The organism is Occallatibacter sp., assembly GCF_035317045.1.
Lineage (GTDB): Bacteria > Acidobacteriota > Terriglobia > Terriglobales > Acidobacteriaceae > Telmatobacter.
Window position 1 is genome coordinate 115343 of sequence record NZ_DATHHT010000033.1, and the last position, 57671, is coordinate 173013.

40 protein-coding genes (2 of these 40 running past the window's edge) are annotated in these 57671 nt (G+C 59.6%); 22 read left to right on the plus strand and 18 right to left on the minus strand.

The window, feature by feature from the left end:
* Positions 1–421: the 3' portion of a molybdopterin-dependent oxidoreductase gene (locus tag VK574_RS16150; RefSeq protein WP_472800889.1), read on the plus strand. Its footprint begins 338 nt before the window's first position; 421 of the gene's 759 nt are visible here — the last part of the coding sequence; the start codon falls outside the window, past its left edge; it ends in the stop codon at positions 419–421.
* A 301-nt stretch (positions 422–722) separates the two neighbouring features.
* Here the strand turns inward: VK574_RS16150 and VK574_RS16155 are convergent, their stop codons facing one another.
* Entirely contained in the window at positions 723–2069 is a 1347-nt protein-coding gene (locus VK574_RS16155; RefSeq protein WP_472800890.1) for a TonB family protein, read from the minus strand.
* The gene (locus VK574_RS16160; RefSeq protein WP_472800891.1) at positions 2066–2452 is read right to left on the minus strand and encodes a BlaI/MecI/CopY family transcriptional regulator; all 387 of its coding nucleotides are present in this window, start codon (positions 2450–2452) and stop codon (positions 2066–2068) included. The genes VK574_RS16155 and VK574_RS16160 overlap by 4 nt, the downstream gene beginning before the upstream one ends.
* 199 nt (positions 2453–2651) lie before the next feature.
* Between VK574_RS16160 and VK574_RS16165 the strand changes: the two genes are divergently transcribed.
* Positions 2652–4889 carry a transferrin receptor-like dimerization domain-containing protein gene (locus VK574_RS16165; RefSeq protein ID WP_472800892.1) on the plus strand — a complete coding sequence of 746 codons (2238 nt, stop codon included), beginning with the start codon at positions 2652–2654 and terminating at the stop codon, positions 4887–4889.
* 73 nt (positions 4890–4962) lie between these two features.
* Here VK574_RS16165 and VK574_RS16170 read toward each other — a convergent pair whose 3' ends face one another.
* On the minus strand, positions 4963–6393 hold the full coding sequence (locus VK574_RS16170) for an APC family permease (RefSeq protein WP_472800893.1): 1431 nt from the start codon (positions 6391–6393) through the stop codon (positions 4963–4965).
* Positions 6394–6602: 209 nt separating this feature from the next.
* On the opposite strand from VK574_RS16170, the gene VK574_RS16175 reads away from it, so the two are divergent.
* Both VK574_RS16175 and VK574_RS16180 read left to right on the plus strand, forming a co-directional pair.
* Complete coding sequence (locus VK574_RS16175; protein WP_472800894.1) at positions 6603–9479, plus strand: PIG-L family deacetylase; 2877 nt, start codon at positions 6603–6605, stop codon at positions 9477–9479.
* A 384-nt stretch (positions 9480–9863) separates the two neighbouring features.
* Positions 9864–11636, plus strand: coding sequence for a hypothetical protein (locus VK574_RS16180; RefSeq protein ID WP_472800895.1), 1773 nt, complete (start codon positions 9864–9866; stop codon positions 11634–11636).
* 85 nt (positions 11637–11721) lie between these two features.
* On the opposite strand, the gene VK574_RS16185 is transcribed toward VK574_RS16180, so the two are convergent.
* The 9 genes from VK574_RS16185 to VK574_RS16225 all read right to left on the minus strand — a co-directional run bounded on the left by VK574_RS16185 (position 11722) and on the right by VK574_RS16225 (position 26454).
* Complete coding sequence (locus VK574_RS16185; protein WP_472800896.1) at positions 11722–13701, minus strand: ABC transporter substrate-binding protein; 1980 nt, start codon at positions 13699–13701, stop codon at positions 11722–11724.
* An 8-nt stretch (positions 13702–13709) separates the two neighbouring features.
* Complete coding sequence (locus tag VK574_RS16190) at positions 13710–14201, minus strand: Rid family hydrolase (protein ID WP_472800897.1); 492 nt, start codon at positions 14199–14201, stop codon at positions 13710–13712.
* A gap of 14 nt (positions 14202–14215) precedes the next feature.
* Positions 14216–15340 carry a ligand-binding sensor domain-containing protein gene (locus tag VK574_RS16195; protein WP_472800898.1) on the minus strand — a complete coding sequence of 375 codons (1125 nt, stop codon included), beginning with the start codon at positions 15338–15340 and terminating at the stop codon, positions 14216–14218.
* Positions 15337–17238, minus strand: coding sequence for a YVTN family beta-propeller repeat protein (locus VK574_RS16200; RefSeq protein ID WP_472800899.1), 1902 nt, complete (start codon positions 17236–17238; stop codon positions 15337–15339). The genes VK574_RS16195 and VK574_RS16200 overlap by 4 nt, the downstream gene beginning before the upstream one ends.
* Positions 17235–18911: a CRTAC1 family protein gene (locus VK574_RS16205; RefSeq protein WP_472800900.1), complete on the minus strand. Its 1677-nt coding sequence runs from the start codon at positions 18909–18911 to the stop codon at positions 17235–17237. Before VK574_RS16205 ends, VK574_RS16200 begins: the two co-directional genes overlap by 4 nt.
* A complete protein-coding gene (locus tag VK574_RS16210; RefSeq protein ID WP_472800901.1) occupies positions 18912–20321 on the minus strand; it encodes an HzsA-related protein in 1410 nt (469 codons plus the stop codon).
* On the minus strand, positions 20318–21187 hold the full coding sequence (aroF, locus tag VK574_RS16215; RefSeq protein WP_472800902.1) for a 3-deoxy-7-phosphoheptulonate synthase: 870 nt from the start codon (positions 21185–21187) through the stop codon (positions 20318–20320). Before aroF ends, VK574_RS16210 begins: the two co-directional genes overlap by 4 nt.
* 342 nt (positions 21188–21529) lie before the next feature.
* On the minus strand, positions 21530–22945 hold the full coding sequence (locus tag VK574_RS16220) for an amidase (protein WP_472800903.1): 1416 nt from the start codon (positions 22943–22945) through the stop codon (positions 21530–21532).
* Entirely contained in the window at positions 22942–26454 is a 3513-nt protein-coding gene (locus tag VK574_RS16225; protein WP_472800904.1) for a CRTAC1 family protein, read from the minus strand. The genes VK574_RS16220 and VK574_RS16225 overlap by 4 nt, the downstream gene beginning before the upstream one ends.
* Positions 26455–26622: 168 nt before the next feature.
* Between VK574_RS16225 and VK574_RS16230 the strand changes: the two genes are divergently transcribed.
* The 6 genes from VK574_RS16230 (at position 26623) to VK574_RS16255 (ending at position 33892) form a co-directional block, all read left to right on the plus strand.
* On the plus strand, positions 26623–27831 hold the full coding sequence (locus VK574_RS16230) for a hypothetical protein (RefSeq protein WP_472800905.1): 1209 nt from the start codon (positions 26623–26625) through the stop codon (positions 27829–27831).
* Positions 27832–27901: 70 nt separating this feature from the next.
* Positions 27902–28978, plus strand: a complete 1077-nt coding sequence (locus VK574_RS16235; RefSeq protein WP_472800906.1) for an SDR family NAD(P)-dependent oxidoreductase — start codon at positions 27902–27904, stop codon at positions 28976–28978.
* On the plus strand, positions 28971–30155 hold the full coding sequence (neuC, locus tag VK574_RS16240) for a UDP-N-acetylglucosamine 2-epimerase (protein WP_472800907.1): 1185 nt from the start codon (positions 28971–28973) through the stop codon (positions 30153–30155). Before VK574_RS16235 ends, neuC begins: the two co-directional genes overlap by 8 nt.
* 492 nt (positions 30156–30647) lie before the next feature.
* Positions 30648–30995 carry a hypothetical protein gene (locus tag VK574_RS16245; protein ID WP_472800908.1) on the plus strand — a complete coding sequence of 116 codons (348 nt, stop codon included), beginning with the start codon at positions 30648–30650 and terminating at the stop codon, positions 30993–30995.
* Between the two features lie 126 nt (positions 30996–31121).
* Positions 31122–31982: a 2,3,4,5-tetrahydropyridine-2,6-dicarboxylate N-succinyltransferase gene (locus VK574_RS16250; protein ID WP_472800909.1), complete on the plus strand. Its 861-nt coding sequence runs from the start codon at positions 31122–31124 to the stop codon at positions 31980–31982.
* 185 nt (positions 31983–32167) lie between these two features.
* Positions 32168–33892 carry a Gfo/Idh/MocA family oxidoreductase gene (locus VK574_RS16255; protein WP_472800910.1) on the plus strand — a complete coding sequence of 575 codons (1725 nt, stop codon included), beginning with the start codon at positions 32168–32170 and terminating at the stop codon, positions 33890–33892.
* A 144-nt stretch (positions 33893–34036) separates the two neighbouring features.
* Here the strand turns inward: VK574_RS16255 and VK574_RS16260 are convergent, their stop codons facing one another.
* The gene (locus VK574_RS16260) at positions 34037–35893 is read right to left on the minus strand and encodes a hypothetical protein (RefSeq protein ID WP_472800911.1); all 1857 of its coding nucleotides are present in this window, start codon (positions 35891–35893) and stop codon (positions 34037–34039) included.
* On the minus strand, positions 35865–36641 hold the full coding sequence (locus tag VK574_RS16265; RefSeq protein WP_472800912.1) for an ABC transporter ATP-binding protein: 777 nt from the start codon (positions 36639–36641) through the stop codon (positions 35865–35867). Before VK574_RS16265 ends, VK574_RS16260 begins: the two co-directional genes overlap by 29 nt.
* A 91-nt stretch (positions 36642–36732) precedes the next feature.
* Between VK574_RS16265 and VK574_RS16270 the strand changes: the two genes are divergently transcribed.
* Both VK574_RS16270 and VK574_RS16275 read left to right on the plus strand, forming a co-directional pair.
* On the plus strand, positions 36733–37050 hold the full coding sequence (locus VK574_RS16270; protein ID WP_472800913.1) for a PadR family transcriptional regulator: 318 nt from the start codon (positions 36733–36735) through the stop codon (positions 37048–37050).
* A complete protein-coding gene (locus VK574_RS16275) occupies positions 37047–38567 on the plus strand; it encodes a hypothetical protein (protein ID WP_472800914.1) in 1521 nt (506 codons plus the stop codon). Before VK574_RS16270 ends, VK574_RS16275 begins: the two co-directional genes overlap by 4 nt.
* 155 nt (positions 38568–38722) lie before the next feature.
* Here VK574_RS16275 and VK574_RS16280 read toward each other — a convergent pair whose 3' ends face one another.
* The 4 genes from VK574_RS16280 to VK574_RS16295 form a co-directional block, all read right to left on the minus strand.
* Entirely contained in the window at positions 38723–39865 is a 1143-nt protein-coding gene (locus VK574_RS16280) for a glycoside hydrolase family 18 protein (protein ID WP_472800915.1), read from the minus strand.
* A gap of 74 nt (positions 39866–39939) precedes the next feature.
* Positions 39940–40362, minus strand: a complete 423-nt coding sequence (locus VK574_RS16285) for a VOC family protein (protein WP_472800916.1) — start codon at positions 40360–40362, stop codon at positions 39940–39942.
* A gap of 94 nt (positions 40363–40456) precedes the next feature.
* Positions 40457–41275: an anti-sigma factor gene (locus VK574_RS16290; RefSeq protein ID WP_472800917.1), complete on the minus strand. Its 819-nt coding sequence runs from the start codon at positions 41273–41275 to the stop codon at positions 40457–40459.
* Complete coding sequence (locus VK574_RS16295; RefSeq protein ID WP_472800918.1) at positions 41272–41880, minus strand: RNA polymerase sigma factor; 609 nt, start codon at positions 41878–41880, stop codon at positions 41272–41274. Before VK574_RS16295 ends, VK574_RS16290 begins: the two co-directional genes overlap by 4 nt.
* Positions 41881–42032: 152 nt before the next feature.
* On the opposite strand from VK574_RS16295, the gene VK574_RS16300 reads away from it, so the two are divergent.
* The 10 genes from VK574_RS16300 to VK574_RS16345 all read left to right on the plus strand — a co-directional run.
* The gene (locus VK574_RS16300) at positions 42033–43688 is read left to right on the plus strand and encodes a ribonuclease J (RefSeq protein WP_472800919.1); all 1656 of its coding nucleotides are present in this window, start codon (positions 42033–42035) and stop codon (positions 43686–43688) included.
* Between the two features lie 306 nt (positions 43689–43994).
* Positions 43995–46217, plus strand: coding sequence for a hypothetical protein (locus tag VK574_RS16305; protein WP_472800920.1), 2223 nt, complete (start codon positions 43995–43997; stop codon positions 46215–46217).
* A gap of 41 nt (positions 46218–46258) precedes the next feature.
* The gene (locus tag VK574_RS16310) at positions 46259–46771 is read left to right on the plus strand and encodes a GNAT family N-acetyltransferase (protein WP_472800921.1); all 513 of its coding nucleotides are present in this window, start codon (positions 46259–46261) and stop codon (positions 46769–46771) included.
* 43 nt (positions 46772–46814) lie between these two features.
* A complete protein-coding gene (locus tag VK574_RS16315) occupies positions 46815–47369 on the plus strand; it encodes a hypothetical protein (protein ID WP_472800922.1) in 555 nt (184 codons plus the stop codon).
* Positions 47366–48355 (plus strand): threonine ammonia-lyase, encoded by a 990-nt coding sequence (locus VK574_RS16320; protein WP_472800923.1) that lies wholly within the window; start codon positions 47366–47368, stop codon positions 48353–48355. Before VK574_RS16315 ends, VK574_RS16320 begins: the two co-directional genes overlap by 4 nt.
* Positions 48356–48379: 24 nt before the next feature.
* Positions 48380–49399 (plus strand): tetratricopeptide repeat protein, encoded by a 1020-nt coding sequence (locus tag VK574_RS16325; protein ID WP_472800924.1) that lies wholly within the window; start codon positions 48380–48382, stop codon positions 49397–49399.
* Between the two features lie 57 nt (positions 49400–49456).
* Positions 49457–50335 carry an undecaprenyl-diphosphate phosphatase gene (locus tag VK574_RS16330; RefSeq protein WP_472800925.1) on the plus strand — a complete coding sequence of 293 codons (879 nt, stop codon included), beginning with the start codon at positions 49457–49459 and terminating at the stop codon, positions 50333–50335.
* 480 nt (positions 50336–50815) lie between these two features.
* Positions 50816–53119 (plus strand): diguanylate cyclase domain-containing protein, encoded by a 2304-nt coding sequence (locus VK574_RS16335; RefSeq protein WP_472800926.1) that lies wholly within the window; start codon positions 50816–50818, stop codon positions 53117–53119.
* Between the two features lie 524 nt (positions 53120–53643).
* Positions 53644–54762 (plus strand): TIGR03118 family protein, encoded by a 1119-nt coding sequence (locus tag VK574_RS16340; RefSeq protein ID WP_472800927.1) that lies wholly within the window; start codon positions 53644–53646, stop codon positions 54760–54762.
* Between the two features lie 573 nt (positions 54763–55335).
* Positions 55336–57671, plus strand: partial view of a DNA translocase FtsK gene (locus VK574_RS16345; protein ID WP_472800928.1) — the 5' portion only. It continues 295 nt past the right edge of the window; 2336 of the gene's 2631 nt are visible here — the first part of the coding sequence; the start codon lies at positions 55336–55338; the stop codon falls past the right edge of the window.

Sequence of the window (57671 nt, forward strand, 5' to 3'; positions counted from 1 at the left end):
CTCGCTTGCCGATCTCAAAGGCCTTCCCACTCACAACCAGATCACCGAGGTGGCCTGCGAAGAGGGATGGTCTTATGTTGCGGAGTGGATTGGAACGCCTCTGCACAATGTCCTCGACGCCGTCGGCGTTCTGCCCCAGGCACGGTACGTCGTCTATTTCTCCATTGAGAAAGACTGGTGGGAAAGCATCGACATGGCCGATGCCACGCACCCTCAAACCTTCCTCACCATGGGCATGAACGACGGCGAACTTCCCGTCGGCTTCGGCGCTCCGCTCCGCCTGCGCGTGCCTCGCCAGCTAGGCTACAAGAGCGTCAAATACATCACCCGCATCACCGCAACCGACTCGCTCAAGCACTTCGGCAAAGGCCTCGGCTCCGCCTCCTCCGAAGGTGGCTACGCCTGGTACGCCGGCATCTGAATGACTGAGAAGCCCTGACACCGGATTCTCCTGTGTCATTCACCGGACTCTCCTTTGTCATTCACCAGATTCTTCCGTGTCATTCTGAGCGCTGCTACTACCCTCATTCACTCAACAGAAGGGGAGATGTGTCATCCTGAGCGCCGCAAGCTTGGGGCCCCACGCAGAGGGGTAAGCGGCGCGAAGGATCGGCTTTTACGGGTTCCCTCCCGGGTGCCCCAGGTCTGGATTTTCAGACCTGGGTTTCCGGCCTTCATCAAACGAACTGGATCCATCAACTAGGCAGGCTCACAGCTCGGATCTATTTCTCCAGCGAATACACCACGCTGATCGTCGTCTTCACCTCGATCGGCTTCCCATTCAACAAAAACGGCTTGTATCTCCACTGCCGCACTGCATCGAGAGACGACTGCAATAGCTCGCTCGGTCCTGACGCAACCCTCAAGTTTTCCACGTGTCCCGTCTTGCCGATCACCGCATCCAGCACCACCGTCCCCTGGATCCTCGCTGTCTTCGCCTCCGGCGGATACTTCGGAGCCACCTTGCTGATCAGGTTTGCCTGCATCTTCTCTGGCAGAACGGAGTGCGGCGCGCCATTCTTCGAATCCTGCTTATCCGCGCTCGCCTGAGGATCAACCCCCACACGCAGCGCCACCGCCGACGCCGCCGTAACCACTCCCAGCGCTACACACGCCACGACCCATACTGTCGCACGCAGCGCGCCCATCTGCCTCTTCTTCTCAGTAAGTTTCATAAGTCTCCTCTCCAAGGTGTTGGCATCAAAAATTCCGATCGCATGCGGGACCCTCACAGCCCTGCCTTGCAACAACAAGGCCGCCAGCCGCAACAGCGATTGCGCATACTCCTCGCTCCCTGAAATTCCCGCGGCCATCTCGTCGCACACCATCTCCCGCGTCTCCGTCATGAATTGCCGCGTAACCCAGAGACATGGGTGGTAGCTCAACGGCAGCGCCGCAATCTCATACGCCAGGTTCTTCAAAAAATCCTTGCGCCGGATGTGCGCAAACTCATGCGCAATCGCCGTGTCCAGATCAGTCTGCGGCATGTGCGTTATCATCCCCGCCGGAAGCATCACGCGCCCGTGCACAATGCCCATCGTCACCGGCGCAAAAATTTCCTTCGAGCCCACGATCGCGACCGGCCCCGCAATGCCCATACGTTTCAGCCATCGCTCAAACGAAAGCGCAGCTTCCCCGCTCAACCGCAGCGGCTCCGCTCCTCTTCTCAGCAACGACAACCGCACGCAACGCCACACGAACCGCGCGATGAAATACCCCGTTGCCGCCGCATACACAATCGCCAGCGCCCCCATCACCCCCGGCGGCAGTCGCAGCGCGGCAAATCCGTCCCCGGCTCCCACACCCATTCGCACTGACACCTGCCCATCCGGCGCTGAAGCTTGATGCGCAAACCACGGCCACACAAAGTGCATCTTTTCCCAGGGAAGAATCGACAACGCAGGCAGCGCGCTCTCCAGCACTAGCGCGCTCACCCAGACGCGATGCTCCGCCGCCGGACCTGCCGCTCTCAAACCTCGCGCGCCAATCCACGCTGCCGCAAACACCAGCGGCGCCTGCCAAAGCGAATTCAAAACATAAGACACCAGCGCCGACTCAAAGCCGCTCATGCCGCGCCTCCCTTCTCCTTGCTGAATTGCTCGGTCAGCTTCGCCAGCCGCTTCGCATCGATCTGCCGGCTCTTCAGCAGGCTCATCACCAGCACTTCGCTCGACCCGCCAAACATCCGGTCAATCAGATCGCGAAGGCTCTGTCCGTAGGCCTTCTCCTCGCTCACCTTCGCCGCATAAACAAACGCTCGCCCCTCCAACTCGCGATGCAGCTTGCCCTTGCGTTCCAGAATATTGAGCACCGTCTGCACCGTCGTGTACGCCAGAGGCGGGCGCATCTCCGCCTGCACCTCCGCCACTGTGCTGCTCCCCCGCTTCCAGATCACCTGCATGATCCTCAGCTCCAGCTTGGTCAACCCGCTCTTTGCCGAACTAGCCCCCACGCGACCTCCTATATTTTTAGGAGCCTACCCCCATTCCGCTCCTCTGTCAACTAAAGTCTTAGGACACGAGTCCTCCAGCTCGAAATCCGATTGACCCTCCCCCGGTGCCGGTATTACAGTCGCCTTGCCCGCGAAATTCCCCCAAAGCTCGACCCGCAGCATCGTTGCAGAATTCTCACTTCCAATGAGGTGCCGCCGCATGCGTAAACTCCTTGCCTGCCTTTTAATCCTGTCCATGAATGCATGGGCCGTTGACCCGTCGCATACTGAATCCCTGCGCGGCTATACAGCGGCTCACTCCGCCGCCGAAGTGCAGTGGGAACAAAAATTCCGCGCCATCCCAGAGCCGGATCGCATTCGCGAAAACATGCGTCGCCTCTCCGCGCGCCCCCACCACGTCGGCTCGCCCTACGACAAGGACAACGCCGAATGGCTCCTTGCCCAGCTCAAGTCCTACGGCCTCGACGCCAAGATCGAGCAATTCGAAGCCCTCTTCCCCACGCCAAAATCCCGCAAGCTCGAACTCCTCGGCGCCACTAAATTCACCGCCAAACTCGACGAGCCGGTCCTCGCCATCGATCCCACCTCCAACCAGAAAGATGAGCAGCTCCCCACCTACAACGCCTACTCCAAAGACGGCGACGTCACCGCTCCCCTCGTCTACGTCAACTACGGCGCGCCGGCCGACTACGAGCAGCTCGACGCCATGGGTGTCTCCGTCAAGGGAGCCATCGTCATCGCCCGCTACGGCGAAACCTGGCGCGGCATCAAGCCCAAGGTCGCTGCCGAACACGGCGCCGTCGGCTGCATCATCTACTCCGACCCCAAAGATGACGGCTACGCCCGCGGCCTGCCCTTTCCTGAAGGCCCCATGCGTCCCGCCGACGGTGCGCAGCGCGGCAGCGTCATGGACATGCCCGTCTACCCCGGCGATCCGCAGACCCCCGGAGTCGGCGCAAAGCCAGGCGTAAAGCTAATCCCACTCGACCAGGTCCAGACCATCACCAAGATTCCTGTGCTCCCCATTTCCTACGCAGACGCGCAGCCGTTCCTGAAGTCGCTGGAGGGACAAACGGTGCCTGAAACCTGGCGCGGCGATCTCCCCTTCACCTACAGAACCGGCCCTAGCAAGGCGCAGGCCCACCTCGCCGTCGCTTTCAACTGGGATCGCAAGCCTCTCTACGATGTCGTCGCCACCATTCCCGGCGCAACCTTCCCCGATGAGTGGGTCATTCGCGGCAATCATCACGACGCCTGGGTCAACGGCGCTGAAGATCCCCTCAGCGGGGCCAGCCCTCAACTCGAAGAAGCACGCGCGCTCGGCGAACTCCTCAAGCAGGGTTGGAAGCCAGCCCGCACCATCATCTATTGCTTCTGGGATGGCGAAGAGCCCGCACTTCTCGGATCAACCGAGTGGGCCGAGTTCCACGGCGACGAATTAAAGCAACATGCCGTCGCCTACTTCAACTCCGACGGCAACGGGCGCGGCTTCTTCCGCGCGGGTGGTTCTCACTCGCTTGAAAACTTCATCAATAGTGTCGCCAAAGATATCGACGATCCCGAAACCAAGATGTCAGTCTGGAAGCGCGCTCGCCTCGCCGCCCGTCTGCGCGGCACACCCGAATCCCGCACTGAAGCCAAATCGCGCGCCGACAGCCGCATCAGCGCCCTCGGCTCAGGCTCTGACTACACCGTATTCATCGACCACCTCGGCGTTCCCAGCGCCAACCTTGGCTACGGCGGAGAAGACGAAGGCGGCGGCCAGTACCACTCCGTCTACGACGACTTCTACTACTACACCCATTTTCAGGACACCGATTTTCTCTACGAGAGAGCGCTCGCGCAGACCGCCGGCTCCATGATGATGCGTATGGCCGACGCCGACGTTCTTCCCTACCAGTTCACTGACCAGGCCGATACCATCCACACCTACGTCACCGAAGTCAAAAAACTCGCAGACACAATGCGCACCCAGATCAAGGACCGCAACGCCGACCTTGCCGATGGCGTCTACAAGGCAGCTGCCGATCCTAAAAAAACCTCGGTCCCGCCCCCCGTCGACGTCGTGCCTCCCTACTTCAACTTCGCTCCACTCGACCAGGCCGCCGACGATCTCACCGCCGCAGCCGCCGATTACGAGAAAGCCTTCACCGCCCATGCCGAAACAGCCGATCCCAAGGTGAATGCCCTTCTCCTCGCCACCGAACACACCCTTACTGACCCCACCGGTCTCCCCAATCGCCCGTGGTTCGAACACATGATCTACGCCCCCGGATTCTTCACCGGCTACGGCGTCAAAACTCTACCCGCCGTTCGCGAAGCCATCGAGCAAAAGCAGTGGTCCGCCGTCGATCCCCAGATCGCCAGAACCGCCGCCGCCATCGAACGCGAAGCCGACAAACTCAAAGCCGCAACCAATGCCCTCAATGGAGAATGATCCGGATCCAAACGAGAACCCATCCTTGTGCTACCTTGCTGACTCGCTTATGCGCGAAGCGCATGCTGGCCCGCTACTTCTGTAACATGGCAAACGGCCACTGCCGCAACTGCTTCGCGCGCCACAGGTAGATCAATGTTCCGCTCACGGCAATGCCTCCCGCCATCGCCAGCCCGCCCATGGCGTTGCTGCGATTCACAAGGATGAACACAAATCCAGCCATCGCCAGCACCGGGGGCAGCGGATACAACGGAATCCGAAACGGCCGCTCCAACTCCGGTCTTTGCACACGCAGTAGCATCACGCCCACATGCTGCAGAAAAAACTGCAGCAGTATCCGCGTCACCACCAGCATCGTGATCACCTGCTGCAGGCTGAAGAAGCAGAACGCCGAAGCCACCAGCCCCAGCGCCACCAGCGATCGATGCGGAATTCCGTGCTTCGGATGCACCGCCGCCAGAAACCTGAAGTAATTGCCGCTCTGCGCCGCAGCAAACGGCACGCGCGAATAACCCAGCAGCAACGAGAACACCGACGCAAACGCCGTCCACATCACCAGCGCCGCTATCGTGTACCCCGCCCACTGCCCGAATGCCCATCGCGCAATCTCCGCCACCAGTTGCACGCGCACAATGGCGCTCTCTTTTACATGCATCGCCGCATCGCGCATCGAAGGCAGTGCTGAAAGGTTCATGACGACGTAAAACGACGTCACAAACAGAACCGACAGCAGAATTGCCCGCGGAATCGTCTTCTCCGGCTGCTTTACCTCGCTGCCCAGAAACGTGATGTTGTAGTAGCCCCAGTAATCGTACGTGGCAATCAGCGTAGCCTGCGCCAGGCCGCCAATCGCCAGCGCCGCCGACTGCGCCGGACTCGCCGGCATATGCCATCCGCCCATCGACGCCGCGTGCGCAAATCCCGACGCAATCACGCCAGCCATGGCCGCCATCACGCCTGCAAACAGCACCCACGCCAGCCGCGTCACCGAACTCAGATTCCGATACAAAAGCGCCGTCACCAGCAAACAGGCCGACGCCGCCGCGAAGTTCGCATAATGCAGGGCGGGCAGCGCCGCAATTGGAGCCGACTCAAGCCCCGGCCAGAACCACGCCAGAAAACTCGACAGGCCAATGCACCCCGACGCAATCGACAGCGGCGCAGAAAAGCTCAGCTGCCACACATACAAAAAACTCAGCCAGTTTCCTTGGCGCTCCGGCCCGTAGATCTCGCGTAGAAATGCATACGAACCGCCGGCTCTTGGAAACGCAGCGCCCAGTTCCGCCCACACCAGCCCGTCCATCACCGCAATCGCAGCGCCCAGCAGCCACGCCCATGTGCTCAGTCTGTAGCCGGCAGCCGCAATCACCAGCGGCAGCGTGATGAACGGCCCCACGCCGATCATCTCCAGCATGTTGAACAGCACCGCCGACCGCAGCCCGATCCGCCGTTCCAGCGTCGCGGATGAGCCAGAACCCGATGGGATTTTCAATCGATCAGACACTCGGCCCTCATCATAATGAACACCTGGCCGCCAGCATCTCGTCTCCCAAGCTCACAATCAAAGTTGAAAGTGTCATTCTGAGCGAACGGGGCCCCGAACGTGTTTCAGTTCGGGGGTGGTGAGCGAAGAATCTGCTTTTCGGGGGCTTCCACACTGTGCGCAGCTTCTATCCCGGTTTCCGCTCACCGGATTGTACACTGACGACAACCATGTTCTTTTCCCAGGGAGCACCTCGCACACACGTCAACGCCGCCCTCGCAGCCCTGATCGCAGCGGTTCTCTCCGCACTCGCTCCGGCGCAGCAATTACCCGCGCAGGCCGTACCAGCCGCGCAGTTGCCGCCATCGGAGCCGCGCCTCGTCGCCCTCCGACTCCCTGAAGACCGCGGCGAAGCCAGGCTCGAGCAGACGCTCAAACAGCTCGGCACCACCGCCAGCCTCATGATGATCGTCGCCCATCCCGACGACGAAGACGGCGCCTTGCTCGCCTACCTCTCCCGCGGCATGGGCGTCCGCGCCACGCTCTTCACCCTAACGCGAGGCGAAGGCGGCCAGAACGAGATGTCCGGCGAGCTCTACGACGCCCTCGGCATCCTCCGCACCAACGAACTCCTCAAAGCCGGCGAATACTACGGAGCCAAACAGCTCTGGGGCACCGAAGTCGACTTCGGCTTCTCCAAGACACAGGAAGAATCCTTCCAGAAATGGACCCACGACCGCGTCCTCTATGACGCTGTCCTCGCCGTCCGAAGCGAGCGCCCCCAGGTCATCGTCTCCACCTTTGTTGGCGGCATCACTGACGGCCACGGCCAGCACCAGGTCTCCGGCGAAATCGCCCAGGAAGTCTTCAACGCCGCAGCTGATCCCAAGGTCTTCCCCGATCAGCTCAAGCCACAGTCTGAAGGCGGCCTCGGCCTCCAGCTCTGGCAGCCGCTCGCCGTCTACTCCATGACACCCTTCGCTCCGGTCACGGACAAGGGCATGTTCGATTACGCCACTGGCAAATGGGCGCCCGCGAAGTTCAAAAACTACGTCACCGGCGAGGTGACCACCACCACGCCCTCCACAGACGTAAAGCTCCCCGTCGGCACCTTGGACCCGACTCTCGGCCGTAGTTACGCGCAGATCGCGCGCGAGGGCTGGGGCGAGCAGAAGTCGCAAAACGGAGGAGCCAACCCATCCCTCAGTGGCCCCGCAACCGCAAGCTACCACTTGTGGGCCGTCGCACCCACGGCAAAGATCGATGCGAGCGCCAAGAAGACGGGCTCAACCCTCTACGACAATGGCCGAGTCCAGATCGATACCACCATCGCCGGTCTCGCACACTTGGTGAAATCGCCTGCGCCTGATTGGCTCGTCTCAGGCCTTCACGAGATCGACTCTTCCCTGAATGAACTTGAATCGAAGTGCCCTTGCCGGTCCGGCCTTCCAGTCGCTCAAGCCCTCGCTCCGATCTACCGCCAGACGCTTGCGCTCAGAGAAAAGGTCACCGCCGGCAACCTCGACCCGCAAGGCAAGGCGGATGTCCTCTTCGAACTCGACGCCAAGATCAATCAGTTTCAGTCAGCACTCGCCGACGCCGTCGGCCTCGACCTCATCGCCTTTCGCACCAACGATTCCCACGCCCAGACCGCAGGCTTCCGCGGCGCCTCTGCCGACGAAGCTGCCACCAGCGTCTCGCCCGGTGAAGAGTTCCGCGTCCACGTCCACGCAGCGCAGGCCACGAACGCTACACGGTTAGAGAGAGTCTGGCTCCAGAGCCGCACAGGCGAAGAGTGGAAGAGCACCATCAGCGGCGCCAGCGATCCAGCCGCGCTCGTAACCGATCCGGTGTTCTCTGTCCACGTCTCTGACAACGCGGAGTCGACAGCACCGTTTTTCACTCGCCCCAACACAGAGCAGCCCTTCTACGACATCACGAACCCGCAATGGCGGGAGCGCTCCTTCGCTCCCTACCCGCTCGACGCCTGGGCGGAGTTCACCTTCGACGGCTTGCCCATCCGGCTCGGTGAAGTCGTACAAACGCTTCAGCGCGTTGCCGGCCCCGGCGGCTTCTACGAACCATTGGTAGTCACTCCGGCCATCGGCGTCAGCGTCGCCCCGCAGGCCCGCATCCTACCGCTCGATGGCAGCGCTCTGCCTGTCCGCGTTACCGTCCACACCCAGGCCGCCGCCGATGGCACCGTCACGCTCAAACTTCCCGATGGCTGGCATTGCGATCCGGCCCAGGCCGAGTTCCATCGCAAGGCCGCGGGCGACACTGACCCAATCCTCTTCTCTGTAACCCCCGCGGCCGCGCAGACTGGAGCTTACCCCATCCAGGCTGTAGCACAATCCGCCGGCCGCAACTATCTCTCCGGCTGGCACAGCGTTGGCTACCCTGGCCTTCGTCCCTACAACCAATACGCGCCCGCTACTCTCCAGACCCGCAAGATCGACGTCAAACTCGCTCCCGGTCTACGTATTGGATACGTCATGGGCCCCGGCGATCTGGTCCCGGAAGCATTGGAAGGCATGGGCATCGTTCCGCATCTGCTCTCCAGCGCCGACCTCATCTCCGGTGACCTCAACGCCTGGAACGTCATCGTCCTCGGCATCCGTGCCTACTCCGTCCGTCCCGAACTGGCCAAAGTCCAGCCCCGCCTCGAAGACTGGGTCCGCAACGGCGGCACACTCGTCGTTCAGTATCAGAGCAGCACTTTTCCTGCTCCGCTGCCGCTCTCCATGGGTGGCCGTCTTCCCGAGCGCGTCGTCGACGAGCAGTCTCCCGTCAAGCTGCTCGATCCGTCCAATGCTCTGCTCAGTTTTCCCAACAAGATCACCCCCGCCGACTTCGACGGCTGGGTTGAAGAGCGTGGTCACTCTTTCCTCGATTCGTTTGACCCCGGATACACTGCGCTCACCGAAACCGCGGATCCAGGACAAGATCCGCAGCGCGGCGGATTGATCGTCACCCACCCCGGCAAGGGAACCTATATCTATGTCGCCTACGCTCTCTATCGACAGTTACCCGAGCTAGTGCCCGGAGCCTATCGCATCCTCGCCAACCTTGTTAGTGCCGGCAAAGACGCACGCGCGACCCACTAATACCCCGACGTAGCGAACCGCCCGAGGTCAAACGATCCCCGCACATCCGCGAAGGATCGTTAAGCTCTTCGTTTGGCTTCTCGAATTATGAACAGTCGGTAAATTTACGCGGCTTTAACCTCGATCATACTTAAGCCCTAACTTGTTAAAAGTATGTGAATTAGTCAAATATTCATCAAAATCTGCGACTGTGAAATACAGTCGCAACGAAGATAAAGCTACGTCCGAACCCTCGCTCTTTTCTCGCCTTCTTCGCTTGCGGGCAATTCAGTTTGATCTCTCATGGCTTCATCTTCAGTACCAGTGCGGTGATCCACCAACGGGCGCCAGGCGTACACGGGCGTCCCAATGAAACAACCCGATCTGAGAGGAAAAAGACGCCCAATGAAATCGCAAATGAAAATGGTTGCCGCTGCAATTCTGGCAGCCAGTCTCGTTGGTACGAATGCATACGCTGGTGATCCCCCTGCGCCCGCGAAGAAGCACGCGACCAAGCAGCCTCCCAAACCCACCGTCGAAGAACAAATCAACGCGCTTCGACAGGAATTCCAGGGCCAGATTGATGGCCTCAAGTCCGATCTGGCGACTAAGGATCAGCAGCTGAAACAGGCACAGCAGGCAGCAGCCGATGCCCAGGCCGCGGCACAGAAGGCCGAAGCCGATGCTACAGCTCAGCAATCGGCAGTCACCGAAAACGCCTCGGCTGTCTCCACTCTCCAGAGCACAGTCACAGACATGAAGGCCGCTAACGCTTCGGCGGTTTCTTCTTTCTCTGACGATGCCGCCGCGATCAAGAAAGCGATCGGAAGCCCTGAAGTATTGCACTACAAGGGCATCACTCTTTCGCCCGCCGGAAGCTTCCTGGCGGCGGAAACAGTTTGGCGCCAGGGTGCCACAGGTGGTGACATCAACACTCCATTTACGGGCGTTCCGCTCAACGCGGCAGACGCTCACAACATGAGCGAGTTCTACGGCTCGGGCCGTCAGTCCCGTCTGGCTCTGAAGGCAGTCGGAAAACTCGACAATGTGACCTTCACCGGCTACTACGAAATGGATTGGCTAAGCGCCGGCGTCACTTCCAATAACAACCAATCCAACAGCTACACGTTGCGCCAACGGCAACTCTGGGCCGATGCAAAGCTGACGAACGGCTGGGACTTCTCCGGCGGCCAGGGTTGGTCGCTCGCCACCGAAACCACGCAGGGCCTTACTCGCGGAACTGAAATCCTTCCCGCCACGATCGACGCGCAGTACGAAGCAGGCTTCGTGTGGGCGCGCCAATACAGCTTCCGTGTAAGCAAGGATTTCAGCAAGAAGTTCTTTGCGGGAATCTCGCTTGAAAACGCGGAAGCATTATTCCCCAGTGGGTCTGGTCTTCCGACAAACCTGCTGATCGGATCACCGGGTGTTGGCGGCGGTTTATACAACCTCAATGCCAACTATTCATTCAATCTCACGCCGGACTTCGTCGCAAAGATCGCGTTCGAGCCGGGCTGGGGTCACTGGGAACTCTTCGGGATCGGACGCAGCTTCCGTGACCGCATCTACCCCACAACTGGCTCACCCTACAACGACACGGTCTGGGCTGGCGGGATTGGCGGTGGCTTCCGCGCTCCCCTTGCCAGCAAGAAAGTCTCCGTCGGCCTCAAGGGTCTCTATGGAGAAGGCGTTGGCCGCTACGGCTCGTCCGGCATCGCCGACATCACCCTCAGACCCGATGCAACCATTTCGCCGCTGCACGGATTCTCGGCGCTCAGCACTCTCGAATTGAACCCCAACCCGCGGCTCTCCGTCTATCTCAACTACGGTGGCGACTACATCGGTCGCGACTACGTCACCGTTGGAAGTAGCGAAGTCGGCTACGGAACCTACACGACCAATATGTCCGGTTGCAACGTCGAAGTGAAGGCGGGCGGTTCGACTGCTCCGTCCACTCCGGCCAACTGCGGCGGCAACAACAAGGACGTTCAGGAATTCACCGCCGGCTATTGGTACAACATGTACAACGGTCCCAAGGGACGCCTGCGCTACGGACTGCAATACAGCTGGTTCGAGCGCGATCTCTGGTCTGGTCAGGGTGGAACCGCCAACCCGGGCGGCGTTGGCAAGGGAACCGACAACATGTTCTGGACGTCCCTCCGCTACTACCTCCCGTAAACAAGCGGCTTCTCCTCAAATCGAAACGGGGCAGTCCGAATCGGACTGCCCCTCATTTTTTGACATTACCATTGCGCCGATGTCTCTATTCGATTCTCGGCTCCCCGGTTGAAAGAAACACGACTCCGTCGATCTGTTCGCCCGACGCCAACACTTCTCGAAGCTTCTCCGCATTGGGTCCGCTCTTTTCCGCAGCCTCTTCAATTAACTTCAGCGCATCTGCAGGCTTAGTTGCAGCGGGCATCCTGAAAATCCACGGTACGTTGGTAGAAGTCAGACTCCGATCCTCGCTCAGCGCTACTACCGGAACAAACGCCTTCAGAGCCAGTTGCTCCGAGAGGTGAGCCGCATCGCGGTCCAAAGCCAGGATTGCCAGCGCGTGCTCGTCCATCAGTGCATGAACCAGCTGCGTCGAAGCGCCCCCCCAACTCTGATCGCTCGCAACGGGCAGCAACGTCCACTCCGCACCATGTCCAGAATTGCGATGAAGGACAGCCTGCATCTCCGCCGATCGCGCCACCAAGTCTGCATGCGGTCCGAAAAGCACCATCTTCCTCGAACCTTCCGGCAGATTCTGCAAATGCGGCCCGGCGTAGGCTACGCCATCTTCACCAACGCGCGCGTAAGGCACCGACGCCGTTGATGCCTTTGCATCCTCCGCAGTCTTCTGCTGTGCCTCGCCCCCCGCCTTCTCCATCGTCGCCATCATGTACGAAATTGCTCCGTTATGAACCGTACCCAGATACATATGCGCGACGTTCTTTTGATTTGGATCGAAGATCATGTGCGCGGTAACTCCGTCGTACTCCGCAATGTCGGCGAGCGCATCATGAATGCGTGCCCGATTCAATCCTGCCCCGCAGATTGACCCCAGCAATGCGTTCATCGCGTCGTAAGCAAGCGAAGCAAACTGCTCAGGCTTCTCGTGGAACCGCGCATCAAATCGCGCATTAAAGTCCAGCCACTTCGGATCGTTTCGCGTAGGGTCATACGGGAACACCGCCTCGAAACCCTCCGCCGCACTTCCAGCCTCCGTCAGCAGTTCTGGCCCGATTGTGCGGTAGGAGCCAAACACGCGCTGCTTCATTCCCAGTGCCTTCATCTGCTTCAAGATGTTTGCCGCCGGGATTTCATCGGCCCACAACACAATCGCATCCGCCGGCGACGACTGGATGATCTTCAACGCCCGCGTATAGTCCGTATCCCCCGGGAGGAACTTCTGTTCGATCACAACCGGATGGCCCAGCCTCCGCGAAGCATCGCGGAACTTCAACACGCCAAACCTTCCGTATCGGCTATTCACGCGCAGCAGCGCAACCCGTTTCAACCCCAGCTCCGTATAGATATGCCGCGCCAGCGTCAGCCCCTGCACGCGATCGTCCTGCAAGTCGGTGAAGTACCACGGAATGTAAGTCTCCGGAATCGTTGGATCCGTCGATGCCGAATTGACGATCGGAATCTCCGCCTTCAGCGCAACGCGCAGCGCGATGTGTGTCGACTCGGAACTGATGGATCCAAATACCGCCCAGTCCTGGTCGTCGTACACCATCTTCACGACTTCATTCGACGCGGAGCCCCAGATCGTCGGATCCGTCGCGCGGTCCTCGCCATACACCGTCTTCGCCTGCCAGTTGTCGTAGTCGTTATGGAGCATCAGCTTGAACGGCTTGCCGCCATATCCCCCGCGCGCATTCGCTTCCTCGATCGCCAGTTGGGCGCCATGCAGCATGCGCAACCCGAACACCTGCTCAGGGCTGTGCTCGATCGGACCGAAGAATCCGATCCGAACTTCCTTTAGATCCTTTGGCTCCGGTATGTCTCTACCCGAGCCCGTATAGACGTTTGGACGGACGTAGTTCAAATCGTACGGTACAGCGAATTTTGCATAAGGACTAAGATCGGTCGGTTCGCCCGCATACGGCGTTACTAACCGATCCTTCGGCGGACCTGGCGGATGCTTTCCGCATTCACATGCGCTGCCCTTCGCGGGTTCCTGCGCAAACAGACCCGACGTCGTGCCGGCAGCCATGAAACAGGCCGCCACCATCAACCATCCTTCACGCATACTGCTCCTTACTTTGCTGTCTTCTCCGCGCGGAACATCGCAATTGCTTCAATCTCAATCAGAAGTTCCGGGCGGCAAAGGTGAGCTTGAATTCCGGTCGAAGCGGGTAGCGGCTCCAGCCCGTGCGTTTTGAAGAACGCCGTGCGCTCTTCGTTGAACGCGTCGTAGTCGCGATCGATGTCGCGCAGGTAGCACGAGGTGCGCACAATGTCGTGCCACGTGCACCCTTCGCTCTCCAGCAGGCCGGTAATGTTGTCCAGCGTCCGCTTCATCTGCGCGCGAAAATCGCCGATGTGTACGCTCACGCCGTTCTCATCGATCGATGCCGTGCCGGAAATCAGCAGGATCGTCAGTCCGTTCAAATCGATGCGCATGCCCCGCGAAAACGAACTCGGCTTGGCATAGGCATAGGCTTCGTTGAGCACTCCATAATTCGTCATGGCGCGCTTTTGGATCGGTGCGTGTGCGATGGTCTCTAAAATCTCTGACAATGCAATCATGTTTTCATGGCTCCTTATGGCTGATGAATCCCGTGACTTAAACCCTTTGCAGTAGCTACCCAGATGTCGCTGCCCTGAAAATCAATTCCCAATACATAGTTGTGTGCCGGCGCTGTGTTCACGGCGACTGGCGAGACGTTGCCCTTTGCATCCCGGACCGTCATCTCCGGCTTCCCGGTCGCGAGTGACGGACGGTAGACGGCCCAGTTAGTTCCGTCGTAGTAGGCGAGTCCCTTATCGGTCCCGAACCACGCGCGTTTTCCATCCACGCCTTTGATCACATTGGTAAAGTTCGAAGGAAGCCCGCTGTCTTTTGTCAGAAAGTTATGCCAGTAGCGGCCGTCATATCGGCTGTCGCCAAAGTACGTCGCCACCCAGAGAATCTTGTCGATATAACTCACCGACGTCGTAATCTCGTGAATCAGTCCCTGATCCTTGAACAGCACCATCTCCGTCTCGCCGTCCGGGTCATCGTACTTGTCCCAGATCTTCTTCTGTTGGTCGTACTCCAATACACCGCTGCCCCAAACTGCGTAGTAGACCTTGGTCGGTGTCGCCGCCACCCCGTAAACCCAGATCTCCTGCATGGGCGTATTGCGTTCGTTGTACAGCGACCACTCTCCCGTGTGCAGATCGAGCTTGCAGGCGCCCGCAGCCGTTGCTACCCACACGTTCTCGCCCTCGACCGACACTCCGTAAACCACGTCGTTGCTCAGCCCCGAATTTAATTGCGTGAAGGTGTCGATGCGTCCACCCGAAATGCGGCTCAACCCTCCCATGGTTCCCGCCCACACATCTCCGGTGCGCTTGTCCAGCGCCAGCGAAAGCACGGCCCGATGCGCCAACCTGTCCCTGGTTGTGAACGTCTTCCACTTGCCGTTTTCGTAAAGCCCCAGCCCGTTCTCCGTACCAGCCCAGATTCGATCTCCATCCACAAGCACGCTGAACACGTGGTCGTCCGGCAACCCGTTCGCCGTGCTGAAGTTCTCAAATCGGAAACGTGGCATCGCCGGCGCCAGTGGCTTCGCGATCCCAATCGCATCCTTGCGAACTCCATGTCCAACACCCTTCGATTGGCCCGCCGCCCCGTTTGCCACGCTCAGGATCACTATCATTGCGACTACGAAAATTGCTTTCATCGCGTCCTCAGGTACTCAATCAAGTCATTGAGCTCGTCTTTGGTCAGATCGTTAGTCCGCCCGTGCGTATCCTGCGGATTGAAGACCGTCCATATCTGTTCCAGCGTGGCCGCCGATCCGTCATGCAGGTACGGAGCCGTGATGGCGATATTGGTCAACTGCGGCGTGTCGAGCAGGCCCGCGTTGTCTGTCGCCTTTTTAGTGCCCACATCGAAGGACTTCTGATTCGTCCCTTTCGGCCCGCTATGGCAGTACGCGCACCGGTTTGTCTCCGGAATCGCCTTGCCGAACTTGTCCGTCCCGCGCACAAACAGCGCCTCGCCCCGCTCCTGACCTGCCGTCAACGCCTCACCCGGCAACCGCCAGCGATTCGGTCGCGCCGGCAAACTCCGCACATATACCACCAGATCCGTCAGCGTCAGATCGTCATAGTTCTCCGCGCGCCAGAAATACTTTTCCGTTCGCGGCCCACACTCGGTCGGGAGATTCGGATTACCGCCATTCCACTTGAAGGGCTCTGTATCCTTCACCCCTTCAATCGGCCGGTTGTCGACGACATCGCGGCCAAATCCATCCGGCTCCAGATCCCACTGCAATCCATCGAAGGTCGAATCGATATGGCAGTTCGCGCACCCGATCTGGCCTTGAAATGAATATCGCGCCGTGTAGAACGTTTGTTCGCCATGCCGCAACACCGACAGCTGTTTCGGTCCGGTCAGCGCGATCGTCGATGCCACGCGGTACGTCTTCGTGTCGATTATGCTGATCGTGTCATCAAGGCGATTCGCAACTACTAGTTTCGATCCATCGCGCGTCAACGCCACGCCACGCGGATCATGCCCCACCGCAATCCGTCCAACCACATAGTTCGCGCTGGCCGACAAATCCTGCGCGCTCGACCCCGGATGCATGCGTGCATACCTGATCAATCGCGGAACATCCACGACCGTGACCATCTCCGACCCGCCGCACGTAATGAACATCCGTGATTTGTCCGGCGTGATCGCAATCCCGAATGGCCGCACTGCGTAGAGTTCCAACTCATCCAGCGGAACCTCCACCGGCTTTCCCACATCCGCGCCAAACAGCGTGAGTGTGTCTGCGAACGCCCCGCCATGCTCCAGATGCGCCAGCGGCACCAGGTTTTTCGGATGCATGTTCGTCGCGACACCCAACCGTCCGTCTGCCGAGAACGCCACGTGAAAACCATGCGCCACATAGGGCAGAGCAATCCGATCCTCCACCACCGCGCGCGCGGAATCAATCACCGTGATCTCCGAGTCCGGCGCCGTCCGATGCGCTGTCGCGTTCGGATACACATGCGTCACATACAACTTGCTTCCATCCGGAGATGCAGTGATGTAGCTTGCCCCGCGTCCCGCCGCCAGCCGCTTCTCCTCCGTACCGGTATTTGCATCCAATACCGCGACGTCGTTAGAAATGCGATTCGCCACAAACAGGTGCTTGCCGTCACGATCCTCCACGACACTCGATGGCTCCGCACCGACAGGCCAAGTCGTCACAACCTCAAGCGTCTTCGTGTCGATCACCGAAATCGTGTCGTCCCACGAATTCGCTACAAACAGCCGATCACCCTTCGGCGAAAGCGAAAACCCTCGCGGCATAGCACCGACCGCAATGTTCTTCACCGTTTCGTAGCTCGTCGCATCCAGCACGCGCACCTGCGCGCTCTCCTGGCACAGAACATACAGGCGCGTTCCATCGGGAGAAAACAAGACTTCCAAAGGCGACGCATACTCAAGCTGCTCGCCAGTGCGGCCTGTTGCCACGGATGCCCGAGCTGTCCAACCACTCCACGCGCACATGCCGAATACCACACAGCACACTGCTGCCAGGGAGCTCAGCGCTCCAGCCGCGTTGTGCCGCGGCCGATTCACTTCGGCTCCTCCACCGTCAACACGTCGTCCACACCCAGCTTCTCCAGCGTCTGCTCGCGCCCGCTCGGCCACTTCACAACAACCTTGTCGATTGCCGCCGCCGCGCCCAGCCCAAAATGCATTCGCCCGTCATCCTGCGACAGGTACCCGGAACTCGCGACACGCTCCGCAGTCCAGCGCCGCTCGGCTGCATACACTTCCACCCGCGCACCAATGCCATCGCGATTGCTTTTCGTCCCAACGAGCTTGATCGCGACCCAATGTCCGGTGTTCGTCGAGACGTTATGAACCAGCGTCCCCTTCGCACCGAGATTCACCAGGAACGCATCCACTTTCCCATCGTTGTCGTAATCAGCAAAGCACGCTCCTCGCGCCACCGTACGCTCGCTTAGCACGGAACCCGCGTTCTCCGAAACATCCGTGAACCGCCCGTTGCCCAACCCGCGAAACAGCGTATGCTCCTCCGGGATCAGGTGGATCAGGCCGCCATGAAAGATCAAGATGTCGGGATAACCATCATTGTCGTAGTCGTAGATGCCTGTTCCCCAACTCACATACTGCGCATTCGTCTGTGAAACACCGTTCGATGCTCCGATGTCTTCAAATCCTTGCTTACCGTTATTGCGCAGCAGCCGGTTGTAGTGCCCGTCCGTCACCCACAGGTCCAGTACGCCGCGCCCTTCGAGGTCTGTAAACACCGGACCCATCGAAGAAGTGGACTCGCCATTCTGCCCGAACGCCGTCCCCGTATCGTTCCCGACTTCTTCAAATGTCCCGTCATGCTTGTTGCGGAAGAGAAAATTTTCCGTGCGATCATTCGCAACGTAGATGTCGTCCCATCCATCGTTGTCAAAGTCCGCCGCTGTCACGCCCATCGTGCGCCCCACAAACGCGCCGATTCCCGACTTCTCCGTCACGTCTGTGAACGTCCCGTTGCAGTTGTTGTGAAACAGCTTGTTCGTTTCGCCCTCGTAGTCCAGTGGCCCCGGATAGTTGTCCGCCGCATAGAACGCGCGATACTTGGGATCGAACTTCACATAACGCCCGACAAACAGATCGACGCATCCATCCTTGTCGAAATCAAGCCACGTTGAGCTGATCGCCCACCCATCCACCTTGATTCCGGCCTTCGCTGTAACATCCGTAAAGTGTCCGTTGCCATCGTTGTGATAGAGAATCGTCTTCCCGTACCCCGTGACCAGCAGATCGACATACCCGTCGTTGTCGTAATCCGCCGCCGTCACAGCCACCGCATACATGTCGGGATCGAGCCCCGCCTGCTCAGTCACATCCGTAAAGTGTCCGTCGCCGTCATTGCGATAGAGATGATTCTGCGAGGACGGCACCGGTTTGTCTTTCAGCGGATAAGGATGCATCGAATCATCCAGTGGCCTACCATTCACTACGTACAGCGAAGGCCGACCGGAATTGTTGAAGTCAATCCACACACACCCCGCGCCGGTGCCCTCAAGCAGCGAACCAAGCTTGGCAGAACCGAAGCTGTGTGTGTAGTTAATCCCTGCCTTCGCACTCGCATCTTCAAAGCGAATCGTCGACTTCGCGCTGGCGCCCGATAATCCGCCAGTTGCAGAAGAAGCCGCGGGCATGTTGGCCGTCTGCCCCGCCGCAAGAGAAGCCGTACTCAGCAAGAGAATAAAAGTGCGGTATGACACTCAGTTGCCTCCCCGCTGCAACGGATGGGCAAAACCTGTCAGATCCACAGGCGTCGTGGTGCGCAGCAGAACCTGCGGCACGCGATTCTCCGACGCGCGCTCTGGACCCGCATGGCATCCCACGCAAATCCGCTGCTCACCGCTTTTCATCCAGAACCAACCGTGCTCCTGCCGCAGAACAGAGCCCTTCGCATCCAGCAGCACAAACCGAATCGCCCGATCCGCCGGCGCCTTCACAAAAAACGATCCATCATTTTCAACGGGAGCCGTCCCCATCGCCACCGCATGCCCGTCCGCATCCTGCGTCTCCAGCCGCACAGATGCCGGCACGCCCTTCAGCGCGCCATCGCGCGAGACACGCGCATCCAGAGCCAGCAAATTGCCGTAGTCCCAGTCATGCAGCCCGGAAGGATGTCGCTTCGGCCTGTTGCGCGCGCCCACCACAACTGGATCCACCAGGTTCTCGCCCGTACGCACCAGCACCGTCTGCATCGCCGCCGCGCCCGGCTTCCAAAGCTTCAAAACGTAACGAACCTGCGCCGACTCGCGCGCACTCACCAGCCACTCGCCTGAAGCAGTTTCCGCGATCCCTCCCCCGAACTCGCCACGCGGTGAAACTACCCGCTCCTCATGCGCCAGTGGCGAAGTAAACCGCGCCAGTGATCCGCCCTGCGTAAACACCACGTCACCCGACTTGAGCTGCCTTCCACCCCACCGCGCCCCCGCAGCGGTCGCAGGATGATCGCATCGGTACGACTCCACACCGGACCCATCCGAATAGACCAAAAACATCTCCGGCGTCGCGCCCTCGCCCAACGGAAATCCCGCTTCAAACAAAATCCGACCGTCCGCCAAAACATCTGCTGGAATCGCATTCGCAGCCACGTAAGTCAAGGGAAGCACAGCCTTCGTCCCCGCCGGTTCAATCTCGTCGAGAGCCTTCGACTCCACTAGCCGAGCCGACTGAAGTTGAAACCCCGACTGCGTCCGCAGCGCGTAAACCAGCCGCCATCCCGGCAAATACAGCGGCCGGATCGCATCAGTGCTCGAAGAGACAACCTGCCGCACCCTGTGGTCCGCCAGCGTCAGCTCCCATATCTGCCACGGATCGCCGACCGCTTTCTTCCCGGCAAAGAGCACACTGCGGCCGTCGAAAGAGACGCTCGCGTCCGCGCTCGCCGCAAACTCCGGCACAAGCGGCTCAGCGTTTCCCTCATGAATCAGCAGCAACTGCGCGCCTTTGGGAAAGCGCTCTTCGCCGTGCAACGCAGCCAGGGGCTGATACTCCGGCGCCGCCGTAACAATCACATCCGACCCAATCGATTGTGAGATGGAAGGCGCAAACCCGCACGTCGCCATCAGCAACACGCAGAAGCCCGCAACCCCAACCACTCTGAAACCAACAATCATCCAACCGTCTCCAGGGCCCGGGCTTCAATCGTCGCTCCACGCAGCGCGATATACGGCTCAAGCGACGCAATCATCGCGTCAAACTCGGCAAAGTCAAGTGACTGCTCCCCGTCGCTCCACGCCTTGTCCGGATCCGGGTGCACCTCGACAATCAATCCATCTGCTCCCGCCGCAACACCAATGCGTGCCAGCGCCGGCACCAGTTCGCGATGCCCGCATGCGTGGCTTGGATCCGCGATCACCGGCAGATGCGATATCTGCTTCAAAAGCGCAATCGCCGCCACATCGAATGTGTTGCGCAGCGTCGCATCGAACGTGCGGATTCCCCGCTCGCACAAAATCACATTGGGATTCCCGTTCGCCAGCACCACTTGCGCCGACTTCAGCAGGTCGCCGACCGTGGCCATCATCCCGCGCTTCAGCAGAATCGGCCTGCCCGACTTCGCCGCGGCCTCGAGCAGCGTATAGTTTTCCATGCTCCGCGAACCGATCTGCAGAATGTCCGCGTACTCGGCCACAAGCGCCACATCGTCTTCGCTCATCACCTCGGTGACGATCGCAAGACCCGTCTCCGCGCGCGCCTGCGCCAGCATCTTCAGCCCCGCGAGGCCATGACCCTGAAATGCGTAAGGAGAACTGCGCGGCTTGAATGCGCCGCCGCGCAGAATCTGCGCGCCATGCTGACGCACATGATGAGCTGTGGAGAGAAGCTGGTGCTCGGTCTCAACCGAACACGGTCCGGCCATCGTAATGAAGTCGCGGCCACCAATTTCGAGATCTAACACCCGCACAACAGTCTGCTGGTGTCTTTCACTCTTCAGAACATCACTAGCCTCGGCAAAACGTTCCTGCCAACTTGGGCGCACCCGCGGCGCTCCGATCCGGGGAAGCGTCAGAGTACCGCCCGCGGTACTCCCTCGCCTCCATCCAAAGGTTGAGGTGCAGAATCAGCAACTTACCGCACCCGCCACTCTGGTTCTATATGTGAGCAGGATCACTTGTCTGTGACGGATAAACTTGACTGTATTTAAAAAAACTCGCCTTTACGCTTCATCGGGTCACAAGTACGCTCATGTCCCACGTGATTGGCAACTTGCAGCGACCTTATCCATCGCGCAGAAAATTTGCATTCGAGGAATAACGGGACTGAAATCCACATGGTATTTGGCTAATAGATACGTTGCGCCCTGCGCAGGGCAGGCTATGAGCTACATGCCGGCTGCCGTCCGCGGAGCGGTATACCCAAACACCGTGTCTAGAATCCCCGCCACCCCCAGCGCCACTTCGTCTTGAAACGGCCGCGCCGCTATCTGCACCGCGATAGGCAGACCCTCCGGCGAGCGCCCCACCGGCACCACCGCTGCCGGCGCCCCCAGCGTGTTGAACCACTGCGTATGCCGCACAGCATCCAGATACTCCACCGTCTGCCCGTCGATGGTCCACTTCCGCTCGCCATGCCGCCACGCCGGTACACTCGCAACCGGACACAGCAATACCGGATACTCGCGCATCTCCTCCAGCGTCTTCGCACGCAGTACGTCCAACTCCGCCCACGCATTCAGAAGTTCGGTTGCCGTCAGCGGACCCGACCTCTCCGCAATCTCCAGGAACTCACGGAAGATCGGACTCAGTTTCTCCCGCCCGCCGCGAACTTCCGGCTCATAGAACATCGCCCCGCACTGCACAAACAATGTCCACCATAGCTTTCGCAATGGTTCCAGCGTCCGCGGCCTGAAGGGCTCCACGCGAAACCCCGCATCACGTAATGCCGCAGCAGCCGCGCGCACTGCTGAACGCGTCTCCGCAGTCACCGGCGTCAGTCCATCATCTTCGAAGAATCCAATCCGATTCTTCCGCACCTCTGAGTCGCTCAATTCGCGCAACACCACCGGGGGACTCGCGGGATCGGCATCATCCTGTCCGCTCAGCGTGCGAAACATCAACTCCACATCCGCCATCGTCCGCGCCATGGGCCCAATCGCACCCAACGTCGCAAACGGCCCCACACACGGCGGCAAATGTCCTCGCCCCGGAATCCGTCCCGGGGTCGGCTTCAGCGAACATATCCCCGTGAAATGCGCCGGCACCCGCACCGACCCACCGCTGTCCGAACCCAGCCCGGCCGCCGACATCCCCGCCGCGATCGCCGCCGACTCGCCGCCGCTCGATCCACCCGGCGTCCGCTCCAGGTCCCACGGATTCCGGGTCTGCCCATGCAGCAGGTTGTCTGTTTCATATGCCATCAGGAATTCAGGACAGTTGGTCGTTCCAAGGATCAGCGCACCCGCCGCACGAAGCCGCGACACGACAACCGCATCCTCGCGCGGAATTTCATCCTTGTGGTTCAGGCTCCCGATCTCGCATTTGTATCCGGCTGTCGCTATCGACGACTTCACCGTCACCGGCAGGCCATGCAACGGCCCGCGTGCATCGACCAGCACCGCATCCATCGAGCGAGCCTGCGCACGCACGCGCTCCGCATCGAAATCCGCAAAGGCCTTGAGTTGAGGATTCAGCCGCTCAATTTGCTTGATATGCGCTTCGGCCAACTCCACTACCGAGATCTCGCGCTGCCGCAGCATCTTCAACTGCCGCACCGCTGATTCGAGCACAAGAAGATTCACGGTCGCACAGTACCTCGTGCCGCACAAGCGGCGTCTGCCGCACCGCAGATGCCATCATCCGCAGGTGTCGACGGCATCAGTTTGTAATCAAACCGATACGACCGCACCGGCTCACCCGAATCAAACCGATCGTTCCACTTCAACTGATAATCAATCGCATCCGCATCATCCGGAAACTTCTCGCTTGCGGGATATGGATACGCGCTCATCTTGTGGAACGGCAGTTGCGCCACCGTGAACGGCATCGCATCCCACCAGTCCATGTCCTTCACATACCCGTTCGCGTAGAAGAAGTAGTCGCGTTTCCATCCAGCCGGCAGAGACGGTAGCTTCGCCGCGTCAAACTCCGTGGCAATCTCCTCGCCGCTTCCGAAAATCGCGTACCGGTCATCCACACCCTTCACCAGCGCCGTCACATCTCCAAGGTGTGTGTAGTTCCCGCGCTGGTGCTGAAACGGCCCCGTCAGACTCACGCGATCGTAGTCGTAGTCGAGATCTCCCGGGCTCTTACCCTCAATCTGCGTCGGATATCCACGGAACCGCTCCGTCGCCAGCGCCAGCGGCACTTCGGTCGTGTGCGTCTCCGCTTCTGCGTTGTTATCGATCAACACCTGGTCCCAGTAAATCTCAAGATTGCTCACTAACCGGATCTTGCGCGTTCCCGCCGGAAGCTTGCCCGTAAGATCAACGACAATTGTCCGCTCCAGGCCCGCCGGAAATCCCGCCTCCCCCGGAATCGTCACCCACGTACCATCCGGCAGCTCCGCTTCCACATACGGCGAAATCGGCTTGATCCCCGCCTGCCACGCCGCATACAGCGACGTCGCACTGAAGTAATTCACATAACCCGTCATCAGGAGCCGCAGCGAAGCGCCCGCATTTACGTCTCCCAAATCCACCGTCAGCGAATGCACATTCGCAAACCCGTCATACGGCGTCGCCGTGAACCCGCTCGCAAATTTGTGATCACGCCGGCTCAGCACCTCCAGCACATCACGCCCCTCGCCATCCCACGCGCCAACCGGCAACCGCGCACCCTTCGATGCCACCACGCGCCCCGAAGCAAACGGCGGATCGTCAAGGAACCTCTCATCCGGATTTATCTCCACATCCCCCGGATGATCCACCGCCACGAGCCGCAGTTGGTCGATGTAATTCACTTCCTCCATCGGTTCAATAAAGCGCAGGCTCAGCTTCCCATCAACGCGAGCCAGCCGATTGCCATCCACCTTGATCCACTCGCCCGAGTTCGGAATGTTCCTGCGTGTCGGCGTAAACCAGTGCCCCACCACCGCAGCGCCAATCACGTCCGTGACGAGTTTGTACTTGTGCCCATCCCACGCAAACAGTACCGGGCAGGAACTCCCGCGCCGGTCCGCTTCCTTCATCGCAATCACTTGGGTATGCGGAAGATCTATCTCGTCCTGCAAAATTCCCGTAGGCCACAAGATGCGTAGCAGATCAATGTGGTCTGCCTCGCCCAGCCCGACCAGCAACTGCGGCGGTGCCTGCGTCGCAAATCCCGATGCACCCGCCAACTCCCACTTCTGCCACTGCCCATTTGCGAAGATCTCCACCTTCGACCCGATCGCCGTCTTGTTATCCGCATACCCGCTCAAGTCCAGCCGCACAAAATGATTCTTGTTTGCGCCCACATTGCGCAGCAGCACCGGCGGAGCATTCTCCTGCGTCACAATCAGGTCGGCTGCACCATCACCATCCACATCCGCGGAAATCAATCCCCGCGGCGCGGTCAGCTTCACGGCATCCAGCCCCAGGGAGCTACTCACATCCTCAAAGCTCCCATCTCCCTTATTGCGAAATACCTTCACACACGGCCCTGCACTCGTCTCCACAATCGCCGCCAGGTCCACCCATCCATCGTTGTCGATATCAACGGCAGTCACGCCCCATCCGCGCGTTGCGCCATTCAGTGGCAACGGCACGCGCTCAAACCGCCGTCCGACGCCCTGCGGTCCCGCCACGTTGCGCCACAGCGTCAACCCAGGCGCCCCCGCATGCGTCACCGCGATGTCCATCCAGCCGTCCTTTTTGTAGTCGAGGACGGCGATGCCCTCTGTTGCCGGCAGCTTCTCGCCCTCATAGAGCAGTTGCTGCGGATACTTGCCTTCACGCGGATTCACAAACAAAATCGGCGCTGGGCCGTCCCCTGTCACGGCCAGGTCGACTGCGCGATCATTATTGAAATCGGTCAGGATCGCAGCGGTCGTCTTACCGCTCCCACCCAGTCCCGTAGACTCTGTCCATTCGGTAAACGTCTTGTTCCCGTTGTTCCGCCAGAGCACATTCGGCGCATCTCCCGGCTTCAGTGCCGACCCTGTAACAAACAGATCCAGATCTCCATCGTGGTCATAGTCCACAAACGTGATGCCGGTCGGCTTGTTGCGTGATGCCAGCCCTGCCTCGGTCGTCACATCCTCAAACTTGCCTTTGCCCAGATTCCGGAACAACCGCACACCATCGTCAAGCGCCACCGCCAGGTCGTTTAGATTATCGCCATCGTAATCACCCACCGCGCATGCCACTGCTCGACCCGAACCCTTCAGCCCTGCAGCCGCTGTATCCACATCCTCAAAGCTCCCATCACTCTTCCGATGCAACACCCGAACCGCCTGCGATCCCGCCTCCATCAGCACCAGGTCCATCTGCCCCGCCCCACTCACATCCAGCATGCAAGCCCCGCCCGTCTCCGTAGAGGATTGAGATAGGTGTGCCCCATCCTTGCCGGGCTTCTTCGGCAAGGGTGGGATCGCACGAACCATGGTCTCCGCCTCCAGCTTCACCGGAATCATCGCCCGCTGCCGCGCCTGCGGCTCCTCCACCGGCGTCACCGTCGAATAATGTCCCTGCTCCCCATAGGCCAGCCCGATCGCCGCCGAAATCTTGGTGCTCGTCATGTGCTGGAACAGCTTGAAGTGTTCCTTCGCTGCATCCTTGTCGCCCAGCGCCTGCAAGGCCCGTGCCAATGCAAATTCGGACGAGGCGTGCAGCGGCTGAATGGCCAGTCCCTGCTTCAGCACCTCCACTGCCTTGTCGAACTGCTTCATCTCCCGATAGCACACGCCCTCGAAGTAGTACGAATCCACATCCCGCGGATCGAGCTTTACCGCCTGCTGAAAGCTTTTCAACGCATCATCAAGTTCGTTGTCCGCATGCTGCGCCAGACCGAGGTTGTACCATCCCTGGGCACTATTCGGATCCAAAACGAGAGCGGCCTGGAGAGCCTTCTTGGCATCATCGATCTTCTGCAACGTCAGCAGCGCAATGCCATCATTGATCGCAGCCTGAGCGAGCTTTGGATCCTTCTTGAACGAGTCCGCAAAACTCTGCTCCGCCTTCTCCGTAAACTGCTGCCCCATCAGCGCCACGCCACGATTGTTCAGCCGCACCGCATCGGCATTGGGCTGCGCCTGGGCCCCGGCCGTAACGGCCATTGCCAGAATAACCATGGCAATCTGGCCACAAATTCGCATAAACTTCTTTCCCAAGTCCGTCTCCAGATCGATCGGCATATCGCATATTGCGATGCAGCGGAACACTTCAGTGTATGCGAGCAGCGTGCACATTTAGAACGCCGCCTGCGGGACCTTTAGCCTCACGGATAGTTCTGGCAGCTTTTTCCCGTAGCGTCGAACGCGGCATTTGAGGAATGCATTATGAGTACCTCCGAACAGATATCCACCCGCCGCCACGAATACCGCGTGAAGGCCTGGTTCCGTTCCCTGTTCCTTATTCTCGGTGCCCCCGCCATTGCCGGCGGAATCATGATGTGCGCATTAGCTCTAAAGGGCACAAACACCTCATTGCCGCTCCTAATGACGGCCGTCTTTCTCTTCTTCGGCATTTACCTCATCGCGCTGGCTATGCGCTCCCGGGTCATCATCGATGGCAATCGCATCGAGATTCGCGGTGCCTTCACCGACCGCTTCGCCGACCTCAACGAGATCGAAGGCTACCGCACCGTCAGTTCTCGTAATGGCAAGTACACGCAGTTTTATTTGAACAACGGCCGCCGCACGCTCACACTGGCCAATCATTTTGATCACGACTCCGCATTCGATTCCTGGATTCGCCGGGTCGCGGATCTCGACAAGCGCGATCGCGACAGAATTCTTGAAGAGATTTCCCAGCACGAAGCACTCGGTTCCACGCCTCAGCAGCGTCTCGCCGCTCTCGGCCAGGCGAAGACGTACAGTGTTTTCGCACTGGTCATCGCCGTTGCCGCCGCTGTTGCAGCCAACTTCGGCACCCCGGCGCTCTATCTGCCCTTCTCCATCGCACTCGCACTCGTGCCTGTTACCCTCGCGATCCTGCTCCACCGCTCGCCGCTGCTCTACGCTGTGTTCAAGCGAAAAGACGATCCGCGCGCTGAACTCCTCTATGCCCTCATCGTCAGCAGCTTCGGATTGCTCATCCGCGCGCGCGGCATTCACTTCGTCTCGCTCCAATCGATCGGCCTGGTGGTTGCCCTGCTCACTCTCGCATATCTCGCGGCGTTCTATCACTCATTCTTTGAGAGTCCTTCTCCCACACGCACCCTTTTCGCACTTCTTCTCTTTGGCATGCTCTACAGCTACAGCGCGGTCGCGGTAGCAGACGCGGTTGGTGATGAATCAACATCTACGCGCTATGTCGTTTCAGTCGTCGGTAAGCACTACACGACGGGACGCTCGCGCTCTTACTACCTCGAACTCGACCCGTGGGGTCCCATGCTGCAAGCGAACAGCCTGGGTGTCTCAAAAACCATCTATGACAAGTCATCTCCCGGCGATCAGGTCTGCCTCGAACTTCGACCTGGCCGCCTCAATGCTGCCTGGTACACCCAGGTCTCCTGCTCCAATGCGCCGCTCGATTCCCAGCCCTGAGACCGTGAATCCGCTCCCGACAACTATCCACACATTTATACTTCGATCTGTGATTCCCTCCCTCGAGACCATGCAGTGGCACATCTTTCTCGGTCGCCCGCCACTTCCGGCGGCATCGCCGGCTGCCGTCTCATCGCTCATTCAACATCCAATCCTCATCACCGGTGCAGGCGGTTCCATCGGCTCCGCGCTCGCGCGCCGTCTGGCGTCCGCCGGTGCGCGCATCATCCTCCTCGAATCCTCTGAAAACAGTCTCAACGACCTTCAGCAGGATCTTGCCGGCGGCTCTGCCAACGCGAACTTCTATCTTGGCGGCGTCTCCGATCGCAGCCTCCTCGACGAGATCTTCTCTCTCCACCGTCCGAACCTTGTCTTCCACGCCGCCGCCCACAAGCACGTTCCTCTCATCGAACAACAACCCCTGGCCGCCATGGCCAACAACATTTTCGCCACCGAAACGCTCGTCGCCTCGGCCTCCGCGCACAATGCCCGCATTGTCCTCGTCTCCACCGACAAGGCCGCCGCGCCCGCAGCCATGATGGGCGCAACCAAGCGCCTCGCCGAACAAATTGTCCTCACATCGGGCGGCACCGTCCTCCGCCTCGGCAATGTTCTCGCCTCCCGCGGAAGCGTCACAGAAGTCTTCGCCCGCCAGATCGCATCCGGACTTCCACTCACCGTCAGCGATCCCGCTGCCCGCCGCTACTTTCTCACGATCGCTGAAGCCGTCGAACTTCTGCTTGTTGCAGCGAGTGAGCCACAAACGCATACCCTCCTCGTGCCGCTGCTTCCGGGACCACATTTCATCGCAGACCTGGCGCGCTTCATGGCTCGCACTCTTGTTCCAGATCGCGAATCGGCCATCGAATTCACGCACCTCCGCCCCGGCGACAAGGAATCCGAACAACTCTGGTCCGAGTCCGAAACACCACACCCAGCAACCGCAGGCAGCCTCGTCTGCCTTCACTCGCCATTGCCTCCACGCAGCCAGCTTCACTCCGTGCTGGCCACACTGCACCGCGCTGTCCAATCGCGCGATCCCTCCGCGGCGCTTGCCGATCTTCGAGTCCTCGTTCCCGACTACACTCCGAGCCAGACAGTTCTGGCTCACTGCTCCACTGCCGCGTCGCAGGTCTCCGATGAGTAAGTCCGGCAAAGCGAAAAGAAGAATTGCCGTCGTCACCACCTCGCGCGCCGACTACAGTCACCTCTACTGGCCCCTCCGCGAACTCGCTGCAAACCCCGAAATCGAACTCGGCCTGATCGCGCTCGGTCCCCACCTCTCACCGGAGTTTGGCAACACTATCTCTGAAATCGGACGCGAAGGCTTCCCCATCAAGGCGCGCATCGAGTGTCTCCTCAGTTCCGATACGGACACCGGCATGGCGAAAACCATCGGCATCGCCATCCTCTCACTCGCCGATACTCTCTCTGCATGGCGCCCGGACCTTATGCTCTTAATCGCTGACCGCTATGAGATGATGGCTCCGGCCTGCGTCGCACTTGCCCTGCGTATTCCCATCGCCCACATCGAAGGCGGCGAAGTCAGCCAGGGCGCCATCGACGACCAGGTCCGCAACGCCCTCACCAAGCTCGCTCACATTCACTTCACCTCGACTGAAACCGCACGCCGCCGCGTCATCGCCATGGGCGAAGAACCCTGGCGCGTTCACCAAGCAGGCGCACCCTCGCTCGATCATTTGCGCCGCTCCAAACTTCTTTCGCGGACAGACCTCGAGAAACGACTCAGTCTGAAACTTGCATCTCCGTCGATCCTCGCCGCCTGGCATCCCGTCACCATCCTCCGAGATACCAATGCCGAGGCCGACGCGCTTTTCACCGCGCTTGCGCAAGTCCCGGGCCAACTTATCTTTGTCTATCCCAACACCGATGCCGGCAGCCACGCGCTCATTGAACGCACCCGCACCCTCGCCGCCATGCGGCCCGATACGCACATCTTCGTCAACCTGGACGCCGTCACCTATTGGAGCCTTCTCGGCCAGATCGATGCGATGATTGGCAACTCCTCCAGCGGCATCATGGAGGCGGCCTCGTTCGCTCTCCCAGTCGTCAACGTTGGCATGCGTCAGCAGGGCCGCGAACGCGCCCGCAACATCCTCGACGTTCCCGCCGATACCGCCGAAATCGCCTCCGCCCTTAAACGCGCCCTTACACCCGCGTTCCGCAAGAAACTTCACGGCATGGCCAACCCCTACGGCAACGGCACCGCCGCCAAAACAATCGCCCGCATTCTCACCAGCGCTCCACTCGACAACCTCCTCATCAAGCAACCAGCACCGCTAACCGATGAACCCACGCGCTAGCCTGCTAACAGGCGCGCAGCGCCGCTAACCGGTGCAAAGCACCGCTAACAATGCGCAGCACCTGCTAACTCCGCTTCAAAGAATTCCATGTCTATCCCTCTCAGCGCTCCCGACATCACCGAAGCCGAAATAGCCGCCGTCACGGCTGTCCTGCGCACCCCTCACCCGCACATGTTTTAGCGAAAAATTGTTCACCCTTACGCAACCCGGTTATCGTAACCGTGCATCAATGGTCTTCGAGAGCTTGGGGCTCGTCGCTGCGAAACATCCTTCAGTCAGGTCTTCGGATTCACTTTCAATTAACCAGAAGTACTTGCTACCGGGTAAGAACGTCGCACCTCTTTCGCCCAAACTGGTCTGCGACAGGGGTTTATTCCCAAACAGGAACAGTCGCGAAAACCGTTCGCGTTAGCCTGGGTCGATTCGTGTTTCATCCGTGTAGCCTTACCGGAAATCACAAACTCTAACCGGAAAACACAGAACAGGTATTCCATGGTCGTTAAAACCCAAAGCAAAGGTCACGGCGTCACCGGATTGCACGTTGGAATCGCGAATGTCCGCCGCTATTTTCCAAAGGACACGCACAACATCGAACTCCAACTCGGTCACCTTCGGATTCAATGCGGCCTCAAACCCGACTTCTGGCAGGGTCAACCGGAGATCTACGACCCAAGGCTATGCGCATGGCTTGAATCCAAGAATCTCCACGGCACCGCCAATCGCACCGTGCCCCTGGCTTTAATTCCCTCCGGAAATAACTCCTTCGAATTGCAGCCGATTCCCGTAATGTCCCTCGCCCCTCGCCCTCGTCCCAAGGTCGCTCCTATCTCCGCTGCTTAAAACTGAACGCACTGCCTATCTCCTCGCAAACGGCGCCAAAGCATTCTCTCCGGCGCCGTTCTTCTTTGGACGATACCCGACCGATCGCCGATGCCTCGATCTTCGCGCTTGCTAAACTCATAACGAATGAATCCCAATCCCCTGGAACAGGCAATCGAGCGCCACTTCGCCGCCGGAGCTTCCGCCATCAACGACCCGGCTGCCATGGAATCCTTCCTCGCCTTGCGCGATGCGCTCGAGCGCGGTGAACTTCGTTCTGCCTCACCCGACTCAACCGCACCAACCGGCTGGCGCGTCAATGCCTGGGTCAAGAAAGGAATCCTTCTCGGCTTTCGTCTCGGGAAACTTCGCGATTTCCCCGCAGGCGATCTCACATTTGTCGACAAAAATACCTATCCTCCGCGCTACTGGGCCCCTAAGCATAGCGTCCGAATCGTCCCCGGCGGCTCCTCCATCCGCGCCGGAGCCTACGTCGCACCCGGCGTTGTCTGCATGCCCCCCATGTACATCAACACCGGCGCCTGGGTCGACGAAGGCACAATGGTCGATTCCCACGCCCTCGTCGGTTCCTGCGCCCAGATCGGCAAGCGCGTTCACCTCAGCGCCGCCGCCCAGATCGGCGGCGTACTCGAGCCCATCAACGCCAGCCCCGTCATCATTGAAGACGATGTTCTTGTGGGCGGAAACTGCGGCGTCTACGAAGGCACCATCGTCCGCACCGGGACCGTCCTCGCTCCAGGAACCATCCTCACGCGCGGCACGCCCGTCTTCGACCTCGTCAACGGCACAACCATCAAAGCGACCACCGACACCCCGCTCATCATTCCGCCCAACGCTGTCGTTGTACCCGGCTCCCGCGCTGTCGCCAAAGGCAAAGGCCACGCGAACTCCGAGGCCTGGGGCCTCTCACTCTACGCCCCTGTCATCGTCAAATACCGCGACGAAAAAACCGACCTCAGCACCGCCCTTGAAGACCTGCTGCGCTAACCCACCACTTGTGTGGCATCGCGCGAACCTGGGTGCCCCAGGTCTCGCTCCTGAGACCTGGGAAGCAAGCTTCAATCGATACATGCGGGTAGCCCCATCCGTGACGCTTCTTTTGCGTCATGGGTGGGATAACGCGATCCCTCTTGCTCCGACCATGCGCAGAGCGGCTGACCACTCAGGCACCATTGGCTTGCTACCCTGTTCCCGTGCCTCAAGTTTCCAAATCCATCCGCTTCGCCATCATCGGCCCCGGTCGCGCCGCCGCCCGCTTCGCCCACGGTCTTCAGGCCGTCGAGAATACTTCCCTGGCCGCCATCTGGGGCCGCAACTCCGACCGCGCTCGCGCATTTGCTGGCAAGTTCTCCGACCCGATCGTCGCCCCTACCCTCAACGACCTACTCTCCTCCAACATCGACGCCGTTTATATCGCCACTCATCCCGACACCCACGCCGAGTTCTGCTTACAGGCTCTCGCAGCCGGCATCCATGTCCTCTGCGAAAAACCCGCAGCCCTCAATGTCTGCCAACTTCAAACCGTACTCTCCGCCGCCCGCCGGCACGACCGTCTCTTCATGGAAGCCATGAAGCCGCCCTTCTTCCCGCTCTATCAGCGCCTCCGCCGGCATCTCGAATCCGATCCAATCGGCCTCATCGGGTTCGTCCGCGCCGGCCATTGCGACTCTTCCATCGGTCCCGACTACCCACTCCACTTCGCCGAACTCGGTGGCGGTGGCATCATGGGCATCGGTCCGTACGAAGCATTTCTCGCGCTCGATTGGCTCGGCCCCCTCAAGCGCGTGCAGACCATGGGCCGCCTCAACTCCGAAGGCGTCGACAACTTCGCAATCTTCCAAACGGAACATGAACGCGGCTTGGCCCAACTGCACACCGGCATCGACCTGCTCAGCCACGGCGATGCCCTGCTCTCCGGACCGGGCGGCTACGTGCTCCTCCGCGCCAACTGGTGGAACCCTTCCTACGCTACCGTTCATTACCTTGATGGCCGCATCGTCGAGATTGACTCGCCCTACACCGGCAGCGGCTTCAACTACGAGACCACCCACTTCTGCGATCTCATCCGCCAGGACTTGCGCGAAAGCCCCGTCATCCCCCACGCACTCTCGCTCGGCATGGCGCGTCTGCTTGAAGAAGCCCGCGTTGCCCTCGGCGTCCATTTCCCTGCCGAAACCAAGATCGACGACCGCCATCCCTTCGACAAGGCCACCGGCCTCGACACCGGCGGCTTCATCCCCGGCAACGATCTCCACCCCGGCCATCCGCACGATTCCCATTTGGGGTCCTACTATGGAACAGCTCCATCCCTCGTCCAGGCCGTGCTCGATCGCTGGCTCGAAACGCCCGATCGCCTCTTCGTTGAGAACTACACCTTTATCGACTTCGGCTCCGGCAAAGGCCGCGTAGTCCTCATCGCCTCGAAGCTTCCCTTCCGCAAGTGCATTGGCGTTGAGCTGAACCCTGATCTGAACGCGATCGCAGCCGATAACTTCGCGCGCTGGCAACAATCCGGCAACCCCCGCAGTCCTCTCGAAGCCGTTTGCCAGGATGCCCTCGCCTTCGAATTCCCGCCCGGCCCCTGTCTCGTCTACCTCTTCAATCCCTTCCCTTCGCAAGTGCTCGCGCACCTCATCGACCGCATCGCAGAGGCCTTCGCCGGCCGCCCCGGTCAGCTCGATCTGCTCTATGTGAACGCAGAATTCAAAGACCTCCTCGACCAGCACCAAGGTTTCACTCCGCTCTGGCAGATGCCCGTCACGATGTCCGCGGAAGACGCAGCCGCTGATCTGCTCCACCAGGTTGATGCTTCCGGCCGCAAGCCCTATGCCGAAGATTCGCAAGATCCCTGTGTCGCCTGGCGCTTCACCGGATCAACAAATGTCACACCTGCCTAACTATGTTGTCAGGTCCCCAAAAACGCGCTGTCATCCCGAGCGGAGCCGAGGGATCTGCGGTTGCTTTCAATGAGACCCGCAACGCCGCACGACTCAATCGGGAGAGTCGGCCAAGAATTCCACCCTCAACGCGAATGCACGTTTCTAATATCGCAATCCCAATCGCATCGGAAAATCTTCTTCGCCATCTTCCAGTTCCGCTTGCGCGCTGTGAATCCGCACCACTTCGCGATGCCGATAACGAAACCACAGATGAATCACAACAATCGCGATCGCCGCCAGGCCAAAATTTGGCCAACCCTGTTCGATCCATCGATCAGAAATCATCGACACCGCTGTCACCGCGGGAAAAAACGTGAAATAGAACAACAGCGTGAAAGCCAGATTTGGTTTCTCCCGCGAAGGCTCACCCGTAAAGGGGACAATCATCACGGTCGAAAACAATGCATCAGTTAGCACCACGCACATCCCAGCTCCCACCAGGATTTGCGCCGCCGTTCCCTGCACGCTTGCTAGCTCTGCCGGAGCAATCAACCGCAGCACGCCAACCGTCGTTTCCGTAATCACCACACTGCACAGCATCACCCAAAGTTTTGCGGCCTTCAGTTCATGCATCGCCGCTACGAAGTGCGCTGGCCTGCCATGCGTGAAACGAAAGATCCAGTTCCCCTGCTGATTCCCCGACGAAACAAACGTGGTCCGCAACCCGGTCGTCACCCAGAACGCCACAATCCCCACCGCCACGCGAATTCCGTCCGCTGAAGCATTCGCATGCAGCTGCCCGTTAACCACCGTCAGCCGCAGCACCGTCGCAATCAACACCGAGAGCCCGACCCCTCCGTAAAGCACGAGGTAGATACGGTAACGTGGAACTCGAAAGAGCGTCTGGTTGATAAAGTGAAACACCGCGCGCCCGATCGGCCTTCGTACCGTGCCCAGGTGCAGCAACCGGTTGAGTGGCGTCAGCAGCCCGTTTCGTCTCGCCCGCGGCGGCGCTCCCTCGAGTAGATACTTCACCCGCCGCAAATACGCCACCGGATAAGCAACAACTCCGATTGCTGCCGCACCGAGCAACGCCATCAACCCGATTCTCGAGAGCTCGCGAAAAATCGGCAATGCAGACGAACCATCCACCAGCATCTGGTACATCCCAAGAAACCAATACGGAGGAAACCACAGCACTGCGCCGTTGTGTGACTGCAATAACCGCGGCGTAACGCCTGATAAAACTGGAAACAACAGCAGCAGCATCACCAGCACCGTGACCGCCCCACCCTGCAATACCAGTGAGATTCTTCGGAACAGTCGTTCGCCCATCGCTGCCAGCAGCACGCTCTGCAGCGCAACAACGAGTCCCGCGGCAAACAACCCACCCGCCGCAACCGCCGTCACATGTCCCACAAGAAAACTCACCAGGCGCGGCGGATCTGTTGCCGCCGGCAGAACCAGCGGAGCCATAAAATTGGCGTCGAATAGAAATCCGGCAATGAAGATGCCGATCGCAGCTGCGCGCCCGAAAAATACCCTCCCCTGCGCCAGCGGCAGCGTCCCCAGCACCACCAAGTCCAGCAGGTCCGGGAAAAACAGGTCCCACTCAAACACCGTAATCAGGCCCATGACAACGAACGAGTACAGCACGAAAAAGAAGTGATGGTTCACCTGCACCCAATAGGGTGGCGGACCGACCGCGGTGCTTCCCGGCGGCCATCCCCGGAACGGATGGTAAACGGGCCAAAGATAGATAGCCACCATGAACCCCGGCACTCCAGCTGCGAAGGCAAGCTGGACCAGGCGCGTCTTCCCGTCTCCATCTGGAGATGCGGTTTCGTGATTGAAGAAGCGCTCCAGGAAATGCCGCATCAGCAGTGCGAACTGGTTCCGCTCCGGCTCCCGCACCGGCCCCATTGCCGCCTGCACGTTGAGTGAAAGAACGGCGGACGCCCCATTTTGCGGCACAAGCAGCTTTTGAAAGTTACCTCGCATCGGCGATCTGCATGACATCCACGATCTTCTCCGCAACCACTCTCGTATCCTGCTGCTCCACAAGTTGCGCAAACACACTCTCCAGATTCGGCAGGCTCATCAGCGATTTCAGCTCCGAAGGCGCTGCATCGACCAGCACGTGCCCCTTTGCAATCACAATCACACGATCGCAAACCTGCTCCACGGTCTCCAGCACATGCGAAATGTAGAGGACAGCCTTACCGTCCTTCGCCAGCATCTCCAGCAGATCCTTGAACAGCCGCGCCGAAGCAACATCCAGCCCAGAGAGCGGTTCATCGAAAATCAGCAGCTTCGGATCGTGCAGCAACGCCGCGGCGATCAGCACCCTCTGCCGCATGCCCTTCGAGTACGACGAAATCGGCGAATACTGCCACGATTCCAGATGCAGCAGCTTCAGCAGCCCCGTCGCCTTCGCTTCAATCAGCGCCTCGCTCATCCCCCGCAACCGGCCCACAAGCTGCAAATATTCGAGCCCAGAAAGATACGCATAGAGCTGTGCTTCTTCCGGCACATACCCGATCGACGCCCGGTATCCGACCATGTCGTCGCGAATATTCTTCCCTTCAAACAGCACCTTTCCGTCATCTGGCCGCAGCATCCCCGTAATAATCTTCACCGTGGTGGACTTACCCGCCCCATTCGGTCCCAGGAACCCTACAATCTCTCCACGCGCGACTTTGAAGCTCACATCCTCAACGGCTGGAATCGTTCGATAGCTGCGGTATAGATGCTGAACTTCGAGCACGGCAGGGCCTCCCATTCACCCTATGTAGCATTCAGCATATATCAATACAATTCATTGTCAAGTAGATTGCTACATAGGTAGAATGCTGGCCATGGCAGGCGAGACAAAACTTTCCCATACCGCCGCGATGATCCTTCAGGCCATCGCCGCCGGCTACGTCTACGGTTTCAGCATCATGGAGATGACCGGCCTGCCCAGCGGAACCGTCTACCCCGCCATGCGCCGCCTCGAGCGCGACGAGTTGATCCGCTCCCAGTGGGAACGCCAGTCCATCGCAGACGCCGAACAGCGCCCCCTGCGCAAGTACTACAAGATCACCACTCAAGGAAAGACAACGCTCGAGGCTTCCCGCAAACGCTATCCTCTCCTCGATCGCCTCATCTCTACTGAGGAGGCCAGTGCCCGATGAATCCTCCAGGCGATCGGGTCTTCTCCCTCTTCGATGTCACGCTCTTGCGCACCGCATCGCTCCTCGTGCCCTCGTTTCAGCGTGAAGACTGGCGCCGCGAGTGGTTCGCTGAACTCTGGCACGTCCGTCGCTCCTACATCGGAATCGACAACACGTTCTCCTGGAACGCGCACCGTGAAATCACCTGCTTCTGTCTCGGCGCATTCCCCGACGCGCTCTGTCTCCGCAATCAACCCGCAAAATCAGCTTCCGCGCATGTGCACATTCACGGGTCCGCAGGCCAGACCCTTCTGTGGCTATCGGCTGCGTTGGCACTCTGCTTCGTCATATCCCGCCTGCTCCCCGGCGTCAAGGCAGAGAACGAGGCCGCGCACTACCAGATCAAACCCGGCGTGCTACTCATCAACGAAGCCTCTGCCAGCGGCGGCAGCCCGAGCATCTCTACCGCCCTTTATCAGAATTGGAGTAATTCGCCGCAGCGCTTCTTTCAGGACCTTGCCTTCTATCGCGTCTCCCGCGAAAAAGCTGATGCCGAGCCCGGTTCAAAGCCCTGGAGCATTGCGCATTCCTCCACCAATCTCTTTTCGCTGCTCGGCCTGCCCATCCGCTATGCGGATCGCCGCGATGCCCCGGATCCCCAGCAGGACTCCGCGTTGCCCTCGCTTGTTCTCAGCCACGATCTCTGGATGCGCTCCTTTGCCGGCGACCCGCGCATAGCCGACCGCATCATCCGCATCGGCTCAACCAGCGTTCGAATCGCCGGCGTCGCTCCCGCGGGCAGCTGGCAGTTGCCCGGCGCACCCGATGCCTGGGTGATCGAGTCCAACGCGCAGATCCGATCTGAGGCGCCGTCCACCGCGAAGGGCTACCTCCTCGCCCAGCTCTCCCCACGCGGTCAGGCCGCCATGTCGGATCCGGCCATCTCCATCAACGCTCTCAATCAGGATGGTGTTGAAATTGATCTCGTTGGCGCTCCCATCGACGCTCCCATCGAGGGCGCCTGGAGCATTTTCAAATTCGCCCTTTTCCTCGCGCTCGTAGCCCTGCCCGCGGTTATCTCCGTATCCCTCGGGGATTCCGACATCACCTCGCATCGTCCATCGTTCCGACAGCGCATCAACCGCATCCTGTTCCTCGCCGCAAAATTCACGCTCATTGCAGCCATCGGGTTCGCGGCGTCGCTCGATCTTGCATATGGCAACGAGATCGGCTACTCGTCAGTAGCAGAATGCTTCCAGCTTCTATGGTGCTTCACCATCTGTCTCGTTGGGTTCCGCTGGGCCGTCGCCGATCAACGCAAGCGATGCCCAGTCTGTCTGCGCTGCGTCACCAATCCTGCCAGCGTGGGCCTGGCCTCGCGCACCTTCCTCGGCTGGAACGGCACAGAGATGATGTGCATCGGCGGTCACGCCCTGCTCCATGTTCCATCGCTGCCCACCAGCTGGTTCAGCGGCGAGCGCTGGCTCTACCTCGATAGTTCCTGGGATTTCCTCTTCGCCGACACCCTCACCTATTGAAGACGCCGCGTCCTGGTTAACCCAGTATCATCCCGAGCGAAGCGGAACGAACAGAAGCGAAGCCGAACGATCTGCGGCTGCCTTTTCAAACCACACTCGTCGACAATCCAACTTGGAACTTAGAACCAACAAACCTGGAACTTGGGACTACGAACTCAGAACTTCGAACTCTCACTTCGCAGCCCCGCATCAATCGTCTGCAGCAGCTTCTGTTCCGGATCGCCGAAATACTCCCAGAACATCACTCCGCCCAGCTTGCGCTCCCGAATATACTTGCACTTCTCCGCGAGCGACTCTGGATCCTCGTACGACACAAAAATGTGCTTCTCCGCGTTGTATAGATATGGAGCCTTCCCCGCATCATCCCAGTACCGCGTGAATCCCTGACCCAGCAGGTTCTCCGCGATCGCGCTGTACTGCCCATTGAATCCTGCGACGGACTTCCCCGGCTGAAACAATCCATGATTCTGATCCGTCACCTCGCCCCACGCACGTCCGTAGAACGGCACTCCCAGCAGAATCTTTTCCGCCGGCACTCCCGCCTTTTCGTAGTCCCGCACAGTCTCATCCGACGACGCTTTCTTGGGATCCGCCGGATTGGCGAACAATGGCGCATGATGTCCCGTCGTCGCATCCGAATCCGCCTCGTAGTAGTCATAGGTCATCAGGTTCACCGTGTCTACGTACCGCGCGACTTTCCGCATCTCGGTATGCGCAATCACGTCATCGCCCGCACCCATCGCTACCGTCAGATATAGCCGCCGGTGGGGCTTCTTTGCCGCGGCATTGAACCGCGCCCGCAACTCCGCGAGCAGCGCCGTGAAGTTCTGCTTGTCCTCCGCGCGATAAGGATGCCCCGCACCCGGCATTCCGGGATACTCCCAATCGATATCCAGACCGTCCAGGTCGTACTGCACCAGAAATTCCATAGCGCTGTCTTCAAACACGCGCCGGCTCGCCGCGGTCAATGCCATGTCCGAGAAATTCTTCGACCACAACCACCCGCCTGCCGACACCAGCACCGTCAGCCGCGGATTCCCATTCCGCAACGCTGTCAGTTGCGCAAAGTTCTGCGCATCTGTGGGCGCACCCAGCACCATCCGTCCGTCCCTGATGTTGGCGAATGCATAGTTGATCCGCGTCAGATACTTCGCATCTACCTGTCCGGGCGTGAGCGCATTGCCACGGGCAAACACGTATCCCGTCACTTCCAGTTTTTCTGGAATGCGCGATGCACCAAAACTGTGAGAGGAAAACGCGACCGCGAAGCACATCGCAAAACAGCAGATTCGAGACATAGTGGTAACCCACCATCAAGCTATCAGAATGCCCGAATGTAAAGTTCGCTCACACTTCGCCAGTCACGACCGCTTTACGGCCTCGCACCCATCGGCCTCTCGTGAATCAGCATCCATGATGTACCGAACTTGTCGCGCAACTGCGCAAAGCGAGTCGCAAAGAACGTCTCCTGGATTGGCATAAACACTTCGCCGCCCTCGGCCAGCAGCGCAAAAAGTCGCTCCGCCTCCGCATCGCTCCCTAGATTGAGCGCGAGATAAGCGCTGCGCATCGGTTTCCAACGGTCTCCAGGCACATCGCTGGCCATTATCATCGTCTCGCCGATCGTGATGGTTGCATGCAGTACCGCATTCTCCATACCAGGCATCACCTTGCTCGGGTCCGGCATATCGCCGTGCTTCATCATCATCCCGATCTTGCCGCCCAGATGTTCCTCATAAAACTTGAAAGCCTCGGCACAATTCCCGCCGTAGTTCAAGTAAGTATTCAGTCTCATGACAATGACACTCCAGGAAAAATCCTGCGCTCAAGTCGAAAAGCAGAATCGCGACCGATGTAGCCCTTCAACCGTGCCACATCAGAATACGCGTTTATTCGCCGGATGCGGGAACTGCACCCACCAGGATGATCGGGGCAGTAGGCGTCGCCGCCCCTTCGGCCTTTTCGATGGTCACGCCAAACGCCTTGGCCGGTACGCCCCTCGGCAGGGGCGGCAAAACGACGCTCGCGCTTCCCGCGGCATCAGGCCGGAAGAGGCCCGCAGGAATTGGCGCCTTGCCATCGGCCGGAATTACCCACAGTTCGTACGTCTTGTTCTCTGCCAGTTGTCCCAGGTCGTTCGCCTGGAACACCAACCCGCCGCTCTCGGCCAAGTAGATTGCACGTCCTGTCGGTTCCGGCTTGGCTTTTGCAGCCGTCAACAGCACCCGTTTCGCCGCCGGTGCCGTCAGTACATCCAGCACCTGCTGGGCCCGTGCATTGGCCACAGCCTGTTGCTCTACCAATTGCTGCTGCTGCGCCAACTGATCATTCAACACACGAACCTTTTGTTGCAATGAAATCGCAAACAAAAGCGATGCCGCCGCGGCAAGCCATCCAATCCACACCGCCGCCGTGCGCGCCGGTCGCTTTCTCTCAATCGAAACTACGGGTGCGACGCCGCCCTTGCCCTTCTGCGCCGCATCCGCAGCCACTCGCTCCACAAACCGCGCCCGCGCACCCTCCGGCAGTGGCTTCTGCTCCACGCTCATCGCCACCAGCGCAAGGTCGCCGTTCACTTCCGCCAGCGCCTGTCGGCATTCCGCACACTGCTCCAGATGCAGACGCACCGCTGCGAGCTCATGCGACTGCATGGCCTGCATTGCGTAGAGGACCAGGTCCTCCTGCGGTATATGTTCGTCCTGCATCATCCAGTAATCGCCTTTCTCAACGTCATCAGTGCCGATCGGATGCGCGTCTTCACCGTTCCCAGCGGATCACCCGTCTTCGCTGCAATCTCCGAGTGCGTCAACCCCTCAAAAAAAGCCATCTCCACCGATTTCTGTTGCTCCATCGGAAGGTCCTTCAAGACCCCGCGGACCTTCTCCATCATCCGACTTCGCTCAACTTCAGACCCAAGATCCGACGACGACACCAGCACCACATCGTCCACCGAATCGGTCGGCCTCCTTCGTCGCAGCGAATCGATCGCACGGTTGCGCGCCATCACGGCAAGCCATGCTCCCAGCGAACCCCGGCCCGACACGAACGCGTTGGGGTTTCGCCAGACCTGGAAGAATATCTCCTGCATCACGTCCTCGGCCTGCCCGGGATCCTTCAATACGCGCAGCGCGACCGAATACACCATGCCGCTGTATTGATCGAAAAGGTCGGTCATAGCCTGCTGGTCGCCACCCTTTACACGCGTCAAAAGCAACTCATCGCCCCCGGCGCGATCACCGGCGCCGCGACGAATTGCATCCCCATCTAGAGAACGTTGAGGCTTTGCTGACGGATTGGTGGGGCTCTCACTCACAGGTCAAAATCGGGTAGCCACTGAACGACAAACCGTATTCTAGTGAGCGTTTGTGCAGGTGCCTAGCGAATTTCTGCATATTTTTGAACAACTTCGCTCCCGATACTCGCGCATCCAAGTAGCCACACAGGTGTTAGCATCGAACCTGACAGATGCAGACAAATAAACTGAAAATCATCCCCCTCGGGGGCCTCGGCGAATTCGGAATGAACTGCCTCGCCCTTCGCTGGGAGGACGACATCATCGTCATCGATGCCGGCCTCATGTTCCCTGAAACGGAGTTGCTGGGCGTCGACATCGTCGTGCCCGACATCACTTACCTCACTGAGAACAGGGAACACGTCCGCGCCATCATCCTCACCCATGGCCACGAGGACCACATCGGCGGACTGCCCTGGATCCTCAGCGAGCTCAAGGTTCCCGTCTACGCCACCGAGTTCACGCTGGCCTATGTCGAGGGCAAACTCGAAGAACACCAACTCCTCGACGAAACCACGCTCATTGAGATCACGCCCAAAGAAAAGTTCACCCTGGGCGCCTTCACCATCGAGCCCATCCGCGTCACTCACTCGCTGGTCGACTGCGTGGCCCTCGCCATCGAAACACCTGTCGGCGTTATCATCCACACCGGCGACTTCAAAATCGATCTCGCCCCCCTCGATGACAAGGCCTTCGATCTCCACACCTTCGCGGAATACGGCAAACGCGGCGTCCTCGCCCTGTTGCAGGACTCTACCAACGTCGAGCGCTCCGGCTACACCCCCAGCGAACGCGCCGTCATTCCCCGCCTGCACGAGATCTTTTCGCAGACCAAAAAGAAGCTCTTCTTCAGCTGCTTCTCGTCATCCATTTACCGCATTCGCATCGCCCTCGAACTGGCGCGCAAGCACGGCCGCAAAGCCGTCGTTCTCGGCCGCTCCATGATGGAGAGCACCGAAATCGCGCAGGACCTCGGCTACATCGAAGTCCCGCCCGGCCTCGTCATCAATCCCGGCCAGATGCGCGACTATCCGCCCGACGAATTGATGATTCTTATCAGCGGCACACAGGGCGAGCCCATGAGTGCTCTCAGCCGCGCCGCCGTTGACAACCACAAGCATGCCCATGTCGATGCGGGCGACACCGTTATCCTCAGCTCACGCATCATCCCCGGCAACGAGAAAAGCATCTTCCGCGTCATCGATCACCTAAGCCGCCGCGAAGCCAATGTCATCTTCGACGATGGCTCCCACGGCCTCATCCATGTCAGCGGACACGGCTGCCAGGAAGAGCTGCGCCTCCTCATCAATCTCGTCCGCCCCAAGTTCTTTATTCCCATCCACGGCGACTACCGCAACCTCCGCCGCCATGCTCAGCTCGCCATGGAGACAGGCGCTGTGGAACACGCGCTCGTCATCGAAGACGGCGACGTCCTCGAACTAGATCAAACCGATGCGCGCAAAAAGGACAAGGTCACTGCCGGCCGCATTCTCATCGACTCCGGCTCCACCATCGACGTCGTCGAAGACCTCGTCGTTCGCGATCGCCGTATCCTGTCGGAAGACGGCATCGTCCTCGCAATACTAGCTATCAACAAGCGCTCCGCGAAGATCGAACGCGAACCCGAAATCGTCATGCGCGGCTTCGGCGGCGCCGACATCACCGAAGAAGCCCGCGAGGTTGTCCTGAAGACCATCGACGGCCTCAGCAGCGAACAAAGAACCGACTATGGCATGGTGAAAGAAAAAGTGCGCGTAGAGTTAAAGCGCCTCATCCAGAAAACCACGGGCCGCCGCCCCATGATCATCCCCGTGATCCTCGAAATCTGATCAATCAGCTTTCCTCCCGCCTATCCACAACGCTGGGTGCCCGCGGGTCTCGCATTTGAGACCGGGAACATCCACCAACGGCGCGTCATCCTGAACGGAGCGGCTTGGGGCCCGTGAACGACCATGTCGTTCATGGGGTAAGCGGAGCCGAAGGACTTGCTTTTGTTTTTCTTCCCATGTTCTGCGGACTGGGTGCCCCATCCATGACGCAGTTTCATCGCGGCATGTGGAAAGCACAAACCCGGACTGATCTAAATCGGACTACCATTACAATCAATCCCAAACGGCAACTGAAGGAACCAGCCGATGGGAAATACCACCGCCAGTGTTCACATCGCGTGGCGAGGCAACGCGGATATTGCAGCCAAGGCCATTAGCCGCTGCTACGGCAAGCTAGGCTACGAGCGTGTGAAAAAGGCTCTGCCCGAAGACGGCAAGCATGTTGTCCTGCTGGCGCGCCCCGGTCAATCCTACGTCTCGATATACGACAGCGAAAACGCCCAGTTCGACAACGGCGAGTTGAAAGACCTTGCGCTGGCTGCTTCCAAGGCTCTGCGAGCACCCGCGGTCTTCACCAGCCTTTACGACAGCGATTCCTACGAATTCATCGTCTTCTTCAATGGCCGGCAGATCGACCTGCTGATGTCCGACGCCGAAAACTACGAAGGCCCCATGAAGCGGCTCAGCACCAAGGCGCGCTCTGCCAAGTGGAACAGCATTTTCAGCCGGACGCTCAGTGCCGAGCAAATCAATGCAGCTGCCGCGCCGGAGAGCGTTTTCGCCGACAGCATCATCGCAGGGCTATCGGAACTGATCGGCCTCAGACACGGCCAGCCGCAGATGAATTATCAGGATTTCCTCGACGAGCCGAAGGAGATCACAGCCCAGTTTCACTTCAAGAAAAAACCAAAGGCGATCTCCGATCTTCAGGCATCCGAGTTCCCTGCCGGCGAAATCACGCTAAGTGATTATTTCGATACAGAGCAATCGTTCCTGCGCTCTGTCTTCCCGGCAAGTTTCCCCATCCCTGTTGGCCAGGGGTGCGGTGCGAGATGGCTGGTCTTAAGCCAGGCCGCGGGCTTCAGCGGCGGAACAGCGTCCATTCGCGTTACCGGACCGGACACGCTGACCCTCTCGAAGGCCATCATCGCCGGGTGCAAATTTCATAATGGCCAGATCGTCGGCAAACTCGAAACCTATCCGAAGATACTTACAGCGGAGGATGCGGCTGCGTTCGCCGAGACCCAGATATTCCAACTCATTCCCGTTGAATCCCCCTCGTCTGGATCGCGTGAATATCGTGGAGAATTCTCCAATCTCATCATTCCTTCGGTGACTCCCGAACGCACAACCCAGATCCTGCTGCTGGTCGGACTTGATCTTCAAGCCCACGCGCCAGGTGAATGGGAGATCAACTTCTCGATCCGCCCTGGCACGCAGACAGAAGTTCGCCACCACCTGCCTCCAGTGCGCATTGCGGCACTCGATCAGACGTGGTTACCTGTCGTATCAGGCTTGAATCCCAAGACCACATACGACCAATCCAATCTGAGCGCCAATCACCTGCGCGAACTGGAATACAAGCAATCGAAGATTCCCCTCAGACGCAGGTTGGACCACCCTGCGATCACTTCCACCGTGGCAATTCTGCACGATGAAGGACAGCCGACGCTCGATGCCTGCAAAACCTGGCTTGAAGCATGGCTGCGTCCGCTCGCGGACCATCGCGAAGGTGGGATCCATATCCGCGCTGAAAAGCAAATGTCAGAGTCGGCCTACGTTGGAAAAACAAAGAAGAACCTCCCTGTGTCTGATTTCCTCAGCCATAAAATATGGGGAAAGCTTTTCGATCAAGCCGGCAATTATCAGACAGTGCTCGTCAACTTCGTTCCCAGGGATGGCGACCATCCTGTGGCGGGAATAGGGCTCCAACACAGCTTCGAGGAACGAGGAACGAGGGAACGAGGCGGACAGCAACTGTCTGGAACGCTGAGCACCATGCGCGGCCGTCTATTCGAAACCTTGCCGCTAGGCGGCACGTGGCACGTTTTCAAATGGATCATCAATCACCGGGATTGCTACAACTATCTAGCGACTTCCGGCACCGCCATGGATCAGCAGTTGGATAGCTTTGCCGCCGAGCGCGCGCCCCTGCAGGCGTGGAGCAGCCAATGCACATGGAAACCCGAATTCGATTCCGCTGACTCTTTTGAGCGCACTTTGTACGAAGAATCCAGCATGTTGAACTGGTTCCGGGGGATTCTCAATAATGACAATGGCCTGAACGGCGCCAAGATGACAGCTCAATGGTGCAGCAATGTCTTGCGCATGGTGACGCCGCACATGTGGCTTTGCCACAACCTGATCCAACAGCTCGACAGAGCCGCGCTCGAACAAGCGGCTGAGGTCAGCGAAACCAACGGCGGCTTCAGAATTGCTCTTCTCCCAGGTTGTGCACTCGACACCCTGGAGTTGGCCCTGCTGCCCATCCTCCCCATCGAAAACACGAGAATATCGGTGCTCTTGTAGAATTCGCTGACGAACCCAACGCCGATTTTCGCATCACCGCGATGAAACTCACTTTCGCCACCGCCACAATCACCGATGCAACCGAACTCGCGGCACTCCACACCGCCGTCGTTGAAGACCTGACCCAGCGCTTTGGTCACGGCTCCTGGTCGTCACCAACGACAGAGCGAGGCATTCTCGCAAACATGCGCCTGCCCAAATTCTCGCGGACCCTGATTGCACGCTCCAACCGTCGAATCATCGGCACCCTGCGCCTCGCCACCAAAAAACCCTGGGCAATCGACACCTCGTATTTCACTGCAGCACCCAGGCCCCTGTATCTGACAGGCGCGGCCGTCCATCCCAGCCACCAGCACAAAGGAATCGGCCGTCAATTGATGAGACAAGCCGAGTCCATGGCCCACGCCTGGCCCGCCGACGCCATTCGCCTCGATGCCTTCGACGCCGCAGCAGGAGCCGGCCCCTTCTATGCGAAATGCGGCCTCCGCGAAGTCGCCCACGTGGTCTACAAAAAGGACCCTCTCATCTACTTCGAGTTGATCCTGTCCCGCTGATCTCTGTTATCTGAACCCTGATCCCTGCTTGTAAAATCTCTTCATGCGCCGCCACCCGCTTTCCCTTGCTCTCGCCGCCGCACTTCTGGCCGTCGCCCCCGCGCTCCACGCCCAAACCCCCGACGCGCAACCGGCCCCTGCCGCCGCAACCTGCCCATCCACCACCACCCTCGACGACCTCATCAAGGCCGTCGACGAGGCCGTCAGCGGCCCCGGCAACAAAGACCGCACTTGTTTCCGCGCCCTCTTTCTCCGCGACGCCCGCCTAATCCCCATCCGCATCACGCCCGACGGCACCGCCACGCCCCGCATCCTCACGGTCCAGGATTGGATTGACCTTGTCGCCAAGCGCGGCGCCGCCATCTTCTACGAGCGCCAGGTTAAAGTCGGCACCGAGACATGGGATCACATGGCCCATCTCTGGAGCACCTACGAAACCCGCACCACTCCAGACGGCAAACCTCCTGAGGGCAAAGTCATCGATCGCGGCATCAACTCTATCCAGGCCATCTACGACGGCAAGCAATGGCATGTGATTCAAATCGTCTGGCAAGCGCAGACTCCCGCCAATCCCGTCCCGGAGAAATACCTCCCATGACCGTTGCCACTGACTCCCTCGTCTCCCTCGACGCCATCCGCTCCGCCGCCGATCGCATCTCCGGCATTGCCGTCAAAACGCCGCTCGTCCGTGCGTACTTCCCCAACGTCGTCGGCAAAGTCTGGCTTAAGTGCGAAAGCCTCCAGCCCATCGGCAGTTTCAAACTACGCGGCGCCTCTAACAAAATCCTCCAGCTCACGCCGGAAGAAATCTCCCGCGGCGTCATCACCTACTCCAGTGGCAACCACGCCCAGGGCGTCGCCTATGCAGCCCGCGAAGTCGGCGCTAAAGCGGTCATCGTCATGCCATCCAACGCCCCCGCCATCAAACGCGCCGCCACGCTCGCCTACGGAGCGGAGATTGTCGACGTCGGCGTTGCCTCCAGCGAACGTCTCGCCAAGGCTGAAGAACTCGTTCGCCAGCACGGCTACATCGTCATCCCGCCTTACGACGACGAGCAGATCATCACCGGCCAAGCCACCTGCGGCCTCGAGATCGTCGAGCAACTCGCCAACGTCGACCTCATCCTCGCACCCGTCTCCGGCGGAGGGCTGCTCAGCGGAATCGCCGCCGCCGTCAAGCGCCTGCGCCCCAACGTAAAAGTCTTCGGCATCGAGCCTGAACTCGCCGGCGACACCGCCGAAAGCTTTCGCACCGGCAAGATCGTCACATGGGGAGCCGAGCTTACCAGCCGCACCATCGCTGACGGTCTCCGCACCCAGAGCGTCGGCGAACGCAACTTCGCCCACATCCGGGCCTTTGTTGATGGCATCATCACCGTCACTGAAGCTGAAATCCGCGCCGCCATGCGCGCCATCATCGCTTCCGCTCGCATCATCCCCGAGCCCAGCGGAGCCGTCTCCTCTGCCGCGCTGCTCTTTCACGCTGCCCAGCTCCCGCCCTCTAAAAATGCTGTAGCCGTCGTCAGCGGCGGCAACGTCGACCCAGCCCTGCTCGCCCAGGTGCTTACCGAAACAGATGTGTAACGTCGTTCGACTATGATCTTTTTTGTGAGAAATTCAAGATTCCGCGCCGTCGGGGCGCTTGCGCTCAGCCTCATCCTCGGTACGCTGCCACTGGCTGCCCAGAAGAAAAAGGACAATCTGCAAAAGCCCCTGGCCGGTCCCCGAGCCACGGCCCTGCGCGTCTCCTGGCTCTACGTCACCGCCGCTACTCAAGCACAAAAAGTCGGCCGCGTGCAGATCGGTCGCGAATTGGTGGTCGCCGAAAAAAGCGGCGACTGGCTCCGCGTCTTCGCCAATACCGACATCGAGGAAGAACATTCCTCGGACGCTCCCATATACGACACCACCGAGGTCCCGCCGCCCATCTCCGGCTGGATGCAGGCCAAGGGAGTCGTCATCGAAAACACCCCCAACGGCGACCAGATTCTCATGGGCGCCGGAGCCGACCAGGAATCTCTGGCGTCCGATCCCCGCGGCCCGGTTAACGCCGCCCGCACCGCGCACCTGATATATCGGCGGCTGGTCGAAATGTTTCCCAACTCACCGCTCGATGCTGAAGCGGCGTGGCGCGCCGCCGACATCCTCTGGCAGATCCAGAAGACCGACTCCGCCAGCCGCCCCTCCGCAAAGGAAAAAGAGCCGTACATGCGCGAGCAGATGGATGAAGACGGTCTAAAGAAAGTCATCAAGTACTACCCCAACACTCGCTCGGCCGACTTCGCCGCCTACGAACTCATCGACAACAAGCTCTGCGGTGACTGGCAAGGCCAGGAAAAGTGCCCCGAAAAAGAGTCTGAACTCTACGAAAAGTACGCCTCAGAGCATCCCGAGGGGCCGCGCACTCCACAGGCCCTCTACCAGGCCGTCTACCGCCAGGCCGTGCTCACCAACATGTACGCAGACGACAACAACGACAAAAAAAGCGACGCAGCCCACAACCATGCCCGCGAACTCGCCGCCAGGCTCAAAGACAAATTTCCCCAATCGGATTACACCGCGCGCGCCGCGATGCTCGTGTTCAAATTGGATCAGGGAATTCCAGTTTACGGCGCCGAAAAAGAATAGTTCGCGGCCTGTTCCACATTCTTTACACCCATTCGCTCTTTTCATACCGGAGGCTTTTTGAACGTCTATATCCAGTCAGTACTCTTGGGAATTATTGAGGGCCTGACCGAATTTCTTCCCGTCAGTTCCACTGCGCATCTGCGCATCGCCGAAGCAGCAATGCGCATCCCGCTCGACGATGCATATTGGAAGATGTACACCATCGTTATTCAGGCTGGCGCCATCCTCGCTCTTCTTCTTCTCTATCTCGAACGCATTGTCGGCTTCATCAAGAGCTTTCCGCGCGGCGAAAGCGGCGACCGCACCTGGAAAAACCATCCAATATCCCTTACGTTGATTGCCTTCTTCTTTACCTCCATCATTGCCCTGCCCCTTCACAAAGTAAGCGAGAAGCATCTCGGCAGCGTCGCCGTCATGGCCTGGGCGCTGCTCATCGGCGGCGTCATCATGTGGGTCATTGATGCACGGGCCTCCCGCTTCGAGCCGAACACGCTGCATGTCGAAGAGATGACCCTCGGCCAATCCATATGGATCGGCATTTGCCAGTCGCTCTCGGCCATCTTTCCCGGCACGTCGCGCTCCATGTCAACCATCGCAGCCGCTCAGATGGTCGGCCTTGACCGTCCTTCCGCGCTCGAGTTCAGCTTCCTGCTTTCCATCCCGACCATGATGGCCGCCACCGCTTGGGACCTGCTCAAGTCCATGCACCCCAGCAAAGCGGAACTCGCCGCCGGCGCCTCAGTCAGCTTCGCCATGAACTCCCAGCGTTGGATCGTCCTCGCCATCGGTTTCGCCATCTCTTTCCTGGTCGCCCTCGGCGTCGTGGAATGGTTCCTCATGTGGGTCCGTCGTCACGGCTTCACGGTCTTCGCCATCTATCGCATCGTCCTCGGCATCCTCCTCCTCGCGCTCGGAAGCCGCCTTCTGGGAAGCTAGAATTCCGGCAATTGCGCATCATGCCCGCTTGGCCGTTTCCACGAAGAAACGTACGCCCCGCCTTCGTGATCCACGCGCGAGGTCGCACCTTGACCGCAAACTCGGATGTCTCGCGAATTCCTGAATGCCCGTAACCATTGGAAATCATGAGTCTTGTGCTGCCTTGCCTTTCCCAATGGCCGCGCGGCAGCCTCCGTCCTCAGCAGCCTCCCGAAGCAACCGGCTAGCATCCGGTGATTCAAATCACATCGCGGGGCGCTTCCACGAGAGAAAGTAAATGAACTCGCACTTATTGAGATCCTCTTTCTTGCGAATTTCACGGTCAAATCTGTCGATCAGTCATGTATGGAAGTTACAGCGATTCTCGGGTTGCTTTGTCGTGAAACCGATGCTTTCAGATCGACGCAGCCATTTGGGAGTCGGCGACCCGGCTTAAACCTCAAGAGAACATACGTACCCGGGAATCGCTCTAGAAGCAATATGTTCAGCCGCCGTGCACTTCTGCTGAAGTGCTGGCTGCTGTCGATCGCAGCGTTGCTCGCGGCAGCAAGATGCCCGATGGCCATCGCGCTCGATCAGAGGACCAGTCTCGCTTCCGTCCGCGCGCTCACCAACGCAGAAGCCGTCAAAGCCTACCCGGTCAGCTTCGAAGCGACCGTGACCTACTATCGGGATTACGATATCGACCTCTTCGTGCAGGATGGCCCCGCTGCCATCTACGTGCGATTCCGCCCTGGCGCAAATCTGATGCCGGGAGATCGCGTGGTGGTCACCGGCAAGACACAAGAAAGCTTTCGTCCGATTGTGGTCGCAGAAACTGTCGTGGTGACTCGCCACGGCGCGCTTCCTGAACCCGTGAAACTCAATGTCGACGAGTTGTTCGATGCGTCGCGCGACTGTGAACTGGTCACAGTGCGGGGTATCGTTCGCAGCGCCGCAATGGTGTGGAGTGCTCGGCATCGCAATCTCTACATGCAGGTGTTGACCGACGGCGGATATATCGACGCGGCTGTGAACAGTGACGATTCGAGTGCCTTGACCAACCTGCTCGATGCCGAGGTCGAGATCACCGGAGTCATGGCTTCCAAATTCGACGAGAAGATGCAGGAGAGCGGCGCTGTAGTCGACGTCGGCTCTCTTGCCGGCATCAGGATTCTCCATTCAGCAGGTTCCAACCCTGGATCGCTCCCGATAACTCCCATCGAGAATGTCCTTCGCGGCCACCGCGTCCGTGACCTGACCAGGAGACTCCAGGTCGAAGGAACCATTACCTACTATCAGCCAGGTGAAGCTGTCGTGCTGCAAAAGGGATCCAAGAGCATTTGGGTGACGACGCTGTCCGACGCTCAACTCAAGATTGGCGACCGCGCCTACGCTTCCGGGTTTCCCGGTGTTCGCAATGGCTACCTCTCGCTGGACTACGGCGAAATCCGCGACTCTCACCTGCGTGAGCCGATTTCTCCCGTGCCGGTCGACTGGAAAGAAATGGACTCGGGCAATCATGCGTTTGATCTCGTCTCCGCCGAAGGTCAACTCGTAATGGAGGCGCGCGAAGCCGCCCAGGATGAATATGTGCTGAATTCAAACGGCCACATATTCTCGGCCATTCTCCGGCACCCTGGAGGTGTAAGAGCACTCGAACTGCCGCCGATGAAACAGGTGCCGATCGGTTCACGAGTGCGCGTGACCGGAGTGAACAAGTTCTACAGTACGGATCCGTTCAACGGGCCGGTCGCTTCTGATCTTCTGCTGCGCGGCTTTGACGATGTCATGGTGATCGCTTCGCCCCCGTTGCTCAACATTCGCAATCTGTCGATGACGGTCGCGATGCTCCTCATCGTTGTGCTTTTCTTCGCCACCCGTGGTTGGAAGCTCGAACATAAAGTCCGACAGCAGACAGCCCGCTTTGCCGCAATGTCAGATGTCCAGGCCGAAATCGAAAGACGGCGCAGCCTGATCCTCGAAGAAATCAATGGCAACGGACCCCTTCCCGAAATCCTCGAACAAATTGTTGGGCTTGTCTCGTTCCGATTGGGCGGAAACCCCTGCTGGCTTGAATCCAAGGACGGCGCTTGCCTCGTACCGCGCCCACGGGACCTGCGCGGCCTCCGCATTGAACATCGTGAAATGCATTCTGGTGCCGGTGCGACCCTCGGCTCCATCGCCGCAGGCCTCACGCTGCGCGTACCGCCCCGCCCCGATCAGCTTGAAGCGCTCTCTATGGGTTCGCGGCTTGCCACGCTGGCCATCGAAACACGAAGGCTCTATGCCGACCTCGTGCACCGCTCAGAATTCGATCAACTCACTGGTGCGCACAATCGCTTCTCCCTGGAGAAACACCTCGACGTTCTGATCCAATCCGCCACGCCCGAAAACCCTCGGTTCGGCGTCGTTTATTTGGACCTCGATGGCTTCAAGCAGGTAAACGATCTCTTCGGCCATCGCATCGGCGACCTCTACCTGGAGCAGGTGGCAGCGCGCCTCCAGGGCCGGATCCGCGCCCATGACATCCTCGCCCGTATCGGCGGCGACGAGTTTGCGGCGCTCGTCTCCGATGTGAATACCGGCGCCGAAATCGACGAAGTGATTCACCGCCTCCAATCTGGCCTCGATCAACCCATCCTCATTGAGGACCACGCGCTCCATGCCTCCGCGAGCTTTGGATTCGCAATCTTCCCAGAAGACGGCACAACCCACGACAGCCTGCTTGCGGCGGCCGACTCCGCCATGTACACGGCAAAGAACATCAAACGGTCCGCCCGCGCAGCCACACTCGTACGCTAGACCTCAATTCCGGTTCCTGAAACCATTCAGCCGGGAGACTTCTCGGCGGCAAATCAGTATTTTGTTGTTTTTTTCCGACGTTCACAGTCTCTGTGACGTGGCAAACGCGCGTTGATGCGAGTGGAATCAGGCGCCGCGATTCGCAGTTTCACAGAAAGCATCCGGTTCAGGAACTTAAACTATCTATTTTGAATTATTGGATTCCGGCTTAACAGGTTGGGCGGGAATCGGCTGGGTCAGGGTATTGACATGACGCGGTCGGCGGACGGTTTGATTGTGACAAGCCGACTTCCCGGAGGATTATGTGTCGCCTGGAACCCTTGAGCCTTCCCTGGTCTCAAAATCGAGACCTGGGCCACCCGCTGCAAAAGCAATAGCAAACTGGTGACAAGTGGATGACAACTTCCGTTCGCGCCGCGGTCTAGGATCACGAACTGGAAGGCCAGTCGGGGTTCTGTGCTGTAACTCCGACCACTGGTTTCGACCTCCCTCTGCTACTGAATTTCCCCCCTGGAGAGTGAAATATGCTGTTTCGCAGAATCGCAGGCGCCCCTTGCCTCGGCCTCGTTCTTCTCATGGTTCCGGCCTTGGCCCAGGCACAATATCAGCTCACCAACCTGGTTTCGAATCAATTCGATGAACACCCCGCGACCACCGATCCACTACTGGTCAACGCCTGGGGATTAACCCGCAATGCCGGATCGCCTTGGTGGGTTAGCGATAACCTCTCCGGCTGGTCGACTCTCTATAACGCAGCCGGAACACCAATAGCGCTCAGAGTTGTGATTCCTACCGCCGGAAACGGACCGGTTGAGCCGACAGGCGCAAACGGCGTTGGCACACCGACGGGAGTCGTTGCCAACGCATCGAAGACGGATTTCCAGGTTTCGGGCGTGGCCTCGGCTTTCATCTTTGCCACACTGGATGGCACGATCAGCGCCTGGCCGGGCCTGAACAAGAACCTGGCGACCCTCAAAGTGGACAACTCGGCTAACAAAGCGAGTTACACAGGCTTGGCCATCACCAGCAACGCTTCGGGAAATTTCCTCTACGCGACGGACAACGCCAACAATCACGTGGACATGTTCGACGGCAACTTCAACTGGGTGAAGTCGTTTGGTGATCCCGCGATCCCATCGGACTTCTCGGTATTTGGCATCCAGGACATCAATGCCATGGTTTATGTCACCTATGCCATGACGAACGGGGACGCTGGCGGTTTCGTCGACATCTTCAAGGAGGATGGCACCTTCGTGAAGACACTGATCCAGGGAGAGCACCTCAATCAACCCTGGGGCATCACCCTCGCACCGAGCAATTTTGGGCCGCTGAGCAATACGCTGCTGGTTTCAAACAACGCCACCCCCAACGGCACCATCAACGGATTCAATCCAACGACCGGTAAATTCGTTGGCACCATCAGAGACGACTCCGGCAGGAAAATTACGCTCAGTAACTTGTGGGGAATCGCCTTCGGTGGTGGAACCGCAACCAATGGGGCAACTAACCAACTGTTCGTCACTGCAGGCCCGGGCAAGGGTGCACAAGCGCAATTGGCCGGTACCTTTGCATCAATCGTCTTCAATCCAAACGCTCATCCTGGCCATGATCATGATCAGGATGAGGACGGCCACTCGAAATAGGCGTTTCATCTCACGGCCTCTGCGGTCTTATCTTCAGACAAGACGAGGTCAGGAAGCAGCCTGGTACCCACTCTAAAGCGCGCCTGAAAGCGACCAGCTTTAGGGTGGGAGGACCGGGCTGGCCAGCCGTCTAGCCGTAGTTCGCCACTCACTCTCTGACTCGCCGCCCTGAATCGTTTCAGTGACCGGCAGTGCCACTTCCAGATCCACCTCGTCAGCGCCTTGTCCTGTCCATCATCCCTCGCCTCGTCTGGGCATTGCTCTTCATCGTCGGACGCGCCAGTTTCCTTTATCAGTTCGTGCAGTTCTCAGAATTCCTCCTCATAAGCGCCCATATCGCCGGGACTGCTCTTGGATTCGGTGGGGGTGGATTCCGTGGTTCCCCCACCCGGTTTTGCCCGCAAACCCCTCTTGCCGCCGGGGATAATATAAGCTGCTCTGGGATTTCTCGTCCGCCTCGGCGGCCTGATCGCAGTCCTTCCGACGATCGTGTCGATTTCCACCCCAGCAACAAGGAACCGTCGCTGGGGACCCCGGTTTGCGGCCGAGCCACCCGTGCGGAGGCGTCCCTCAATGAAGCCGATTCCCATCATCCTGTCGCCGACGCGCAACCGGGCGCTCAACATGTTCCTCGGCCTGGTGCTATCGCTCGCCTCCGTATTGCTCCTGCTCGCGCTCGCCACCTATCACCCCGCCGACTCCTCGATGAACACTGCCTCCGGCGCGGATCCTGCACACGCCATTCACAACTGGATCGGCCTCTTCGGCGCATACGTCAGCGATATCCTCCTCCAGGCCTTTGGCATCACCGTCTTTCTATTTCCGCTCTGGATCGGCGGTCTTGGCTGGAACTGGGTTCGTTCCCGCTCCGGCGGCTCGGCCATCTTGCGCTGGATGGGCACCGCGCTTGCCATCCTTTTCCTGCCTTCCGTTCTCGGCCTCTTCCCGTGGCATTGGCACTGGATGCACGCCGTCCCGGTCGAGGGCATCATGGGCCGCGTGGTCTCCGGTACGCTCGTCGTTTACCTCAATATTCAGGGTGCATGGCTCGTGTCCGCTGCCTTCGCCGCCGTCGGTCTCTATTTCGCCTCCGACATCAACTTCTGGAAACTCAAAACGCAGATCGAAGATCGCTGGCTCACTCTCGTTTCCTGGCACGATCGCTACCGCAACTGGAGCGAAGAGCGCGCCGAGCGCAAGCGCGAACTCGAAGAGCGCTTCATCGAGCAGACTCAGCCCGGTCCCGCGCAACGCCTGTTCTCCGGCGCCATCGGTGACGTGACCGAACCGGCCGCCGATATGCCGCCCCCTCGCCCGAGCCGCCTCGCCGCACTCTTTGGATTGAAGAAACGCACACCCGAGGCCGATCCAGTCGACGAGATTCCAGCCTTCCAGCGCGCCGCCAAATTAGATAGCGAACCGGAGTCCCGGGCTACAGTTCCGGGGCACCGGGGCGTTGAACCCATCCTGCCGCGCCGCTCCAGCATCTGGGAGCGCACCGTCGCCGAATCGCCTGCGCCCGCCGCCTCTGTGCCGGTTCCGTCGCGGCCCGTTCCGGCCGCTCCGGCCGCATTCGTCCCTGCGCCGCAGACGGTACCGCGCAGCGTTGTTGAAATGCGCCCGGCCCCGGCCCCCGCTCCCGCGCCAGTTGCTCAGGGCCCCGTTCCCAACAACATCGCCATTCACGAGCGCGCCGATGCCGACGAACGCACCGTGACCGTGGCTCCCAAACACGTCAGCGGCTTCAAGCTCCCGCCCAGCACCCTGCTCAATTCCGGTTCCGGCCCCCAGGTTGTTCGCGAAGACGACCTCCGTGACGAAGCCCGCGTGCTGGTAGAAAAGTGCGCCGAGTTCGACGTGCGCGGCGCAGTGGAGCGCATCAACCCCGGCCCCATGGTCACGACCTACGAGTTCAAGCCCGAAGCCGGCGTCAAATACAGCCGCGTCACGGGCCTCGCAGAAGACCTCTGCCTCGCCATGCGCGCCGAGAGCATCCTCATCGAGCGCATGGCCGGCAAAAGCACCGTCGGCATCCAGGTCCCGAACCACGATCGCGAAACCATCCACCTCCGCGACGTGATCGAGTCTGAAACCTTCGCCAAGGCCAAGTCGCGCCTCACCCTCGCGATGGGCAAAGACATCAACGGCCGCATCGTCACCGCCGACTTGGCCTCCATGCCTCACGTCCTCATCGCCGGCTCAACGGGATCGGGCAAATCCGTCGCCATCAACGCCATGATCATGAGCCTGCTCTACCGCACCACGCCGTCACAGGTAAGGCTCATTCTCGTCGATCCCAAGCGCGTTGAACTCGGCATGTACGAAGGCATTCCGCATCTCTTCACGCCCATCATCACCGAGCCCAAGCTGGCCGCCAACGCCCTGCGCAACGCCGTCCGCGAAATGGAGCGCCGCCTCAAACTGCTTGCCAGCCGCAGCGTCCGCAACATCGACCAGTACAACAAGCTCTTCGAAGGAGCCATGCCATCGCTCTTCGACGACGACCCGGAAGAGCACCCCCTCCCCTACATCGTCATCATCATCGACGAGCTCGCCGACCTCATGATGCTCGACCGCTCCAACGTCGAAGAATCCATTACCCGCCTCGCCCAGATGGCGCGCGCCGTTGGCATTCACCTCGTGCTCGCCACGCAGCGTCCCTCGGTCGACGTCATCACCGGCCTGATCAAGGCGAATATTCCCACCCGCATCAGCTTCCGCCTCGCCACCAAGGTCGACTCGCGCACCATCCTCGACACAAACGGAGCTGAAGCTCTTCTCGGCCGCGGCGACATGCTCTTCCTTCCGCCCGGAACCAGCCGCCTCATGCGCCTGCATGCTCCTTATGTCAGTGAAAAGGAGACCGCCGCGGTCGTCGCGTTCTGGAAAGACCAGGGACAGGCCGAGTA

Coding starts and splice junctions, on each gene's coding strand:
- VK574_RS16155 (WP_472800890.1), bottom strand. CDS start 2,069: ATGAGCGGCTTTGAGTCGGCGCTGGTGTCTTATGTTTTGAATTCGCTT.
- VK574_RS16165 (WP_472800892.1), top strand. CDS start 2,652: ATGCGTAAACTCCTTGCCTGCCTTTTAATCCTGTCCATGAATGCATGG.
- VK574_RS16175 (WP_472800894.1), top strand. CDS start 6,603: ATGTTCTTTTCCCAGGGAGCACCTCGCACACACGTCAACGCCGCCCTC.
- VK574_RS16180 (WP_472800895.1), top strand. CDS start 9,864: ATGAAATCGCAAATGAAAATGGTTGCCGCTGCAATTCTGGCAGCCAGT.
- VK574_RS16185 (WP_472800896.1), bottom strand. CDS start 13,701: ATGCGTGAAGGATGGTTGATGGTGGCGGCCTGTTTCATGGCTGCCGGC.
- VK574_RS16190 (WP_472800897.1), bottom strand. CDS start 14,201: ATGATTGCATTGTCAGAGATTTTAGAGACCATCGCACACGCACCGATC.
- VK574_RS16195 (WP_472800898.1), bottom strand. CDS start 15,340: ATGAAAGCAATTTTCGTAGTCGCAATGATAGTGATCCTGAGCGTGGCA.
- VK574_RS16210 (WP_472800901.1), bottom strand. CDS start 20,321: ATGATTGTTGGTTTCAGAGTGGTTGGGGTTGCGGGCTTCTGCGTGTTG.
- VK574_RS16230 (WP_472800905.1), top strand. CDS start 26,623: ATGAGTACCTCCGAACAGATATCCACCCGCCGCCACGAATACCGCGTG.
- VK574_RS16235 (WP_472800906.1), top strand. CDS start 27,902: ATGCAGTGGCACATCTTTCTCGGTCGCCCGCCACTTCCGGCGGCATCG.
- neuC (WP_472800907.1), top strand. CDS start 28,971: ATGAGTAAGTCCGGCAAAGCGAAAAGAAGAATTGCCGTCGTCACCACC.
- VK574_RS16245 (WP_472800908.1), top strand. CDS start 30,648: ATGGTCGTTAAAACCCAAAGCAAAGGTCACGGCGTCACCGGATTGCAC.
- VK574_RS16250 (WP_472800909.1), top strand. CDS start 31,122: ATGAATCCCAATCCCCTGGAACAGGCAATCGAGCGCCACTTCGCCGCC.
- VK574_RS16260 (WP_472800911.1), bottom strand. CDS start 35,893: ATGTCATGCAGATCGCCGATGCGAGGTAACTTTCAAAAGCTGCTTGTG.
- VK574_RS16270 (WP_472800913.1), top strand. CDS start 36,733: ATGGCAGGCGAGACAAAACTTTCCCATACCGCCGCGATGATCCTTCAG.
- VK574_RS16275 (WP_472800914.1), top strand. CDS start 37,047: ATGAATCCTCCAGGCGATCGGGTCTTCTCCCTCTTCGATGTCACGCTC.
- VK574_RS16280 (WP_472800915.1), bottom strand. CDS start 39,865: ATGTCTCGAATCTGCTGTTTTGCGATGTGCTTCGCGGTCGCGTTTTCC.
- VK574_RS16285 (WP_472800916.1), bottom strand. CDS start 40,362: ATGAGACTGAATACTTACTTGAACTACGGCGGGAATTGTGCCGAGGCT.
- VK574_RS16290 (WP_472800917.1), bottom strand. CDS start 41,275: ATGATGCAGGACGAACATATACCGCAGGAGGACCTGGTCCTCTACGCA.
- VK574_RS16300 (WP_472800919.1), top strand. CDS start 42,033: ATGCAGACAAATAAACTGAAAATCATCCCCCTCGGGGGCCTCGGCGAA.
- VK574_RS16305 (WP_472800920.1), top strand. CDS start 43,995: ATGGGAAATACCACCGCCAGTGTTCACATCGCGTGGCGAGGCAACGCG.
- VK574_RS16310 (WP_472800921.1), top strand. CDS start 46,259: ATGAAACTCACTTTCGCCACCGCCACAATCACCGATGCAACCGAACTC.
- VK574_RS16315 (WP_472800922.1), top strand. CDS start 46,815: ATGCGCCGCCACCCGCTTTCCCTTGCTCTCGCCGCCGCACTTCTGGCC.
- VK574_RS16320 (WP_472800923.1), top strand. CDS start 47,366: ATGACCGTTGCCACTGACTCCCTCGTCTCCCTCGACGCCATCCGCTCC.
- VK574_RS16335 (WP_472800926.1), top strand. CDS start 50,816: ATGTTCAGCCGCCGTGCACTTCTGCTGAAGTGCTGGCTGCTGTCGATC.
- VK574_RS16340 (WP_472800927.1), top strand. CDS start 53,644: ATGCTGTTTCGCAGAATCGCAGGCGCCCCTTGCCTCGGCCTCGTTCTT.